General features: G+C 57.6%; 41 protein-coding genes (1 of these 41 running past the window's edge). 25 read left to right on the top strand and 16 right to left on the bottom strand.

Features of this window, described 5'->3' with window-relative positions:
• Positions 1–668: 668 nt before the first annotated feature.
• A complete protein-coding gene (locus HKD40_RS13115; RefSeq protein WP_169196222.1) occupies positions 669–1,979 on the bottom strand; it encodes a sugar transferase in 1,311 nt (436 codons plus the stop codon).
• 594 nt (positions 1,980–2,573) lie between these two features.
• Between HKD40_RS13115 and HKD40_RS13110 the strand changes: the two genes are divergently transcribed.
• From HKD40_RS13110 to HKD40_RS13100, 3 genes are read left to right on the top strand one after another with little or no spacing between them, the layout of a single operon-like run.
• The gene (locus HKD40_RS13110; protein ID WP_169196221.1) at positions 2,574–3,608 is read left to right on the top strand and encodes an extracellular solute-binding protein; all 1,035 of its coding nucleotides are present in this window, start codon (positions 2,574–2,576) and stop codon (positions 3,606–3,608) included.
• A gap of 30 nt (positions 3,609–3,638) precedes the next feature.
• Positions 3,639–4,724, top strand: a complete 1,086-nt coding sequence (locus HKD40_RS13105; protein ID WP_169196220.1) for an ABC transporter ATP-binding protein — start codon at positions 3,639–3,641, stop codon at positions 4,722–4,724.
• Positions 4,721–6,367: an iron ABC transporter permease gene (locus tag HKD40_RS13100; RefSeq protein WP_169196219.1), complete on the top strand. Its 1,647-nt coding sequence runs from the start codon at positions 4,721–4,723 to the stop codon at positions 6,365–6,367. Before HKD40_RS13105 ends, HKD40_RS13100 begins: the two co-directional genes overlap by 4 nt.
• Before the next feature lie 82 nt (positions 6,368–6,449).
• On the opposite strand, the gene HKD40_RS13095 is transcribed toward HKD40_RS13100, so the two are convergent.
• Complete coding sequence (locus tag HKD40_RS13095; RefSeq protein WP_169196218.1) at positions 6,450–7,142, bottom strand: FadR/GntR family transcriptional regulator; 693 nt, start codon at positions 7,140–7,142, stop codon at positions 6,450–6,452.
• A gap of 187 nt (positions 7,143–7,329) precedes the next feature.
• Between HKD40_RS13095 and HKD40_RS13090 the strand changes: the two genes are divergently transcribed.
• The 12 genes from HKD40_RS13090 to HKD40_RS13035 all read left to right on the top strand — a co-directional run bounded on the left by HKD40_RS13090 (position 7,330) and on the right by HKD40_RS13035 (position 23,305).
• On the top strand, positions 7,330–8,823 hold the full coding sequence (locus HKD40_RS13090) for a sugar ABC transporter ATP-binding protein (protein ID WP_169196231.1): 1,494 nt from the start codon (positions 7,330–7,332) through the stop codon (positions 8,821–8,823).
• A 33-nt stretch (positions 8,824–8,856) separates the two neighbouring features.
• Positions 8,857–9,852 (top strand): ABC transporter permease, encoded by a 996-nt coding sequence (locus HKD40_RS13085; protein ID WP_169196217.1) that lies wholly within the window; start codon positions 8,857–8,859, stop codon positions 9,850–9,852.
• Positions 9,853–9,938: 86 nt separating this feature from the next.
• The gene (locus HKD40_RS13080) at positions 9,939–10,880 is read left to right on the top strand and encodes an ABC transporter substrate-binding protein (RefSeq protein WP_169196216.1); all 942 of its coding nucleotides are present in this window, start codon (positions 9,939–9,941) and stop codon (positions 10,878–10,880) included.
• Positions 10,881–10,940: 60 nt separating this feature from the next.
• A complete protein-coding gene (locus HKD40_RS13075) occupies positions 10,941–11,672 on the top strand; it encodes an SDR family oxidoreductase (RefSeq protein ID WP_169196215.1) in 732 nt (243 codons plus the stop codon).
• Between the two features lie 104 nt (positions 11,673–11,776).
• On the top strand, positions 11,777–13,051 hold the full coding sequence (locus HKD40_RS13070; protein ID WP_169196214.1) for an L-fuconate dehydratase: 1,275 nt from the start codon (positions 11,777–11,779) through the stop codon (positions 13,049–13,051).
• Complete coding sequence (locus tag HKD40_RS13065) at positions 13,051–13,836, top strand: SDR family oxidoreductase (protein ID WP_169196213.1); 786 nt, start codon at positions 13,051–13,053, stop codon at positions 13,834–13,836. The genes HKD40_RS13070 and HKD40_RS13065 overlap by 1 nt, the downstream gene beginning before the upstream one ends.
• A gap of 121 nt (positions 13,837–13,957) precedes the next feature.
• Complete coding sequence (locus tag HKD40_RS13060) at positions 13,958–14,317, top strand: RidA family protein (protein ID WP_169196212.1); 360 nt, start codon at positions 13,958–13,960, stop codon at positions 14,315–14,317.
• A 499-nt stretch (positions 14,318–14,816) separates the two neighbouring features.
• Positions 14,817–15,758, top strand: coding sequence for a cellulose biosynthesis protein BcsN (gene bcsN / locus HKD40_RS13055; RefSeq protein ID WP_169196211.1), 942 nt, complete (start codon positions 14,817–14,819; stop codon positions 15,756–15,758).
• Between the two features lie 26 nt (positions 15,759–15,784).
• A complete protein-coding gene (gene bcsA / locus HKD40_RS13050; protein ID WP_169196230.1) occupies positions 15,785–17,947 on the top strand; it encodes a UDP-forming cellulose synthase catalytic subunit in 2,163 nt (720 codons plus the stop codon).
• Positions 17,944–20,190, top strand: a complete 2,247-nt coding sequence (locus HKD40_RS13045) for a cellulose biosynthesis cyclic di-GMP-binding regulatory protein BcsB (protein ID WP_169196210.1) — start codon at positions 17,944–17,946, stop codon at positions 20,188–20,190. The genes bcsA and HKD40_RS13045 overlap by 4 nt, the downstream gene beginning before the upstream one ends.
• Positions 20,187–21,230: a glycosyl hydrolase family 8 gene (locus HKD40_RS13040; RefSeq protein ID WP_169196209.1), complete on the top strand. Its 1,044-nt coding sequence runs from the start codon at positions 20,187–20,189 to the stop codon at positions 21,228–21,230. The genes HKD40_RS13045 and HKD40_RS13040 overlap by 4 nt, the downstream gene beginning before the upstream one ends.
• Positions 21,230–23,305 carry a cellulose synthase gene (locus HKD40_RS13035; protein WP_169196208.1) on the top strand — a complete coding sequence of 692 codons (2,076 nt, stop codon included), beginning with the start codon at positions 21,230–21,232 and terminating at the stop codon, positions 23,303–23,305. Before HKD40_RS13040 ends, HKD40_RS13035 begins: the two co-directional genes overlap by 1 nt.
• On the opposite strand, the gene HKD40_RS13030 is transcribed toward HKD40_RS13035, so the two are convergent.
• Positions 23,302–24,072 carry a DeoR/GlpR family DNA-binding transcription regulator gene (locus tag HKD40_RS13030; RefSeq protein WP_169196207.1) on the bottom strand — a complete coding sequence of 257 codons (771 nt, stop codon included), beginning with the start codon at positions 24,070–24,072 and terminating at the stop codon, positions 23,302–23,304. The genes HKD40_RS13035 and HKD40_RS13030 overlap by 4 nt on opposite strands.
• Positions 24,073–24,188: 116 nt before the next feature.
• On the opposite strand from HKD40_RS13030, the gene HKD40_RS13025 reads away from it, so the two are divergent.
• Positions 24,189–25,016, top strand: coding sequence for a TIM barrel protein (locus HKD40_RS13025; protein ID WP_169196206.1), 828 nt, complete (start codon positions 24,189–24,191; stop codon positions 25,014–25,016).
• A gap of 81 nt (positions 25,017–25,097) precedes the next feature.
• On the top strand, positions 25,098–26,762 hold the full coding sequence (locus tag HKD40_RS13020) for a diguanylate cyclase (protein ID WP_169196205.1): 1,665 nt from the start codon (positions 25,098–25,100) through the stop codon (positions 26,760–26,762).
• Here HKD40_RS13020 and HKD40_RS13015 read toward each other — a convergent pair.
• The 6 genes from HKD40_RS13015 to HKD40_RS12990 all read right to left on the bottom strand — a co-directional run bounded on the left by HKD40_RS13015 (position 26,753) and on the right by HKD40_RS12990 (position 32,313).
• On the bottom strand, positions 26,753–27,511 hold the full coding sequence (locus HKD40_RS13015; RefSeq protein ID WP_169196204.1) for an ABC transporter ATP-binding protein: 759 nt from the start codon (positions 27,509–27,511) through the stop codon (positions 26,753–26,755). The two genes, HKD40_RS13020 and HKD40_RS13015, sit on opposite strands and share 10 nt — an antisense overlap.
• On the bottom strand, positions 27,508–28,497 hold the full coding sequence (locus HKD40_RS13010; protein ID WP_169196203.1) for an iron chelate uptake ABC transporter family permease subunit: 990 nt from the start codon (positions 28,495–28,497) through the stop codon (positions 27,508–27,510). Before HKD40_RS13010 ends, HKD40_RS13015 begins: the two co-directional genes overlap by 4 nt.
• Positions 28,494–29,456, bottom strand: a complete 963-nt coding sequence (locus tag HKD40_RS13005; RefSeq protein ID WP_169196202.1) for an iron chelate uptake ABC transporter family permease subunit — start codon at positions 29,454–29,456, stop codon at positions 28,494–28,496. Before HKD40_RS13005 ends, HKD40_RS13010 begins: the two co-directional genes overlap by 4 nt.
• A 79-nt stretch (positions 29,457–29,535) precedes the next feature.
• Positions 29,536–30,456: an ABC transporter substrate-binding protein gene (locus tag HKD40_RS13000; protein ID WP_248306548.1), complete on the bottom strand. Its 921-nt coding sequence runs from the start codon at positions 30,454–30,456 to the stop codon at positions 29,536–29,538.
• Between the two features lie 117 nt (positions 30,457–30,573).
• Positions 30,574–31,485: a LysR family transcriptional regulator gene (locus tag HKD40_RS12995; protein WP_169196201.1), complete on the bottom strand. Its 912-nt coding sequence runs from the start codon at positions 31,483–31,485 to the stop codon at positions 30,574–30,576.
• A gap of 81 nt (positions 31,486–31,566) precedes the next feature.
• The gene (locus HKD40_RS12990; RefSeq protein ID WP_169196200.1) at positions 31,567–32,313 is read right to left on the bottom strand and encodes a sulfite exporter TauE/SafE family protein; all 747 of its coding nucleotides are present in this window, start codon (positions 32,311–32,313) and stop codon (positions 31,567–31,569) included.
• A gap of 253 nt (positions 32,314–32,566) precedes the next feature.
• On the opposite strand from HKD40_RS12990, the gene HKD40_RS12985 reads away from it, so the two are divergent.
• A complete protein-coding gene (locus tag HKD40_RS12985; protein ID WP_169196199.1) occupies positions 32,567–34,417 on the top strand; it encodes an ABC transporter ATP-binding protein in 1,851 nt (616 codons plus the stop codon).
• Complete coding sequence (locus tag HKD40_RS12980; protein ID WP_169196198.1) at positions 34,414–36,315, top strand: ABC transporter ATP-binding protein; 1,902 nt, start codon at positions 34,414–34,416, stop codon at positions 36,313–36,315. Before HKD40_RS12985 ends, HKD40_RS12980 begins: the two co-directional genes overlap by 4 nt.
• Before the next feature lie 136 nt (positions 36,316–36,451).
• Here HKD40_RS12980 and HKD40_RS12975 read toward each other — a convergent pair whose 3' ends face one another.
• From HKD40_RS12975 to HKD40_RS12965, 3 genes are all read right to left on the bottom strand, one after another.
• Positions 36,452–37,444, bottom strand: a complete 993-nt coding sequence (locus HKD40_RS12975; protein ID WP_169196197.1) for a heparan-alpha-glucosaminide N-acetyltransferase — start codon at positions 37,442–37,444, stop codon at positions 36,452–36,454.
• 56 nt (positions 37,445–37,500) lie between these two features.
• Positions 37,501–39,345: a DNA helicase RecQ gene (gene recQ / locus HKD40_RS12970; RefSeq protein ID WP_169196196.1), complete on the bottom strand. Its 1,845-nt coding sequence runs from the start codon at positions 39,343–39,345 to the stop codon at positions 37,501–37,503.
• 90 nt (positions 39,346–39,435) lie between these two features.
• Entirely contained in the window at positions 39,436–40,029 is a 594-nt protein-coding gene (locus tag HKD40_RS12965; protein WP_169196195.1) for a DNA-3-methyladenine glycosylase, read from the bottom strand.
• Positions 40,030–40,059: 30 nt separating this feature from the next.
• Between HKD40_RS12965 and HKD40_RS12960 the strand changes: the two genes are divergently transcribed.
• The 3 genes from HKD40_RS12960 to HKD40_RS12950 all read left to right on the top strand — a co-directional run bounded on the left by HKD40_RS12960 (position 40,060) and on the right by HKD40_RS12950 (position 42,519).
• Positions 40,060–40,860 carry a class D beta-lactamase gene (locus HKD40_RS12960; protein ID WP_169196194.1) on the top strand — a complete coding sequence of 267 codons (801 nt, stop codon included), beginning with the start codon at positions 40,060–40,062 and terminating at the stop codon, positions 40,858–40,860.
• Between the two features lie 128 nt (positions 40,861–40,988).
• On the top strand, positions 40,989–41,912 hold the full coding sequence (locus tag HKD40_RS12955) for a VOC family protein (protein ID WP_169196193.1): 924 nt from the start codon (positions 40,989–40,991) through the stop codon (positions 41,910–41,912).
• 61 nt (positions 41,913–41,973) lie between these two features.
• Entirely contained in the window at positions 41,974–42,519 is a 546-nt protein-coding gene (locus tag HKD40_RS12950; RefSeq protein ID WP_169196192.1) for a DUF924 family protein, read from the top strand.
• A 34-nt stretch (positions 42,520–42,553) separates the two neighbouring features.
• Here the strand turns inward: HKD40_RS12950 and HKD40_RS12945 are convergent, their stop codons facing one another.
• Both HKD40_RS12945 and HKD40_RS18075 read right to left on the bottom strand, forming a co-directional pair.
• Positions 42,554–44,350: an ABC transporter ATP-binding protein gene (locus HKD40_RS12945; protein ID WP_169196191.1), complete on the bottom strand. Its 1,797-nt coding sequence runs from the start codon at positions 44,348–44,350 to the stop codon at positions 42,554–42,556.
• 415 nt (positions 44,351–44,765) lie between these two features.
• The gene (locus HKD40_RS18075; RefSeq protein ID WP_282567611.1) at positions 44,766–44,888 is read right to left on the bottom strand and encodes a hypothetical protein; all 123 of its coding nucleotides are present in this window, start codon (positions 44,886–44,888) and stop codon (positions 44,766–44,768) included.
• Positions 44,889–45,043: 155 nt separating this feature from the next.
• Between HKD40_RS18075 and HKD40_RS12940 the strand changes: the two genes are divergently transcribed.
• Complete coding sequence (locus tag HKD40_RS12940; RefSeq protein ID WP_169196190.1) at positions 45,044–46,285, top strand: aminopeptidase; 1,242 nt, start codon at positions 45,044–45,046, stop codon at positions 46,283–46,285.
• 54 nt (positions 46,286–46,339) lie between these two features.
• Here the strand turns inward: HKD40_RS12940 and ppk2 are convergent, their stop codons facing one another.
• Positions 46,340–47,194: a polyphosphate kinase 2 gene (gene ppk2, locus HKD40_RS12935; protein ID WP_169196189.1), complete on the bottom strand. Its 855-nt coding sequence runs from the start codon at positions 47,192–47,194 to the stop codon at positions 46,340–46,342.
• 90 nt (positions 47,195–47,284) lie between these two features.
• On the opposite strand from ppk2, the gene HKD40_RS12930 reads away from it, so the two are divergent.
• Complete coding sequence (locus HKD40_RS12930; protein ID WP_169196188.1) at positions 47,285–48,571, top strand: ATP-binding protein; 1,287 nt, start codon at positions 47,285–47,287, stop codon at positions 48,569–48,571.
• Positions 48,572–48,740: 169 nt separating this feature from the next.
• Here the strand turns inward: HKD40_RS12930 and HKD40_RS12925 are convergent, their stop codons facing one another.
• Positions 48,741–49,319, bottom strand: coding sequence for a GcrA family cell cycle regulator (locus tag HKD40_RS12925; RefSeq protein ID WP_282567612.1), 579 nt, complete (start codon positions 49,317–49,319; stop codon positions 48,741–48,743).
• 347 nt (positions 49,320–49,666) lie between these two features.
• Between HKD40_RS12925 and HKD40_RS12920 the strand changes: the two genes are divergently transcribed.
• A protein-coding gene (locus HKD40_RS12920; protein ID WP_169196228.1) for an aspartate aminotransferase family protein crosses the window boundary here: on the top strand, positions 49,667–50,065 show its 5' portion. It continues 813 nt past the right edge of the window; 399 of the gene's 1,212 nt are visible here — the first part of the coding sequence; the start codon lies at positions 49,667–49,669; its stop codon lies off the right edge, out of view.

Genomic DNA, 50,065 nt, shown 5'->3' with positions numbered 1-50,065 from the left:
CCCTCGTTGTCGAGAACCAGTCGCACGGCGCGTTCGCGGACCTCAGGGGAAAACTTGTTCGTCGTCTTGCTCATGATGCTCCATCCTACTCAAGAGTCGGAGCCTCCGGCAAACCCGGCGCGGTTCACAATGGCCGAAATGCGCGGCTCTAAGTGCGTTGTCAGCGTCGGTCAGTCTCGAGTCTTCGTTGTCCGCTTTAGGGAAGTTGATAGGGCAGCATCAAAGACCGGAGTTGGGGCCGTTTCTGACACTCTTATTCTTAGATTTGGCAGCGTGTCGGGTGTCCGCTTATGGGAAGTACCCTCGTGTGTCTTAACGACCGTAATGAGGGCGCAAAGCAGTCTTTTAGATATTCTTTGGCTCTCTAAGGCCTGATAAGCCAGTTCTCATGTTCGTCCGCTTTGGTGCGCCAAGCTTTTCCATTGATTTCATTGAAGTATTTGCTACTTCAGGGGGGCGAGCTTGGTGTCGCTAAAGCCCGCAAGGAGCCTTTATCGATCGATAGGCGCGGAAAGAATTTTGGCAGATCAATAAGTTGCTTCCTATGCGTTTGAGCCCCAATTCGACATCTGCTCGGGCTTAAGTGCCTAGTGACTAATTACAAATTTTAGCGCTAGAACGGCGTGTCAGCTCGTCTGTTATTTCTGACGACAGGCCCGGAGCGGGTGTTACCGCCCTGCGCCGAAGAGCACCGTGCGAACGGTCTTGAAAAGAATATAAATGTCTAGATCGAGCGACATATGCTTGATGTAATAGAGGTCGTAAGAAAGCTTTTCGATCTCTTCCGCATCGGTTGCCGCGTAGCCAGAGCGGACTTGTGCCCAGCCGGTTATGCCAGGCAGCACGAGGCAACGTAGCGCATATTTGGGCTCCAAAGATGCGCTGCTTTCGGCGACATATTCGGCGACGGGGCGCGGTCCGATCAGGCTCATATCGCCGCGTAAAATATTGTAAAGTTGCGGAAGTTCGTCAAAGCGCAGCTTCCGTAGCAGTTTGCACCCGGGAATAATTCGGCTGTCGGCGTGTGTTGTCGATCCACCCTCCGTACCATTGTACATGGTCCGGAACTTGTACATGCGGAAGCTTTGGCCTCGATAGCCGCGGCGATTTTGTACGAAGATCACGGGGAAGCCGTCCCGCAGGCCGATGTATAAAGCTACCAGCAGAGCGAGCGGGACTGTGACGGGCAAGCTCGCGAGCACCGCGACAATATCAAAGAGACGTTTGCAGCGGGCATAGAGCACTTGGCTCGAACTATAGGCGAGGTGCGAAACCTCAAAACTCGCAACCTCGAGCCGCCCCAATAGCGTCTCGCGATAGGCAGCCCAGGGCATGATGTCTATGCCGCGCAGATAACACGTCGCTAAGATTTTAGACCACGCTTCACTGTGGTGCGCTTGCGGATCAATGAGTAGGATCTCGGTCTCGTCGAGCGCATTGGGATCCGCATCAATAATGCGGATATTGCCCAGCTCGGACGCCACGGCGTCAGCTTGGTCAAAACGAGCAAGCGCAACATGCGCTCGTATTGTGCGCTGGAACCGCAAATTGGCGAAAGCCATGCCCAGGATAAGAATTGGCGTGGCGAGCAAAATCGCCTGGTAGCTGATCGGCAGGCGCAGGGCCGACAACAGTGTCACCGCAGTGGATAGCAACCCGACCGACACCAATGTCGCGGATAATATGGCCGCCGTATGTCGCCTTAGCCCGGTTAGAATGAGCGTGCACAAAACGGGCACGAGCATTAGGACAATGCTGGCTGTGCCGATATTGCTCCAGTCGCTCCGCCCGGCTCTGGTTACCGTTAGGATATAAGCGCAGGCCATAAGCAGCGCAGTGATAAGAGTTGGTGCCGCAAAACTTATCAACTCGCGGAGGTAGCGATTGCGGCGCATCCTGCCGCCCTGAGCAACAACATAGGAAAGATTGTGGCCGAGGGGGGCGGATGCGGAACTATTGCGGGAGTGCTGATCTGACATGCCAATTATTCCCACACCACATATCGTTGCTTGTCTTGCTCTGTCGGCTACACGATGGGGCATTGTCAACCCTGCTTCCCTCGGTTGGGCGCGCCTCTCCCTCACCGAGCGGAACGACAGGGGCGGTGGGTTCAAAATCATGTCTCAGCCTCCACCCTTGGCGCTGTGCGTGGAGTAATAATTTTCTGTGACAAACCGCGCGCCAATCCCAAAAGTCGCGTTTTCTGCAGGAAATGACGGTCAAAATTGTCGCGGGGCGCACGTGCTCCGGCCTCATAGGGCTCCCAAACATCGCACGAGATTGGCGCAGTTCCTATGCGTGCGCGACTAAATAGTGCTGGCGGATTTGCTCATTAAGAATACGAAATGTCATCGTACTGTCATGGAGTTACGTATGCGTCACTAGCCCCGGACGGCGGGGCGCCTCGCTAATCATATGAAGTTAAACGGGTTTGTTGGCGCCGGGATTCGGACTTTGTCGAAGGCTGTCAATCCCTGCGCCGCGCCGCGCGTTTAGGTTTTGTTAAAGCCTTCGTCGGCTGAGAATGCGATAATTCCCTAGGCTTTGTCATAGCCGATGAGAGGAATATCGACATGCGTCGCACGTCATCCATTGGTGCAGCTACCGTTGCTGCTATCGCACTTTCCCTGACCGGTGTTCTCGGCACTGTAGCTCAGGACGCTGCCATTTCGGGTACCACGCTCACCGTGTACACCCCTAACGAAGAAGGCATGCTGGAAAGCCTGATCCCAGTCTTTGAAGAAAAGACCGGCGTTCAGGTTCAGATCATCACCGCCGGCACCGGCGAGCTCTACCAGCGTATCCGCTCGGAAGCGTCGAACCCACAGGGCGACGTTCTGTTTGGCGGCGGCGCAGCACAGGCTGCAGCCCACACTGAATTCTGGGCTGAATATGTTTCGCCAAACAATGAATTCATGGTCGAAGCCGGCAAGAACGCCACTGGCTTCTTCACCCCATACCAGGCTGACGGCTCGAACCTTCTGGTCAACACCGAAGCGACCGCTGCAGCTGGCATTGAAATCAAGTCCTATGCAGACCTGTTGCAGCCAGAACTGAAGGGCAAGATTGCCTTCGGTGACCCAACAGCATCCTCGTCTGCATTCGCTCAGCTCACCAACATGCTCAAAGCTGTTGGCGGCGATTACGAGTCCGAAGCATCTTGGGAATTCGTTTCCAATCTCGTCACCCAGCTCAATGGCATCACCATCGGCTCGTCCAGCCAGGTTGCTAAGGACGTTGCAGCTGGCGAATACCTCGTTGGTCTGACCTACGAACCGCTTTCGCTCAACTTCGTCCTCTCGGGCGCGCCAGTCGAAATCGTCTACCCAGCAGAAGGCGCTGCCTTCCTGCCAGCAACGCTGCAGGTCATCAAGGGTGCACCAAACGAAGCTGCTGCTAAGGCATTCGTTGACTTCATCATCTCCGAAGAAGGCCAGACCATCCTTGCAGAAGAAACTGCAGGTCGTCCGCTTCGTGAAGGCGTCGTCAAGCCAGGTCTGCCAGCTCTGTCGGACATCCCGACCGTGCAGGAAGACGGCGCTTACGTAGCAGCGAACCGCGATGCGATCGTTGCCAAGTACCGCACGATCCTCGAAGCCAATTTCTAAGAACGTTTAACAACAAATAGGAGCAGCCCGGTGACCAGCATCGCGCTGCGCTCTCTGCGCAAAGAGTACAACGGCCAGGTCGCGATCCCAAATCTCGACCTGGACATTCATGAAGGTGAATTCTTCACGCTTCTTGGCCCCTCAGGCTGCGGCAAGACAACCTTGCTGCGCATGATCGCCGGTTTCAATTCCATTGAATCCGGGACGATCTCTTTTGACGATGTCGTCATCAATGATCGTTCGCCAGCGGCGCGAAACATCGGCATGGTGTTCCAGAGTTATGCCCTTTTCCCGCAGATGACTGCGGCGAAGAATGTTGCCTTCGGGCTGCAGACTCGCAAAGTCGAGAAGGCGGAGGCCGCTGAGCGTGTCTCCGTCGCCCTCAAGCAGGTCCACATGGACCATCTTGCGGATCGTCTGCCGGGCCAAATGTCGGGTGGTCAGCAACAGCGTGTGGCGCTTGCCCGTGCTCTGGTGATCAAGCCGGCTGTTCTGCTGATGGACGAACCGCTGTCCAACCTTGACGCCAAGCTGCGCGTTGAGATGCGTGACACCATTCGCGAAGCGCAGCGCGCTTCCAAAATTACCACCGTTTACGTCACCCACGACCAGGAAGAAGCCATGGCCGTGTCTGATCGTATCGCGGTGATGAACCAGGGTGTGGTGCAGCAGTGCGATACGCCCGCTGAAATCTACCGCAACCCGGCAAATCGCTTCGTGGCTGAGTTCATTGGCAAGACCAACCTTATCGAGCGCGAAATTGAAAAGCGCGGCGATCAGACCGTTGTCGATCTCGGCGACGGCGTTGTGCTGGACGTGACCAATCGCATCGATCCGGCGGCCACGGGCAAGGTCCAGATTTCGGTCCGCCCAGAGGCCGTGCACGTGGGCGACAATGGCTTGCCAGCCGAAGTGGTCGAAGAAACCTTCCTCGGCTCGCATTCGCAAATCCGTGCACGTCTGAGCACTGGCGAAACCGTAGAATTCCTTGAATTCTCGATCCGTGACGCGCTCTGGCAGCGTGGCGACAAGGTGTCCTTGGTCTTCAAGGACGACGTTTTGACCTATTTTGATGCCGTCACTGGCGTTTCGATCACGCGGAGCAAGTCCAAGTGAGCGCAACTCGGCAGAAGTTCGACGGTTGGACCACGGTCGCCGTCGTTCTCACCGCTGGCTATTTGTTGATGGTGATCTGGCCGTTGATGACGGTCATGTTCAACAGCTTCAGCGCCGACGGTGAGTTTTCACTGGCGGGCTTTGAGAAGTTCTTCTCCTCGCGCCTTTACTATTCCACCCTGTGGAACAGCGTTCTCGTTACGGTTTGCGTGACGGTTCTGGCGCTCGCCGTGGCTTTCCCGCTCGCCTATTTCATGACCATGTTCCGCGTCCGCGGTTCGGGCATCATCCAGATCCTTATTCTGGCCTCCATGATGTCGCCGCCGTTCATCGGCGCTTATTCTTGGATCCTCATGCTGGGCAACAACGGCATGGTGACCCAGCTCATCCAGGATGTATTCGGCGTCAAACCACCGAGCATCTATGGCTTCCCGGGCATCATTCTCGTGCTGACCCTGCAGCTTGTGCCGCTGATCTTCACCTATCTCATGGGTGCTTGGCGCACGGTCGACGTGTCGCTGCTCGAGGCGGCTGAAAGCATGGGTGTTACGGGGCTCCGTCGCGCCGTCCAAGTTATTGCGCCGCTGCTCTGGCCAACGGTTCTCGCGGGCTCGCTCTTGGTTTTCGTGCGTGCCTTTGCCGATTTCGGCACGCCAATGCTGATCGGGCAGGGCTTCCGGACGGTTCCAGTGTTGATCTATTCGTCCTTCGTCGGTGAAGTTTCGACCGACCAGAGCTTTGCCGCTTCGGTCGCCGTCATCGTCATCCTCGTGACCATGTCGATCTTTCTGTTCCAGAAATATCTGGCCAGCCGTCAGAAATTCTCGATGACGGCGATGCGCACCATCGAGCCAAAGCAGATCAAGGGTTGGGCAAACTTTGGCGTTCACGCCTATGTCTATTCCTTCCTCTTCCTCGCGCTCGCACCTTTGGTGGTGGTGGTCATTTCCTCCTTCCGCAACACCCTATACGGCCAGTTCGTCGATGGGTGGGGCTTTAAGAACTATGTCGGCTCGCAGCGGGATATCTGGCGCTACATCGGCAACACTTTTGGCATTGGCCTCACCGCCCTCGCCATTCTGGTGGTGATCGCTGTTCTGGTTGCCTATCTCGTTGTGCGTCGTAAAGGCTGGCTCAGCAATGTGCTCGATACCATGACCATGGTGCCTTATGTGGTGCCGGGCTTGGTTATCGGTATCGCGCTGATCACTGCGTTCTCGACCGGCCCGCTGATCCTCACCGGTTCGGCGCTGATCATGGTGCTGTCACTGACCATCCGTCGATTGCCCTATTCGGTGCGCTCGACGACCGCGCTCATGGGCCAGCTCAACCCAGCCATTGAAGAAGCGGCGATGAGCCTAGGCGCGTCCAAGTGGACAACCCTCACGCGCATCATCGTTCCGGCGCTCGGCCCGGGCATTCTCTCGGGCGCGGTTCTGAGCTGGGTGACCATCATTACTGAGCTTTCGACAACGCTCTTCCTTTACAACACCAGCACCCAGACCTTGGCGCTCGGCATCTATGCTGAGGTGATCCGTGGTCAGTTGGGCACGGCCGCAGCGCTCTCGACCATTCTACTGGTCCTGACCATGGCCTCACTCTTCCTGCTGATGAAGCTGGGGAATAAGGACATCAAGATCTAAGCCAAACGCTTATCGAGACTACAAAAACAAACCGGACCATCGCGAGGTGGCCCGGTTTTTTCTTGCGTCGATGCAGAGGGAATTAATCCCAAACGTCGGTCATAGCTTGCGCGACATAGTCGAGATGCGCCGTCATCGCGGCGCGTGCAGCGTCCGCATTCCCGGCCAAAACGGCATCTGCAATAGACACGTGGTCGGAAAGAATATGCGCTCGAACGGCGTCGATATCGCCAAGGTGCCGGTGAAACTGCTCGTCGACCGCTCCCGTCCGCGAGGCCCAAAGACCTTCCAGCGTTTCGCGCAAAACGCTATTGCCGGAAGCTTCAGCCAGCGTCATGTGCAAAGTACGGTCGCTGTCGGACGACCATTGCCCGGATGCTGTCTCTTCGCCCATGCGGATGAGCGTTTGCTTGAGACGTTCCCGACCGGCAGGAGAGATGCCTTGGCTGGCCAAGGCCGCCGCTTCCGGCTCTAAAAGACGTCGCACGGCCATAATTTCAACGGGCGATGCGCTCTGCTCGGGAAGATCGGTTTCGCGGGCCAAAGGCCCTTTAACGAAAGCGCCGACGCCAACACGCACCTCGACCAAACCGGCGACTTCCAGCGCGATCAGCGCTTCCCGCACTGTCGGGCGCGATACGCCCAGGCTTTGGGCCAAGTCGCGCTCTGAAGGCAGCTGTACGCCGGGCGCGACCGCGCCAGCCGCGATCTGATCGCGGATCTGATCGGCAATCTGGATATATAGTTTTCGGTTTGAAACGGCCTGTAGTTTCATGACCACCTCCACAACACACCATAGGCATTACCGGTCAACCTGTCTACTGGTCAGACCACTTGACAGGCGTACTAACATGTTACTATGGTCGGGGCAGGGATAGCTGAGGAGCCTCCCTGAGGAGGACATCACTGTGGCGCAAAATCCGGCTGGGAACGTGAACGCGACGCTTGTGCCGCTGGTCGAGATGACCGGTGTCGACAAGTCGTTTCCCGGCGTCCGCGCTCTCTCCAATGCGCAGTTTCAACTCTTGCCCGGTGAGGTTCATGCTCTCATGGGAGAGAATGGCGCGGGCAAGTCCACGCTGATGAAAATCCTTTCTGGCGTCTATTCTCGCGACGCTGGCAGCGTGCTTGTTAACGGCGCTCACACTAACATCAGCTCGCCGCGCGAGGCCCAGGCGAACGGCATTTCCATCATTCACCAAGAGCTGGCACTGATGCGCGATCTCACTGCTGCGCAGAACATTTTCATCGGTCGCGAGCCGCGCAAGTTCGGCATTCTCAATGAAGCCAAGCTCAACCGCGATGCCGCGGAAATTTTCGCGCAGATGAATTTGAAGCTTGAGCCAACGGTGAAGGTCGAAACTCTCACCATCGCCAAGCAGCAGATGATCGAGATTGCCAAAGCGCTGTCTTATCGCAGCAGTGTCCTCATCATGGACGAGCCGACCGCTGCGCTTAACGACGCCGAAATCGCCGAGCTGTTCGCCATCATCAATCGCCTTAAGGCGGACGGTGTTGGCATTGTTTACATCTCCCACAAGATGGATGAGATCAAGCGTATCTCCGACCGCGTCACCATTATGCGCGACGGCGAATATGTTGGCACTGTTCCGGCAGCTGACACACCGATCGAAACCATTATCTCCATGATGGTAGGGCGCGCGTTGACCAATGAGGCGTTGGTCATTCCGGACACGTCAAACGCGCCAGTGGCGCTCGATGTCCGAAACTTCTCTCGTGGTCGCGAAATCCGCGATGTCAGCTTTACCGTTCGCAAGGGCGAAATTCTCGGCTTTGCCGGGCTGATGGGCGCTGGCCGCACCGAGGTTGCACGCGCGATTTTCGGCGCGGATCGTCGTGACGGCGGCGAGGTCTATATCAACGGCAAGCGCATCACCATTAATTCTCCCAAGGACGCTGTCGAAGCGGGCATTGGGTATCTCTCCGAAGACAGAAAGTTCTTCGGTCTCGCCACCGGGATGGACGTGCGCAACAATATCGCTCTGGCCAGTCTTGGGCGCTTTACCCACGCGGGCGGCGTGCTCGATGAGGGCGGCATGGCGGAAGCGGCCAAGGGCTACATTCGCCAACTTGCCATCAAAACACCGAGCGACGGGCAAGAAGCGCGCCTGCTCTCGGGGGGCAATCAGCAAAAAGTGGTCATCGCCAAATGGCTGCTGCGTGATTGCGATGTGCTGATTTTTGACGAGCCCACGCGCGGCATCGACGTCGGTGCGAAATCTGAAATCTATAAATTACTCAATGCTTTGGCAGCGGAAGGCAAGGCGATCATCGTGATTTCCTCCGAGCTGCCGGAGATACTGCGCTTGGCCCATCGGATCGCTGTCATGTGTGAAGGTCGCCTCACGGGCATTCTTCCCGGTGGCGCGAGCCAAGAAGACATCATGCGCCTGGCAACCATGCGCGACGGCATGGAGCTCAAGCGCGCGGGCTAAGCACCGCGCCAATTGAGGGGGGAGAGACAAACTATGACAGACGCCGCCGTACCCGCACAGAAGTCAGGCATTCGCATTTCGGGCGCCTTCCATCGACTGCTCGCCTTCTCAGGGCTTCTTGCGCTGATTATTGTCTTCTCTTTGGCCTCGCCCAATTTCATGCAGACCCAGAATATTCTGGCCATTCTGCAAGCGACTTCGGTCAATGGTGTCCTCGCCATCGCCGCGACGTTGGTCATCATCACGGGCGGCATCGACCTATCGGTCGGAACGCTCATGACTTTCTGTGCCGTCATTGCGGGCGTCCTGCTCACCTATCTCGGCTTGCCCCTGCCCGTTGGCGTGGTTGGCGCCATTCTCGCTGGCACTTGCGCTGGTCTCGTCTCCGGCACAGTGATTGCCAAGCTCAAAGTACCACCCTTCATCGCTACCCTTGGCATGATGCTGATCCTAAAAGGCCTGTCGCTGGTCATCTCCGGCACGCGTCCAATCTATTTCAACGATACGCCCGGCTTCACCCAGATCGCGCAGGGCTCTTTGGTGGGCGCTGTCATCCCCGCACTGCCCATTCCCAATGGCGTGCTGGTGCTGTTTGCCGTTGCAATCGTCGCCGCCTTCGTGCTGAGCAAAACGGCCCTTGGCCGCTACACCTTTGCTTTGGGCTCAAACGAAGAAGCGGTGCGCCTCTCCGGCGTTAACGTCGATCGCTGGAAGATTGCCGTTTACGCTACGGCAGGTTCGATCTGTGGCGTGGCTGGCATTCTCATCGCTTCGCGCCTCAACTCAGCGCAGCCCGCTTTGGGGCAGGGGTATGAGCTGGACGCGATTGCGGCGGTGGTTATCGGGGGCACTTCGCTCTCTGGCGGCCGCGGCACGGTGCTCGGCACGCTCATCGGCGCGCTTATCATTTCAGTTTTGGCCAATGGCCTGCGCATCCTTTCGGTGGCGCAGGAATGGCAGACGGTTGTCACCGGCTGCATCATCATCTTGGCCGTCTATGCCGACATACTGCGCCGCCGCACCCTTTAGCGGCGACGCTTGTATCGCGCCCCAATCTGGGCGCTGACGACCGGCTCTTTTGAGCCAAGACGTGAACACTTGGGAGGAGAAACCCTATGCTTAGACGTACTCTGCTCGGCGCCATCAGCGCACTCGCACTTGTCAGCGCTTCCGGCGTGACCCTTGCGCAGGATCAATATGACATCGCGCTGGTCTCGAAAGGTTTCCAGCATCAGTTCTGGCAGGCCGTAAAGGCTGGCGCAGAAAAGGCTGGTGCAGAGCTTGGCGCGACCATCACCTTTGAAGGCCCAGAAAGCGAAAGCCAGGTTGACCGTCAGCTCGATCAGCTGGCTGCAGCCCTCTCGCGTAGCCCAGACGCTATCGGCTTTGCCGCTCTCGACAGCCAGGCCGCCGTGCCACTGCTCGAACAGGCTAAGGCTGCCAACATTCCGATCATCGCTTTTGACTCTGGCGTCGATAGCGACATCCCGCTGACCACTGCCACCACTGACAACCTTGCCGCTGCCGCTCTGGCTGCCGACAAAATGTCCGAACTCATCGGTGGCGAAGGCAAGATCGCTGTTGTCGGTCACGACCAGACCAGCGGCACCGGCATTCAGCGCGTTGAAGGCTTCGTCAACCGCATCAAGGAAGCCCATCCAAAGATCGAAATCGTCACCGTTCAATACGGCGGTGGTGACCATCTGCAGTCGACCGAAGTCACCAAGTCGATCCTGCTGGCAAACCCAGACCTCAAGGGCATTTTCGGCACCAATGAAGGCTCGGCCATTGGCGTTGCCAACGGCAAGCAGGAGTTGAACTCCCAGATCGTCGTCATTGGCTTTGACTCCGGTGCCGCGCAAAAGGGCTTCGTTCAGTCCGGTCTCGTCAACGGCGCGATCACCCAGAACCCTGTGGGCATTGGCTACGAAACCGTCGCCGCCGCGATCAAGGCACTGAAGGGCGAAACCCTGCCGAAGGTCATCGATACCGGCTTCTACTACTACGACAAGGACAACATGGCCGATCCAGAGATCGCAGCCGTTCTTTACGACTAAGATTGTTACGGGGGGCCGGACGAGGGACCGGCCCCTTTCCACTTCATCAGGACCAAAGACATGGCCGATATTTCAGGCAAAATCGTACTCATTACGGCGGCGGCTCAAGGCATTGGCGAAGCCTCCGCGCGGGCCTTCGCAGCGGCCGGGGCCAAGGTTATCGCCACCGATATCAATGCGGCCAAACTGGCTGAGCTCAACGGCACTCCAAATATCACGACGCGCGTCCTCAACGTCCTTTCGGATGCTGATATTGCCGCTGCAGTCGCCGAGATTGGCCATATCGACGTGCTCTTCAACTGCGCCGGTATCGTCCATTCCGGCTCGGTCCTGGAGATGAGCGACGCCGATCTCGATTTTGCGCTCGATCTCAATGTCCGCGCCCAAATCCGCACCATTCGCGCCATTCTGCCCCAGATGCTCGAGCGCAAAGACGGAGCGATCATCAATATGGCAACCGTCGCCTCATCCATCAAAGGCGTGCCCAACCGCGCCGCCTATTCCATTTCCAAGGCCGCCGTTATTGGCCTGACGAAATCCATTGCAGGCGACTACACCACGTCCAACATCCGCGTGAATGCGATCTGCCCCGGCACTGTCGAAAGCCCGAGCCTGCACGACCGTTGGCACGCTACAGGCGACTTCGAAGGGGCCAAAAAAGCCTTCATCGCGCGCCAGCCGATTGGCCGTATCGCCCAGCCGCAGGAGGTTGCTGATCTCGCCGTCTATCTCGCCGGTGCCACCTATACGACCGGACAAGTCCACATCATCGACGGCGGTTGGACGGGCTGACCCCACCTGCCCATCGCCACTCAAACTCAGAGCCCCACCTCTCCCTTTGGAGGAGAGGTCGCCGCTAAGCGGCGGGTGAGGGGGCCTTACTGGATCGGTGCACAATGAAGATCACATCGCTCTCTACTCATGATTTGCGGTTCCCCACTTCGGCCTCGCTCGACGGCTCGGATGCGATGAACCCCGATCCAGATTACTCCGCCGCCTATGTGGTGCTGGGCACCGATGGTGCGTTGGAAGGTCATGGCCTCACCTTCACCATCGGCCGCGGCAATGAAGTTGTGGTTGCCGCCATTAAGGCCCTCACCGATCGCGTCGTCGGGCTAGACCTTGCTTGGATTGCAGAAGACCCCGGTCGCTTCTGGCGCCATGTCACCGGCGATAGCCAGCTGCGCTGGATTGGCCCAGACAAGGGCGCGATGCATCTGGCAACCGGTGCGGTGGTCAACGCGGTCTGGGATCTTTTGGCCAAACAAGCCAATAAGCCGGTCTGGCTCTATGTCGCCGAGATGAGCCCGGAACAGCTCGTTTCCATCATTGATTTCCGCTACCTCACCGACGCCATCACCCCTGATGAAGCCCTTGCCATCTTCCGCAAGGCCGAGGCGGGGAAAGCCGAGCGCATCGCCACACTGCGTCAGGAAGGCTATGCGTGCTACACCACATCGGCAGGCTGGCTCGGCTATTCCAACGAAAAGCTCACACGCCTCGCCACCGAAGCGGTCGAAGCAGGCTTTAACCATATCAAAATGAAGGTTGGGCGCGACCTTGCCGACGATATTCGCCGCCTCGAAATCGTCCGCTCCATCATGGGGCCAGATCGCTATCTGATGATCGACGCCAATCAGGTTTGGGAAGTCGATCAGGCGATTTCATGGGTCAATGCGCTCCAGCGCTTCAATCCTTATTTCATCGAAGAGCCGACCAGCCCCGACGACGTCGAAGGCCATCGCAAAATCCGCGAAGCCATTGGCCCGGTCAAAGTCGCCACCGGCGAAATGTGCCAAAACCGCATTCTCTTCAAGCAGTTCATCACGCGCGAGGCCATTGATATCGTCCAGATTGACGCCTGCCGCATTGGTGGGCTCAATGAAGTGCTCTCGGTTCTGCTGATGGCTGCGAAATACGGCAAAGCCGTCTGGCCACACGCCGGTGGCGTTGGTCTTTGCGAATATGTGCAGCACCTCTCGATGATCGATTATCTCGTGGTCTCGGGCACCAAGGACGGGCGCGTGATCGAGTTCGTCGATCACCTGCACGAGCATTTCCTTGATCCCTGCGTCATCCAAAATGCGGCCTATATGCCGCCTGAACGCGCTGGGTTCTCCATCGAGATGAAGCCGTCCTCCATCGCAGAAAATACATTTCGGGGCGCATAATGGATCTCGGTCTTAAAGACAAAGTCGTCATCGTCACTGGCGGCGGCTCCGGCATTGGCGCTGCCATCAGCTTGGGTCTTGCCGAAGAAGGCGCCATCCCAGTCATTGTCGCGCGGTCGGATCTGTCGGCAGATTTCTCCGCCAAACTGTCAGCCCACGCCCCGAACTACGGCTTTGTCAAAACTGAACTCTCAGACGACGCCGCCTGCCAGCGCGCGATCGAAATCGTGGCGGAAAAATTTGGCCGCATCGACGGCCTCGTCAACAACGCCGGTTTTAATGACAATATCGGCCTTGAAGCGGGTCCTGCGGCCTTCCGCAAATCGCTCGATGCCAATCTCATCCACTATTACAACATGGCCCATTTCGCCCTGCCGTGGCTCCGGCTGTCCAAAGGCGCCATCGTCAATATCTCCTCCAAAACCGCAATCACGGGGCAGGGCAATACGTCCGCCTATGCCGCCGCCAAAGGTGCGCAACTGGCCATGACGCGCGAATGGGCGGCAGCCCTCTTGCCGGATGGCATTCGCGTTAATGCGGTTATTCCTGCCGAGGTGATGACGCCACTTTATCGCCGCTGGGTCGATAGTTTCGATAATCCCGAGCAAAAACTGGCGGATATCACCAAAGCCATTCCGCTTGAGCAGCGCATGACCACGTCTGAAGAAATTGCGGCCGACGTGGTTTTCCTCCTCTCCAATGCCAAGTCCGGGCACACCACCGGGCAATGGCATTTCGTTGATGGAGGCTACACCCATCTTGATCGGGCGCTCAGCGCGTCCTGATGGGAAATGCTCTTTCAGATCAATCAGTAGGCGGTTTCATCAGCTGCGGGAGGGCCTTCGCAAAAATGCTTGCATTCGCCCCCTCCGGCGTGTGACCAATCGCCCATTGATCAAGGAGAGAGTGATGATCGAACGTTTTGAAGCTGGCCCACGCATGAGCCAGGCTGTGTCCTACCCTGCATCGGGCAAGGTCGTTGTTTTGGCCGGCCAGGTTGGCAATCCAGCAACCGCCGATGTCGTTGAACAGACCAAGGAAGTTATCGCCAAGATCGATAGCCTTCTGGCCCAGGCTGGTGCAGACAAGACCCAGATCGTTTCGGCCACCATCTGGCTGCGCGACATTTCGGACTTCGCCAAGATGAACACCGTTTGGGACGCATGGGTCCCACAGGGCCACACCCCAGCCCGTGCTTGCGTGGAAGCAAAGCTGGCTCTGCCCGAGCTGCTGGTCGAAATTCAGGTTACTGCCGTCGTTCTCTAATAGACTAGAATTGGGCCGGCTTGTTCCGGCCCAATTTCTCTTTCTATTGGCGTCAGAGATATCTTCATTGCGCCAATAGTTTCTGATCCTCTTGGGGGAATTCCCTAGCCCGGCCGGCAGATGCTGCCTCAATTTGAGGGCGCTTCCCCCTCTCCATTTTTCATGTAAAGTACTAGTGTCGCTGATGTCAGCGCGCAGTTAAGTTGTGACCTAACGTCTCGGATGTTGGGCGCGCTGGCGGAGTAACTCTCCATCGCGCTGCCTATACATCTGTCAGGTAAAGAAAAAACGTTCTCAAATCTTCATTTAACGCATTGTTAAACATCGTTAAGTGTAAGTTTCGAAACGAAAAATTTATTGGTAAATGGCGCTTAGACAGGATTTGTTAGCATCTGCTTAACTGCGCTGATTAATATTTAGCGACAGAGGGTTCCGGGGTTTGGGTCGCTCGGCACTTTGGTGCGTTTAGACTATGTTCACGTATGGAAGGCCGGCAAAAATGCTGAGTGCGGCACGGCGCAGGCTCACAGTTAAGATATTAGCGTCCATTGGTATGGCGGCGTTTCTGGCTGCTTGTGCGACTACCTCTGAGCTGAAGCCCCATGAGCCGATGGTTATCGCTCCAGCACAGTCCATCGTTGTTCCCCCTCCGGGCGGCCCGGCGGTGGTCAGCGTGGTTCAGACGACCTACCCTAATGCCGTCAAACATGACATTTTCCTCGAAACCACAGCCCGCACGGCGGGCGAGAATAAGATCTCGGTTATTCGTTTCGTGGGTAAGGGGAGCGACGGGTCCGACGCTGGTTTGAGCGACATCCCGTTCACCCGTGTTAACCTCACCGAAGAGGCGCTGGCCGCTTGGCCCAATTCGGGCATGGCCGTATCGCCCTTCTTCGTCCAGAACAATTATGGCCCCTTCGGCTACGCGATTGCCAAGCCGAGTAATGGCGACGTCTGCATCTATGCTTGGCAGCGTATCGAAGCCACCTTGCGCCCCTCCGGCGCGGTGGATCGTGGCTCCATCAATGTCCGCCTTCAACTGTGCCGTCGTGGCGTCACGGAAGCGCAATTGCTCGAAGTTATGTATCAGCTGCGCCTGAACACCGGGGTGTTCCCTCCTGGCAAGGCCCCTATGCAGATTGGTGCCACCCTGTCGCCTATTCGGCCTCTGGGTGTTCAAGGCTTTGCCGAGGTCATTCCGACCACGCGTCCTGCCGCGCGGGCACCGACCGCTGCGCCAGCACTCCAGCCGGCGGCAACGACACGACCTATTGTGCCGTCAATTTCTGGGCCAATTGTGCCAAGCCCAACCGATAGACCAAGTGGCGTCGGGCCAATGGTGCCGCGTCCACCTTCTGGGACATCGGCCACTGGTTCGACTAACACAGCGCCATCCGCGCCGAGCGTGTTCGTCCCATCCCCTCCAGCAAGCACTCGATAGAGTCTGTGAGAGCGCAGGAGACTAAAATTTCGAAGGCCCTCACAATTTTTGCATGGCTGGCAATCGCGATTGCCACGCTAGCGCTCATTGCCATCCCGGTGAGTCTACAAGTTCACCTGATCATGGCAGTGCTGCTCCTGTCGGCTATGCTGGTCATCAAGCTTCTGGACCTTGGGGGCAATTGGCGGCTGCTGCTGCTGACCTTCGGTACGATCATTGTGCTGCGCTATGCCTATTGGCGCACAACCAGCACCATCCCGCCCTATTATGAGATCGCCGACTTTATTCCCGGCCTGATCCTGTATCTGGCTGAGATGTACTGCATCGTCATGCTGTTCTTGAGCTTGTTTGTCGTGCTCAAGCCCATTCCGCCACGCGGCTCAGTCCGTCTTGGACCCAATGATCGTGTACCAACGGTCGATATCTTCATCCCCACATACAATGAAGATTATGAGTTGTTGGCGGGCACTTTGGCCGCTGCCAAGGCCATCGACTATCCAGCAGACAAAATGACCGTCTGGCTGCTCGATGATGGTGCCACCGATGCCAAGCGCTCGCATCCCGATCCAGAACTCGCCGCTGTTGCCCAAGAACGCTACACCCAGCTGCGCGCCTTGTGCGAGGAGCTCGGCGTGTCCTATCTGGCGCGTCCAGCCAACGAGCACGCTAAAGCTGGCAATCTGAACTACGGTCTGTCGCAGTCTAAAGGCGAATTCGTCGCTGTCTTTGACGCTGACCACGCGCCAGCGCGAGACTTCCTTCAGGAAACCGTCCCGTATTTCGATCGTGATCAGCGTCTCTTCCTGGTGCAGACCCCACACTTCTTCCTCAATCCAGATCCGCTTGAGCGTAACCTGCGCACCTTTGAGGTGATGCCGTCGGAGAACGAAATGTTCTACGGCATCATTCAGCGCGGTCTTGATCGCTGGAATGCGTCGTTCTTCTGTGGTTCAGCAGCGCTGCTGCGCCGTGAAGCGCTTGAACATACCAACGGCTTTTCGGGTCGCTCGATCACGGAAGACTGTGAGACTGCCATTGAGCTGCACAGCCGTGGCTGGAACTCGATCTACATCGATCGTCCGCTGGTTGCGGGCCTGCAGCCGGCAACTTTCGCCAGCTTCATTGGGCAGCGCACCCGTTGGGCGCAAGGCATGATGCAGATCATGTTGTTCAGCTTCCCGCTGTTCAAGCGCGGTCTAAAGATCGAGCAGCGCATCAGCTACATGTCTTCGACCATGTTCTGGCTCTTCCCGCTGTCGCGCATGATCTTCTTGTTCGCGCCATTCTGCTATCTCTTCCTTGATCTGCAGATATTCACCGCTTCTGCCGGTGAGTTCACCGCCTATACGCTGACCTATTTCATCGTGAACTTGGTCATGCAGAACTCGCTCTTTGGGCGCTGGCGCTGGCCGTGGATTTCCGAGCTCTACGAGTATATTCAGTCGGTGCACCTGTTCGGCGCGCTGCTGTCGGTGGTGCGCAATCCATCCAAGCCTTCGTTCAAGGTCACGTCCAAGGATGAAAGCGTCGATGTCTCGCGCTTGTCCGAGCTGTCGCGTCCCTTCTACATCATCTTTGTTGTGCTCGTCGCCGCACTGGCAATGACCATCTACAAGATCACCACACAGCCCTATCAGGCCGAAGTGACCATGGTGGTGGGCAGCTGGAACATCTTCAATCTCATTATCGCCGGTTGCGCTTTGGGCGTAGTTGCCGAGCGCCGCGAACAGCGCGCCAGCCGCCGCATCAATGTTGATCGGCGCTGCGAAGTCCAAGGTACCGATGGCACATGGCTGCGTGGCAATATCATCAACGTCTCGACCGGTGGCCTTGCCATACGTTTACCCAATTCCTCGGGCTTGGGCAGAGGCGCTGGTGCGGTGGTGCGGTTCACCCCTCTCTCGCAAAGTGAAGCGCGAGAGCTCCACATCTTCGTGGCGTCGACAAAATCTGAAGGCAAAGCGGTGGTGTTGGGTGCGCGCTATATGCCCAAGTCCGGCAAGGACTATGAGCTTATTGCAGATTTGCTCTACGCAAACTCTGGCACTTGGCTGCAGCGTCAGAAGCAGCGCCAAATCAATATTGGCCTCATTCGCGGCACTCTGCGCTTTGTCGGCATGGCGCTTTATCAAACTGGACGCGGTCTAGGCTATCTGTTGCGGTTTGGGTCGAGCAGGACAAATCCATGAAAAAGCTCATCCTCCTCACCACGGCGCTCCTGACCTCCACCTTGCTCTCAGTTGGGGCGCAGGCGCAGTTCGACATGTCGCCGGAAAGCGATCGTGTCGTTGCAGCACCAAGCCCTGCCGTGCCGCTCCCAGCGACCAGCACGGATGCTGTTCCCGCACCGGTCAATGTCAGCTTTTCGCGTCCCATTCTGCCAGAACGCACGTTCAATTTGGCAGGCGAAGAAGTGCGCCGTTCTGTTGTCGTCTATCTGACGGCTGAACAGGCCGCGGCCCCAGCCACGCTCGATCTGGCCTATCTCAATGCGGTTGTTGTCGCCCCTGAGAACAGTTCGGTGAAGCTGCGCATCAACTCGGTTGAAATCGCCCAGTCCCCCATTGCCTCGCCCTCCCAGCCGAGCGCACTGAGCTTTGCTGTGCCGCAAGGCATTCTGCGTCCGGGTCCAAACGTCATTGAATTTGCCGCCAGCCAGCGTCACCGCACTGACTGCACCATCGCCTCGACCTATGAGTTGTGGACCGATATCGAAAGCACCAGTGCACGTCTGCGCTTTGAGGGTGCCAACGTCGGCGTCATCCGCCAATTGTCCGATCTCGGCGCTGTGGGTGTCGATGAGAACGGCACGACGACCCTCCGCGTTATCACAGCGGATCATACTGATAGTCGTGCCCGCACGGCGCTCTTGCGTCTGACCCAGCAATTGTCGCTGGCCATGCGCGTGCCAAGCTTGAAGGTCGAACGCGCCACCGAGCTTTCAGCCCAAGCACGCCCCGGCGTTCTCGATGTTGTGGTTATGCCTGCCGAACGACTGCCTAGCGCGGTTGCCGGCGCAGCACCTCAGGCGACGACCGGTCCCGTTGCCGCAATGATTGCGGTGCAAAGCCAGGCCAATACGCTGGTTGTCTCCGGGCCGGATTGGCAGGCGATCGAACGAGCTGGCGAAGCCATCGCGATCGCGGCGCCCGGCGGCGCCAGCCGTCCGCGCATCGACTTGGCGACACCGCATCCGCGCCTTGAAGGTGGCATGGAAATCTCGCTGAGCGAATTGGGCGTCGAAACCATTGAGTTCAATGGGCGCAATTTCTCGACCAGCTTGCAGTTTGATCTACCGGCAGACTTCTACGCCTACCGCTACGGTACGCTCGATCTGGTCCTTGATGCGGCGTTCTCGGCCGATGTGGAGCCGGAGAGCGAGATCAATATCTACACCAATGGCCAGATCGCCTCGGCCACGCCTTTGCTGCGCACCGATAGCGGCATCCTGCGTAATACGGTCATGCGGATACCCATGACCAATATGCGCCCAGGCCGAAACGTCGTCGACATCAGGGTCAATCTGTTGACGGCCTCCGATGCGGTCTGCCAGCCAGGCTGGACCGGCCAGGCCCCCACGCGTTTCGTTCTGTCCAATTCCACGCTCCTGCGCATGCCAGAGTTTGCGCGCGCTGCCAGCTTGCCAAATCTTGAAGTCTTCACCGGACTTGGCTGGCCCTATTCCGAGCAGCCCACAGTCCCGGTTGTGGTCAGCGATGGCGAAACCGATCTCACCGCAGCCATGCAGCTTCTCGGCCGCGTGGCCGCTGCCGCCGACACGATCTTGCCGGTTGAGGTTATGTCCCAGTCGGCGCTGACCCCCGACAAAAACGCTATTCTTGTCATGCCGCTTAGCGCCATGCCCGTATCCATTTCCGGTCGCACCGGCATTTCGGGCGTATCGGCTCCGGCCCAATCGCCCAATGAGCGGGCGCTCGATCAGTTCGCGACCCCGCAAGCCGAAACCTCGGCTTGGCGCCGCCCTGCCGATTGGCTATCGCAACGCTTGGGTCTGAACTTGGATGACCTGCGCATCCGCGCCCTTGATAACGGCCCGCGCACCATTTCCGCCAATTCTGCTGCGCTCTCCCAAGTGCGTCAGCCAGAGGGTGGCATTTGGACGGTGCTGACGGCCGCCGATAGCGCGGTCCTGCTCGAAGGCTCTGAGCGGATGTTGGTCGTTGACAACTGGCGAAAAATTTCTGGCCGCATCAGTGAAGTGGCCCGCAATGCCGATGGTGTCCAAGTCGTTCCGTCGAGCAATCACACCCTTGTGAACACGCAGCCATTTTCTTTCGCTAACATGCGCCTTGTCGCTGCGAACTGGTTCTCTGGCAATATTCTGTTCTTTGCCGTGGCAATCATGGCCATGGGCGTCTTGCTCATGTTCGCAACGTCGTTTGTTCTGAATGCCGTAGGACGCCGAGAATGAAGTGTCTGCCGCTCGTTGTTCTGGCTTTTCTAGGACTTGCTGTCATGCCAGCCGTCGCTAAAAGCCCACAAATCCACGCCGACGAATGGCGCCTGTATCTCGATAGTTATGTCGAGCAGAACGGCCGCGTCATTGATCGCGCCAATGGCAGTATCAGCCATAGCGAAGGGCAGGGCTATGGCATGATCTTGGCGGTCCTCGCCGATGATCGCGCCAGCTTTGAACGGATTTGGTCCTTCACCGATACCGAGTTGCTGATCCGCAATGATGGCCTGGCTGCATGGCGCTGGGAGCCGACCGCCGATCCGCATGTCTCGGACACCAATAATGCCACCGATGGCGATATTCTGATCGCTTATGGTCTGCTGCTCGCCGCTGAGCAGTGGTCGGACGACGCCTATCGCCAACGTGCGCTCGCCATCATACAAACGGTCGGCCGCACGATGATTGTGCCGAGTGAGGCCGGTCCTGCCATCTTGCCGGGTCAATATGGCTTTATCCCTGAGGACGGTTCGTCTCCGATCCTAAACCCGTCCTATTGGGTGTTTGAGGCGCTTGATCTCTTTGCCAAGGTCGATAGCTCCACCGATTGGGCCGCAATCTCCAAGGCTGGTCTTGATATCCTGCGCCGTGCCGCGGTGAGCAAAGCCGGTGTTCCCGGCGATTGGATCCAGCTAAAAAATGGTGGGGTGGTGCACGCACCCAACCATCCGGCTGAGTTTGGTTACAACAATATCCGTATCCCGCTCTATCTGATCCGCGCTGGTGCCAATCCCGGTTTTCTCGGCCCCATTCGACGCAGTGCGACAGGGGACACGCTGAATAAAATCAACGTCATTAATGGAGCGGCTGTGGAGCCAATTGGCGAGCCAGGCTATCGACTGATCGTTGCCGCCATTGATTGCGTGACAGCGCGCAAACCCATTCCGGTCGAATTACGCAGTTTGCAGGCAACCAGCTACTACGCTTCGACATTACAGTTGTTGCTGCTCGATCATTTGCGCCGCAATGAACCCTTATGCCTGGGCGGAGGCTATTGATGCGTTTTACTATTCCGCTTGTCATTATCGGGCTCATCGGCGGCGTTAGCTATGCTGTCGTGGCCGAGCAGGGCAAGCAGCGCCTCCCGCATGCCGATACACCCGTCCAAACTGTCGTTGCCCAAGCCGAGCCTGTGCCAATGCCACAGCCGAGCGCCGCCCCGGTCCCGCAAGGTCCGAAGGTCGATGAAACGGCATTGCGCTATTTCGCTCAGCAGGGCGACACCGAGCGCATGAACCGCGAAATCGAGCGTCTGCGCGCGCTTTATCCCAATTGGGAGCCGCCCGCAGACCCCTTGGCTCAAGACTTCTCACCAGATCGCGATATTCTTCGCATGTGGGAGCTGTTTAACGCTGGCGATTACGCGGGCACACGCGCCGCCATTGTCGCGCGTCAGGCGACCGATCCAAGTTTCGAGCCAACCCCGGACTTGCTCAAAGAGCTCAATCTGGCCGAGGCGCAGGTCAAGCTGCGCAACGCGTCCGATGTCGGTGAGCACCAGATTGTCATCACCGTGGCGGCCAATACCCCAGAGCTTTTGACCTGCGAGCGCATCGACAATCTTTGGCGCCTAGCTGATGCCTTTGTCGCCACCGATGCCGATGACCGCGCCATCGACGCCTATAAATACATTCTCACCAATTGCACATCTGCCGAAGAGCGCCTGTCGACCATTCAAAAAGCCAAGGCGCATTTTGACATTGCTCAGTTGAGCCCCCTTTTCGAGCTCGAAAAGAAGGACGCCAACGGCGTTGGCGAGTTTGAACCGCTGCGCCTTGATCTGGCCCGTGCGGCCATCGCCTCTTCGCTGGAAGTCGGCGGCGTACCGGTCTCGCCCGCCGACGTGGCTTTCTTTGAACGCTCTATAAATGAGCAATCCTCGGCAGAAGACCTGCGTCTCTTTGGCTTCTACAAGCTCGAACGCGCCCGCCCGAACGAAGCGCGCCGTCTGTTTGAACAGGCGCTCGAAAAAGACCCCTCAGAAGCGTCGGCCCAAGCGCTCGCCGCGGCTCTCTTGCAATTGCGCGATTATCGCGTCGCCGAGGAAATCCTCGCGCCCTATTCCGATCTCAGCGATGAGATGTCGGCCATGTATCTCGACGCCGTAGCTGCAGTGCTGTCGCTCGAACCCCGCGTGTCGCTCGATAGTGATGCTCTTGGACGCATGGTTGATGCCATTTCCTCGACCCGCAATGCCAATGCGGCGCAGGAAATGGGCTGGTATGCCTATGGTTTTGATCAGGTCACGACAGCCATCGAGTGGTTCACCCTCTCGCTGCGCTGGCAGCCAGATCTCGAAAAAGCCGCTTATGGTCTGCTCGTTGCCTCCAATGCTGCCGGCGACCTCAATACGGTTCAGGCGATCAAGGCCCAATGGGGCAACCGTTCTGAGCGCATTGCCGCATTCCCGCGCGTCGTCGACGGTTCGCGCCCCGATACGCAAACGGCGCCGGTACAGGACGTCGTCGCCAAACCGGTCGCTGCGCGTCCTGCCGCAACCCCAAGTTCTGCGCCGCGCACCGCTGCGTCTGGCACGTCCGGCTCCGGTGGTGGAGGCTCTCGCTCCTGTCAGAACCCAGTGCCTGCGGCGTCCCTTTCCCCCGGTGCAGCGCTTAGTCAGGCGTGGTGCCTGATGGGCCTCAACCGTCCGGCGCAAGCCGCTGAAGCCTTTGCACGCGCGCTCCAGTCTTCCGCTGCTGCCACACGCAGCGATGCCGCTTATGGTCAGTCGCTGGCCTATATGCGTATGGGACTGCCCGATAATGCCGCCGTTGCCGCCGCCTCAGCGCCGCTTCCAAGTGCCCGCGCTGTCGAGCTCGAAATCGGCATCATGACGCAAAAGGCCCAAACCGCTTATGCGGCGGGCGACTATGTCAAAGCGATTGAATATCTCAACCTGCGTGGCCAATACGCTCCAGAGCGCAATGACCTTCTGACCCTGCGTGCCTGGAGCTACTACCACATGAAGCTCTACCGCGAAGCGCGCCGCATTTTCAAAGCGGTGGCAGCCACAGGCTTTGGCGACGCTTCCGAGGGCCTACGTCTGTCTGAACAAGCCCTTATGATCTACTAGTTCGAGCGCAATTGCGTCTCGATCACTGTCACCCCCGCCTCCGCGCACAGCTGCCGGATTGCAGGGGGGCAGGCGTCCGTGATGAAGCTATGCGCTTGGCTCAAATGCCCAATTCTCACCGGCGCAGTGCGGGTGAACTTGGTCGAGTCGGACACCACGATGACATGGCGCGCATTGGCGATAATGGCTTGCGCGACCTTCACCTCACGATAGTCGAAGTCCAAGAGCGAACCGTCGCTATCGATGGCCGAAACGCCGATGACGGCAAAGTCGACTTTAAACTGACGGATAAAGTCGACCGCCGCTTCCCCCACGATGCCGCCGTCGGACGGGCGAACCACGCCACTGGCGATCACCACTTCAATGCTGGGCACAACCCGCAAGCGGTTGGCTACGTTGATATTATTGGTAATCACCATCAGCCCGCGATGCTCGCTCAGCGCTTGGCTCACGGCTTCGGTGGTCGTACCAATATTGATCAGCAGCGACGCATTGTCGGGAATGAGCTTAGCAGCAGCCTCCCCGATAGCGCGCTTTTCATTGGTCGCGATTTGTCGCCGCGCCTCATATTCAACATTCTCAACGCCTGAAGGGTGCATCGCCCCGCCATGAGTGCGCTTGAGCGAGCCTCTGTCACACAGAATATTGAGGTCTTTGCGGATCGTTTGAGGAGTCACGCCAAACGCTGCGACGAGGCTTTCAACGGTCACTTCACCCAGCTCGCGCGCGAGTTCTACAATTTTCGCTTGTCGCAGTGAGGGTGTCATCGGCGTGGTGTCCTTCTTTCGTTTTCTCCTTAAACGAAACCAACCGCTCCGTTAAGTCGATCTGTGCTTGCTCTCCTCTTCAGGTCATGAAATCCTAGTACTAGGAGGATGTTGAAATGACCGAAGTTGCGCACCGAATAGCTGTGTCTACATGGTCGCTCCATCGGCTGTTGGGCACCACCTATCCCCACGACCTCGATAGTAATGAGGTTACGGGGATGGCCGAAACATATGGTTCGGGCACCGAAACATTGCTCGGCCTGCCTTCGGTACTTGCCAATCATGGTTATAACCGGCTCGAGATTGTTTCATTTCATTTGCGCAGCCGAGACCCCATCTACCTTGCTGAATTGCGCGATCAGCTCAACATCGCCAAGGTCACGTTACAAACCCTGCTCATTGATGCAGGCGACATGACCGACCCAATCCATCACCAGCGCGATACCAATTGGATTGCCGGATGGGTGGAAGTGGCCAATGCTTTGGGCGCGCAAAACGCACGCGTCATTGCAGGTAAGCAAAAGCCTCGCCCCGAAACATTGGCGGCCTCATTGGCAGGCTTCAAAAATCTTCTCAAAGCCAACAGCGGCGAGACGCGCATCGTCACCGAGAACTGGTACGATCTGCTTTCAACGCCAGAAAGCGTCCACACGCTTCTCGATCGGCTGGATGGCCGTGTTGGCCTCTTGGCAGACTTCGGCAATTTTACTGGCCCCAATAAATACGCCGAACTCAAATCCATCTTCCCACGCGCAGAGTTGTGTCACGCCAAGGCCGATTTCATCGATGGCGTGCTCAATCAAGACGACTACGCTCAGTGCATCTCAATTGCTGAGGCAGCGCGATATCAGGGGCGCTATACACTCATCTTCGATGCGCGTGAGCCTTCGGAATGGCACGGCCTTGCTAAAGAGCGCGATTTCATCCTTTCCAGGTTGGAATGAGCGACAGTCATGGTACCGCCACATAGGGTTTTACCTGCCGCAGCCCAGAACCAGTGGATGGATGGGGCCCTGAGGGACGCAGTGCGTATCTTTGATCACCAGCCCTTCGGGATGATGCTGATCGAGGCAAGCGGTGCCATCGTGCATGCCAATCCCGCCTGTGCCGGCCTCCTGGGCCGTCAGTCATCAGATATGGAGGGTCGGAACCTGTCCGATCTCGTCCATCCCACTGACGATACCGCGCTAGGCCTACAGTTCGAGAGCTTGGTGCGCGGGGAAATATCGTCCCTGCATGGAGAACATCGCCTCAGCCACGCCGACGCCAACCCGATATGGGTGCTGGTCGCCGCACAGCGCTTTGAGGCGACATCTAAGGTGGCGTTGTTCATCCTGCAGCTCGCCAGTATCGACGTACAGAAAAAGGCCGAAGAAGCCCTCATCTATACCGAAAAGCGTTGGCGCTTTGCCCTCCAGAGCGCCCGTCAGGGCGTCTGGGACTATGACTACCGTACTGCCAGCATTTTCTATTCCGCCGCTTGGCGTCTGATGCGCGGCCTTGGTCCGGACGAATGGGTCGACGGCGCCACGGCTGCTTGGCATTCCCGCATTCACCCGGACGATCTGCCTGCGGTGAAAGCCAATATCGACCGTCAGGCTCAGAGCGATGAAACTTTCCAGGGCCTCGAATATCGTGAGCGCCGAAAGGACGGCTCCTATGTCTGGATTCTCAGCCGCGGTCGGGCCGTCGAATGGGATGAGGCCGGCGAGCCGCTGCGGACCATCGGTACTGATACCGACATCACCCATATCAAGATGGTCGAGCAGGAACTGGCTGAGGAAAAGGAGCGCCTGCGCATCATATTGGCCTCGGTGGCCGATGGCATGATCTCGGCCGATGCCGAAGGGCGGGTGGACTTCATGAACGCCGCTGCAGAGCATCTCACCGGCATTAGCGCTGCGGAAGCGCGCGGCCTGCCCGTAGGCGACGTGCTCAACCTCCAGGATCACGCCAGTGGTATGAAGATGGAATGCCCGGTGCAGGCCTGCCTTAAACCAGGCGCGGCCATCCGGGTGGAAGACGATGCCGAGCTCATCGGAACTGACGGCACGCCCCGCGAAATCCGCTGCACCGCCGCCCCCGTCATCGGTAGTGCCGATCAAGTCATTGGTGCCGTGCTGATTTTCCAGGATGTAACGCATAGTCGCACGCTGCAGCGCCAGCTGGCCCATACTGCCAGCCACGCCCCACTGACCGATCTCACCAATCGCGCCGCCTTCGAGAAGGCGCTGGCCCGGTCGATTATTGCAGCGCGTGAGACCGAAAAACCGTCCTGCCTGATCTTCATTGACCTCGACCATTTCAAGCCGGTCAATGACACGGCCGGACACGCCGCCGGTGATGCGCTGCTGAAGATGGTCGCCAAGACCATTCGCGATTGCTGCCGGACCCATGACACAGTGGCACGCATTGGCGGCGACGAGTTCGCCATCATCCTCAATGGCTGCTCAAGGGAAAACGGCCTGCGGGTCGGCGAGAAGATCATCCGCGCCATCACAGCGCTTGCCTTTGAATGGTCAGGGCAGGTCCATCGTGTTTCAGCCAGCGCCGGTCTGACACTCATCACTTCGGGTCCCGCATCGGTGCTTGGCTTCATGGGCGAAGCCGATGCCGTCTGCTACGCGGCGAAGGCCGAGGGACGGGGCCGTATCGTCTGCTATGAGGACGGTTTGCCCGCTCAGCCGTAATAGACCGAGATCAACTGCCCGCCAATTTCGTGCACATTGATATCCATTTCATAAATGGGGTTGAGCACTTCCGGCTTGATGATCTCTTTGACCGTCCCCTGAGCGGCGACCTTGCCCAGCTTCATGGCGACGATATGGTCTGAGTACCAAGAGGCGAAGTTGATGTCGTGCAACACTAAAACTACTGTTTTGCCAAGGTCATCAGCGGCCTGACGCATTAGCTTCATCATGCCCATGGCATGCTTCATATCGAGATTATTCAGCGGTTCGTCGAGCAGCACATAGTCCGTGTCCTGCGCCAAAACCATCGCCACAAAAGCACGCTGCCGTTGGCCACCAGAAAGTTCATCAAGGAAACGCCCTGAGAGTGCCTCTAGGTCCAAGTACTTGATTGCGCGGTCAATATGCTCTTTGTCCTGCACATTAAGCCGCCCCTTGGAATGCGGATAACGTCCGAATGACACTAGGTCATGAACGGTCAGGCGCGCCGTCATGTGGTTGTCCTGGCGGAGGATCGAGAGCCGCTTTGCCAGATCATCGCTCTTGGCCGTGGTCACGTCCAATCCGCCGATCGTCACGCTGCCTTTGTCCATCGCCATCAGGCGCGAAACCATGGACAGAAGTGTCGACTTACCCGCCCCATTGGGGCCGATGATGGAGGTCACGCCACCCTGTGGCAGCTCCAGTGTAACGCCGTCGACGACGCAGCTAGAGCCGTAATTCTTGGTGACTTCCGACGTAATAATCATCGGGCGGATCTCCTCAGCACGAGGGCAATAAAGACAACACCACCAAGGAATTCGATGATGATCGAAAGTGCAGTGTCAAATGCGAATACGCGTTCGAGCAGGGTCTGCCCGCCCACCAGAGCAATTATCCCAAGCAGCACCGAAGCGGGAAGCACAAAGCGGTGAAGTGAATTGCCAATGAGCGAGTGCGCAAGCGTCACAACCAGCAGCCCGAAGAAGGTGACGGGGCCGACAAGTGCGGTCGAAACCGAGACGAGGATCGACACTAATACGAGGATGATGGCGATGGTGCGCTTATAGTCCACGCCCAGATTGATAGCGTGCGCGCGGCCCAGATTGAGCACGTCATAGACATGCATCATGCGGAAGCCGACCACACTGACGACGCCGACGATGACGCAGGAAATGCCCAGAAGCGCAGGATCAGTCGTCGAGAAGCTGGCGAACAGCGTGTCCTGCAAGACGTTGAATGCGCCCGGATCCATCATGCGCTGCATGAGATTTGCAAAGGATCTGAACAGCGTACCGAAAATTATCCCAACCAGAACCAAGAGGTGCAGGCTTCTCTCTTCGCCGAGGAACAACCAACGGAAGAGCAGGCCGGAGAAAGTGACCATTGCGACGAGCGAGAAGATGAACTGCAACTCGCTTGAGATCGATGTCAGAGCGCCGACGCCGAGGAAGAAGACAATCGAGGTTTTGATCAGCACGTAAAGCGCGTCAAAGCCCATGATTGAGGGGGTCAAAATTCGGTTATTGGTCACTGTCTGGAACAGCACGGTCGAGACGGCAACCGCATAGGCCACCAACACGAGACCGAGCAGCTTCTTGCCGCGGAACGGCAAGATGAAGCTCCAGCTGCCTTTAGCCCCAAGGGTCATGAACAGCACAACGGACGCAACGGCAAGAACCGAAAGAATAATAAGGACCCAGGCAGGCCGCGAGAGCCGCGCTAGGGGATTGGTCGACATGGCAGCGGTGCTCATTTTGCACCTCGCGGCGTCCGGAGCAGCAGGTAGAGGAACAACACTGCGCCAACCACACCCATAACCACTGAGATTGGGATTTCGTAGGGATAGCGGATGATGCGCCCGACGATATCGCAGGCCAGCACCATGCCCGCGCCGCCAATAGCGACCCACGGCACCGTGCGGCGCATATTATCGCCGATCAGCATGCTCACAAGGTTCGGAACAATCAGCCCAAGGAAGGGAATTGACCCGACCGAGACGAGGACCACGGCGCTCACCACCGAAACAATCAGCAGGCCGAGGAACATCACATGCCTATAGTTGAGCCCAAGATTGGTGGTAAAATCCTTGCCCATGCCTGCTACGGTGAACCGATCTGCGGCGATGTAAGCGAGAACGCATCCGGCCAACCCGAACCACAACAGTTCATAGCGGCCACGGATCACGCCGGAGAAATCGCCCATGTTCCACGCCAGTAGCGAGCCCATGAGATTGGCGCGATAGGCGATAAAGGCGCCAAGCGCGCCAATAATGCCACCGAGCATTATGCCCACCAGCGGTACTAGCAGCACATCGCGCAGTGGTATGGCGCGCAAGACACGCAAGAAGAGAGCCGTGCCCCCCAGTGCAAACAGCGCTGCGACGGCCATTTTGGCCATCAGCGGCCAACCGGGCGCTAAGAGGGTAACGGTAAGGAATCCGAGCGTCGCGCTCTCGCTCGTACCCGTCGTGCCTGGTTCGACAAAACGATTGCGCACGATCATCTGCATCACAAGGCCCGAGATCGCCATAGAGGCGCCTGCAAGGACCAAAGCAATGGTGCGCGGAATACGGCTGATCAGCAGCACTTCGCCCGGACGACCGTCCATCCCACCAGACAACAATGACGTCAGTGAAACATCACTGACGCCAACAAATAAACTGACGATCGCCAAGGCGATCGTGACAAAAAAGGCGGCGATAAGAGCGGGCAATCGGCTTTCCGTTCTTCCGTCTACTGGAAATAGAAAAGGGCCCGACCGGTCTAACCAGTCGGCCCCCTGAATGCAAAGCTTAACCGTTGAGGCCAGACAAAACCTGATCCAGCAGCAGCATTACTGCCGAATAGCCATTCATGGTGATGTAAGCGGCCTGTGGGTCAACGTAAACGATGTTGCCTTCCTTGGCAGCAGTGGTCTGGTTGAAAAGTTCGTTGTCCAGCAGAGCCTTCGCGCCACCTTCGTTACCAACACCGGCGTCGCGGTCGACAACGAAGACCCAATCAGGATTGGTTTCGAGCAGGAATTCAAAGGTTACAGCGTCGCCACCGTGGTCGCCGTCATTGACCGCAGCGAGAGCAGATGGCATGCCGACTTCATTGTAGAGCCAGGAAACGCGGCTGTCTGGGCCATATACGCCGAGCTTGCCAGCATTGGTGACGACAACCAGAGCGGTGCCCTTGCCTTCAGCAGCGGCCTTCACTTCGGCGACCTTAGCGTCGACGTTGGCGATCAGCTCAGCTGCCTTGTCCTGCTTGCCGAAGATGTCGCCAAGCTTGGTCAAATTGGTCTTGAGGCCATCGATGATCGCGCCATTGTCGACCGACAAGTCAACGGTTGGAGCGATTTCCTTGGCTGTTTCGTAAGCGTTACGCGAACGAGCGCCTACGATGTAAAGGTCGGCTTCGAGAGCTGCGATGCCTTCAAAGTCTGGCTCCTGCAGCGAGCCAATCTTGGCCGCGTCAGCAGGAATGCTCGGAGCAAGGTAACCAGGAGCGTTCGAGCCCGGAATGCCAGCAACGGTAACGCCGAGAGCGGAAAGATTGTCAAACGCGGCCCAGTCCTGAACCAGTACCTTTTCCGGAACGCCCGAAATAGTGGTTTCACCCTGTGCGTGGGCGATAACCTTATCCTGAGCGATAGCCGAGGTGGCCATCGAAAGAGCGCCAGCAAACAGCGCTGCAGCTACGGCAGTGGAACGGAACAATGTGCTCACGAGATCGATCCAATCGAGGTTGAGTGAACTGAACACCCTTTGTTGAGAGTGCTTGTCCGGTTTCCTAGACTCGCTTTTTCGGCGAGTCAAAGGAAAACATGAGATCGATGTTCTTATTTATGTGTTGGGAAGGTAAGTCTCTCCAGCCAATGCAATAAAGCTTTTCATGGCCGCTGAAAGAGGGGAGGATTTGCGGCGCGCGACCAGCAATTGCCGCATTGCCCAAGGCTCAGCCAAAGGTGCACAGACCAGATCTGTACCAGCCAATAAATGGAGGCTCGTTGAGCGCAAAAAGCCGATGCCAAATCCCGCTTCAACCATGCGTACGAGCGCCGGGAAGCTCTCAACCCGCAGAGCCTCGTTTAGGGTCTTTCCCTGTTCTTCTGCCGCTTCACTCAACAGACGATCAAGCGAGCCGGTCCGGTGGATGCCGACGATTGGATAAGGAAGAGCGTGCTCAAATGCGAGGGCTTTGCGCGGCTCGATCTTTTCCGCGAGGGGATGTTCTGGTGGTGCCAATACCCAGACGCGCTCGTCTTCAAAAGGCCGAATATCAAAACGCGTAAAGTCATAATTGTCCGAGACAATAGCGACATCTGCCTGACCTTCGTCGAGCGCCATCAGCGCCTTGGCCGCGCCCATCTCGCGAATTGCAATTTCAATGCCCGGATACTTGCCGGCAAACTTGGCCAGCAACTCAGGCAACCGCCCAGTTAGTGCAGAGCCAGTACATGCCAGCCGCAGGCTACCGCGCGACCCCGAGCTGAAATCGGCCATGATGGCGTCAAGATCCGCGATCGATCGTAGAACGGTCCGACACCCATCGGCATAGGCCTCACCTGCTTTTGTCAGCTTCACGCCATGAGCGGAGCGATCAAAAAGCACAACGCCAAGGCGCGCCTCAAGGTCCGAAACTCGGCGGCTAACCGCTGAAGATGCAATACCTTCTCGCTCTGCAGCGCGGCCGATAGAGCCGGTCTCTGCCAAGAGCAAAATCAGTCGTGCGGTTACGCTGTCGAATGGTGCCATGGTGTCTCCCTAAGCCACCATAATCCAATGCCATCAAATGTGTGAACCGCTTTTAGCAATATCCTGTAATCCCACAGGAAATCAGACCCCGCCAACCATCATCAGGCCGCGCACCAAATAATAGAGGCCAATGGCGGTAACGATGAGCCGTGTCCACTTGCGGAATCCCGCGTCCGTCATGCGCTGCAGGATGTGATAGCCCAGACTGGTCCCCGCAAATGCGAAGGGCGCAGCGATCAGCACAATGAGCCAGTCGCCCATTCCCATGGCCGCAGCGAGACCCGAATAGAACACCACTTTGGCCGCATGGGAGATAACCTGCGACGCGGCTTTGGTCGCAATAATCCGGCGGCGGTCCATCTGCGTGCGAATAAAGAAAATGTCGATGGTTGGCCCGGCAACACCAACTGTGAGGTTAAGCCCGCCACCAAGGAAACCAGCGAGAAAGGCGTGAAACGGTTTGCTGGCGTCAAGCTGCAGCCATTGATTGGGGATCCAGACCAAAATCGGCAAAAGCCCAATGACGATGTAAACCGTTGCCAGATCGGGCATGTAGCGAATGGTGAAGAGGATGACGCCAACGCAAAATAGCCCCGCGCAGATGATCGAGAGGATGCGCCAGTCGATATGCTCACGCGATAGCCATGCCCGCGAGCCATTCGCTAGAATTTGGATTGCGCCTTGAACAGCAATTGCTGTCGCTACGGGCAGCAGCGTGAGCAAAAGGGCCAGTAGGATCAGCCCTCCCGCCATGCCGAACACGCCTGAAATAGTCGATGTCGTTAAAACAGCGACGGCGATCAGGGCGATAGTGGCAAACGCGGGCATTGAAGTTTCTCCTCACGCCAAGCCATGGCGCAGCGCAATCTTTCTGGCCATCGCTGCTTAGGCATGGGGCCATGCGTGACCAATATGCCGTCATTCTCCAACAATGCGGAAAAACAGTCATACTTTTGCGCTAAATGCATCTTGAATGGTAAGTCTATTCGGCCTCTTATAGAGAGGCGAGTTGATTTGCCCGATCGTTGGTCGCCGGTTTCCGCCTCCCCTTCGGGCCCCACACTATTTCTGGATTAGTCCCTTGATTACCCTCAAGGCTGGCCGCGAACGTTCACGCGGTGATGCACGAACTCATGTCGCTGCGGCCCATAGTGGCAAGGGGCAAAGCCCCCTGTTGCGTATCGCGATCTATTCTCTCCGTCACTATTGGCAGGCCAGTTTTGCGATCGGCGCGACGTTGATCGCCGCCACCCTGCAATTGCTGATCCCTAGGCTTTTGGGGCAGGCCATAGATCAGGCACAACATGTGCTGACGGTGGCGGGCGAGGGGGCGCAGGAGGCGCTGCTTTGGACAGCGGTAACTTTGTTCGTTGTCTCTGTGCTGCGCGGCCTGTTCACGCTGGTTCAGAACTATTACGCCGAAAGCGTCACCCACTATGTCGGCTATGAGCTGCGCTTGGCCTTTTACGAAAAGGTCCAGCGGCTTTCCTATTCTTATCACGACCGGGTCCACTCCGGCGACTTGATCACCATCGGCCTGCTCGATCTTGAAGGCATCCGCGTCTTTTTCTCGACCGGTATTATCCGCGTCTTTCTGTTCTGCGTGCTGCTCGGGATTGGCGCTTACATGCTGTTCTCGACAGATCCTCTGCTGGCGGTATTGGCGCTGAGCTTCGTCCCGTTCGTCGCCTGGAACTCCTCCATCGCACAGCTCACCTTGCGCTCCACCTGGCTGGTTCTGCAAAAAAAGCTCGCGGTGATGACCCGCGTCATGGAAGAAAACCTCGGCGGTATCCGCGTCGTCCGCGCCTTCTCCGGCCAAAAATACGAAATGGATAAATTCGACACGGCCTCAGCCGAAGCGCTGGCCTTGGCGCATGACCGCGTGAAAATCCGCGTCAAATCCACCTCGGCGATGAACCTGTCTTTCTTCATTTCCATGGCGCTTGTGCTGTGGTTTGGCGGCAATAAGGTCATCGCAGGCGAGATCAGCATTGGCACGCTGGCCAGTTTCCTGACTTTCATGACCATTTTGCAAATGCCGGTGCGCCAGCTTGGCATGATGGTCAATTCCTTCGCCCGTGCCTCCACATGCGGCGAGCGCTTCTTCGGCTTCCTCGATGAAGCCATAGAAATCAAAGACTTGCCCCACGCGACCCCGCTCAAGGTTTCCAAGGGGACGCTGCGCTTTGAAGATGTGCATTTCACCTATCCGGGCATGACCGTCCCAACCCTCAACGGTGTTTCCTTTGAAGCGCACGCAGGTCAAACTGTCGGTATCGTGGGAGCGCCGGGTTCAGGAAAATCCACGCTCGCCCATCTTATTCCGCGCTTTTACGATGTCACCTCTGGCCGCGTCACCATTGATGGGCAGGACGTGCGCAAGGTGACTCTCGAAAGTCTGCGGCGTTCGGTAGCCGTGGTTCAGCAGGATAGCTTCCTCTTCACGACCACGATTGAAAACAACATCGCCTATGGCGACCCGTGGGCCAAGGAGCGCAAGATCGAACGCGCTGCTGAGAGCGCTCAATTGCACAATTATATCGCGGGCCTGCCTGCCGATTACGACACAGTCGTCGGCGAGCGTGGCGTGTCCTTGTCTGGCGGCCAGCGCCAGCGCCTCTCCATCGCCCGCGCCCTCGTATTGAAACCGGCGGTTATGGTGTTCGACGATTCAACCGCCGCTATTGATGCGGGGACCGAACACCGTATTCGCAGCGCTATCCGCCGCTACGCTTCTGATCGTGTCACCATGATAATCGCTCATCGCCTTTCCTCGCTCATGCATGCCAACCTCATCCTCTTCCTTGAAGATGGCCGGATTGTTGAACGGGGCACACATGATCAGCTGCTGGCGCTCAACGGGCGCTATGCCGCCCTTTACGATCTGCAGACCCGTCCCACCGAAGAGTTGGAAGGGGCCGTAGAATGAGCGTCATTGAGACCGACGACGAGCGCGATACCGCCACTTTCCCCGGACAGCGCCCCCCACGCGCTTCGGTTGGCAGCCATCGCGTCGAAGAAGAAGTGTTTGGTAAAGCCTATGATCCGCAAACCGTGCGACGCATCTGGGCCTATGTCCGGCCTTACAGGAAAAAGATCTATATCTCGGTGGCCTCTGTGCTGGTGTTCACTGGCTCCCAGCTCGCTATCCCACTGATTATTGGCAATGCCATCGACAGCGGCATGAGCGCAGGTGGCAATACCAACAATCTCATCTCCGCCTTAGTGGCTTTCTCCATTGCCATTTTGGTGAACTATGTCGCCTCCTATACGCAAGAAAAGCAGGTCGGTGACGTAGCCGAGAATGTCCTTTTCGACATGCGCCGCGCCATGATGGCCCAGCTACAGCGCGTCTCGCTGAGCTATATGGATAAGACCGAGGTCGGTCGTCTCATGTCGCGCCTACAGGGCGATGTGAACTCGATGCAGGAGTTTCTGGAAACCTCCATCATTTCCGTCGGGGACATTGTTCTGCTCTTCGGCATTGTCATCGTGCTGCTGACGCTTGATCCATGGCTGGGGCTTCTGACGCTTGTCACTATGCCGATCCTGTTTGTCGTCCGCCTCTTCTGGTTGCCTCCGGCCAAACGCGCTTTCTGGGCCGCGCATGAGACTAATTCGACCACAGCAGGCGCTATGGCCGAAGGCATCAATGGCGTTCGAACTGTGCAGAACCTTGATCGTCAGCGGGTCAATTTCGACCTCTATGACGATAAGGCCTATGCCAATTTGCGCACTCAACTGACCGGCTCGAAATATGCGCAGGTCATGGTACCAATCGTGGATAGCCTCACCGGCATTTCCATGGCGACTGTTATCGTCGTCGGCGGCGCCATGGTCCTCAATGGCAATTTGCAGGTCGGCGTCATCGTCGCCTTCCTGTTCTATATCCAGCGCTTTTTTGATCCGATCCGCTCGCTGACAATGCAATATTCCATCATGCAGCGCGCCATGACGTCAGGGCGTCGCATTATGGAAGTCATCGACTTGCCAGTGGTCATCGACGACAAGCCAGATGCCAAAACCCTCGGCGCTGACATGGATGGCTCAGTCGAATTCCGCAACGTCGTTTTCGGCTATGATCCAAAGCGCCCGGTGTTGAAGAACGTCTCGTTCAAGGTCAACCCAGGCGAAACCGTTGCTCTCGTTGGCCCAACGGGTTCTGGCAAAACCTCGGCCATGTCGCTCGTTCATCGCTTTTACGAAGTGCAGGACGGGGCGGTGATTGTCGGTGGTCACGATGTACGCGACGTGACCCAAGAGAGCCTTGGGGCGCAGGTGGCCATGGTTTTGCAGGAGCCCTTCCTCTTCACCGGCACCATTTTCGAAAACATTCGCTACAACAAGTTGACGGCTACCCGTGACGACGTCATTGCCGCTGCCAAAGCCGTCGGCGCGCATGATTTTATCGCTCGTCTTCCTGAAGCCTATGACACCCCGTTGGAACAACGAGGCTCAAACTTTTCACTCGGCCAACGCCAATTGCTCAGCTTTGCCCGCGCGCTAGTGGCCGATGCGAAAATTCTCGTCCTCGACGAGGCGACCGCCAATATCGACAGCTACACCGAACGCCAAATCCAAAAGGCGCTCGAAATCTTGCTCAAGGGTCGCACAGGCATGGTTATCGCCCATCGCCTTGCCACCATCCGTGGCGCTGACCGCATCATCGTGTTGCAAAACGGCGAAAAGATCGAAGAGGGTAATCACAACCAGCTCATGGAGTTGGGTGGGCTGTACTCAAAGCTCTACAATATGAACTACGCCAGCTTCGACGACATTCCCGACGAACTGGTCGCTTCCGCCAATGCCAAAGCGGCAAGCACTTAGCCGCCGCGAACGTCCCGTACCGCCCCGCCCCCTCAACCCCGTCATCACCCGACTTGATCTGGTGGTAAGGACGGTGTTGAGGTTTGGTCGGCCAGGGGTCGGGTGAGGGGGCTGACACGCCGCCCACAAAAGAACCTCACAATTCGGGTAGCGTTCCTTCCAACTCCGGATAGATCAGCACCGAGCACTGGCGATTGTTTGCATCAAGATTGTCTTGCTGTTCGTCATTGAAAACGCCGGAATAAATCGGGTCCCAAAGCTGGTCGCGCTCGATACCTGCGAGCCCACATTGGCAGTAGATGGCGCATTGTTCAGCCGTCGTGCCATTGGTTTCGCAGGTGGTCTGACAGGCCGACAAAAACTCAATCTCCCGGGCCGCCTCCTGTGTCCCTAATGCCCCAGCGAGAGGCGTCAATACGCCCAGTAAAATAGGTTGATGCAGCAGATAGATAAGAAGGCTCCAGCGGCCCAAGAAGGCCAGCCCTCGAGCGACAGCAGCGGTTGAGTTGAGTTGCGCCAAGCGAGCGTCCCATTCGTTGGCGCGGATAGACCGCATCGCTGCTACGCCGAGCAGCGCAACGCCGAGCCATGGAAACAGGGGGACGAGATCATTCGCCGGAGGCGGTACCGCAGAAAATCCGATCCAGCTGGTGATCTTCTGATCAAAGAAGGGGTTGGTGAAAACGAAGGGCAGGATTGCGATGATGAGCCCTGCCAGTCCAGTCAGCCAGAGTGGCGTGAAGAGGAACGGCAGCGCCAAAACACTGACGGCAGCTATAGCGTGGAGAACGCCGAAATAGACGAAGGTGTCGGGAAAAGTTAAGTAGGTGGAAACGGTTATGATGGCCGCACCTGCGGCCACAAAGGCCCAGCGCTTCCAAAATGAACGCCAACGCACACCCGTTCCATGGCCCAAGACCAGCCCTACGCCGACCAGAAACATGAATGTAAACAGTATGGACCGCGCGAAAAACACCCACCCCGGGTCATAGCCTACGTCAACTGGGAAGATGCGAAAGTAAGAGAGGTCCCAGAAGAGGTGGTAGATGACCATAGCGATGATCGCTACGCCGCGCGCGACGTCCACGATCTGGAGCCGACTACCCTTGCCGCTCTTGCCCAATTCCATAGAACACCTTCTCGAATTGCGCCGAGACGCTTTGGATTTGCGAACTGGCCGTGGTTTTAGATGTTAGCGCGAACGACCGCCAAAAAGTCTTCGCCATACCGATCAAGCTTGCCTTGGCCAACGCCGGGAAGGTTCAGCATATCATGAGGGTGTGTAGGCCGTGCGAGAGCCATGGCGCGAAGCGTCGCATCATGGAAAATCACATATGGTGGAACGCCTTGCAGCTTGGCGAGGCGCAGGCGCTCTTCGCGCAGCGCGTCAAATAGGGGCTGGCATTCGGCTGGTAGCTCAACCGCCTTTTGCAGCGAACGGCGAACCTCAAGGGCCTTCTTCGGGCGGTCCTTGCGCAAGATCACCGTGCGTTCGCGCTTAAATACCAGCCCTGCATTTTCGGAGAGTGTCAGCGCCCCATGGTTGGCGTGGTCGACGATGATCAGACCTTGTGCCGTCAACTGGCGGATGACGGACTGCCAGCTTTTGGCGTCGAGCTCTTTACCTTGACCAAAAACCTTCTGGTGTTGATGGCCAAAGCGTTGGATTTTCTCGGTTTCTTTGCCCGTCAGTACATCGATCACATGGGCTGCGCCGAACCGCATTCCGGTCCGATAGATCGCGGCCAAAGCCTTGATCGCGGCCTCGGTGCCGTCCCAACTTTCGACCGGTGAGCGGCAGGTGTCGCAATTACCGCATTTTCCCGGATGAGCTTCGCCAAAGTGGTTGAGAATGGCTTGTCGACGGCAGCCTGCGGTTTCGCAGACACCGAGCAAGGCATTGAGCTTGCTATGCTCTAGGCGCTTGATCTCGTCGGGCGCATTGCCCTCGTCGATCATTCGGCGACGCTGCACCACATCGGCCATGCCATAGCTCATCCAGGCATCGGCGGGCTGGCCGTCGCGTCCGCCGCGGCCGGTTTCCTGGTAGTAAGCCTCGATAGATGAAGGCAAATCCATATGCGCCACATAGCGCACGTCGGGCTTATCGATGCCCATGCCAAAGGCCACGGTGGCCACAAGACAAAGGCCTTCTTCCTTGAGGAAGGCGTCCTGATGGGCGCTGCGGCGGTCGGAACTCATCCCGGCATGATAGGGTAAAGCCTTGATCCCCTTACGCTCTAGCCAATCGGCAAGGTCTTCAACCTTGGCGCGGCTGAGGCAATAAACGATGCCACTTTCGCCGCGATGGCTGGAGAGGAAATCATAAAGCTGCTCGCGCGCCTTATCGCGCTCGACAATCGAATAGGAAATATTGGGGCGGTCAAAGCTGGTGGTGAAGACCTCGGCCTGCTCAAGCCCCAAGCGTTCGATAATGTCTTCGCGGGTCGACGGGTCGGCTGTCGCGGTCAGCGCAATACGCGGCACGCCCGGAAAAAGCTCAACCAAATGAATGAGTTCGCGATATTCAGGGCGGAAGTCATGGCCCCATTGGCTCACGCAGTGGGCTTCGTCGATGGCAAATAGGCTGATTTCACAATCACCTAGCATCTGCGCAAAGCCCGGTGTGGCCACGCGTTCGGGTGCCACATAGAGCAGGTCCAATTCGCCGCGTCGCAGCTTTCTGCGCACTTCAGCGGATTCTTCGGCCGTGAGGGAGGAGTTCAACGCAGCGGCAGCGACACCGGCTTGTTTGAGCGCTTCCACTTGATCGCGCATCAGGGCGATGAGGGGAGAAACGACGATGCCAACGCCGGGGCGGCAGATGGCTGGGATCTGGTAACACATTGATTTACCAGCGCCAGTTGGGAAGAGAACGACAGCATCGCCCCCGCCAACGACGTGTTCGATCACATCGCCTTGCTGGCCACGGAAGTTCTTGTGCCCAAATATATCGCGCAGAACTGCCAGCGGCGTCGGGCGCTGCTGGCGTTGGGGCGAGAACAGATCATGAGACTCAATGGCTTCCACGTCACCCTTGAATCACGGGTGAGTCTGGGTGGCAACACTTGCAGCGGCCTTGTGATGGATCATGCCCAGATTGCAGCCCGAAGCGAGGCATTACGACTTGGGAAAAGGGCGGCTCAAGAAGGGGGAGCCCATGAGCCCAAAACGCCATGGCACCTCAATGGCCTTTGATAGGCCAATTCTAGGCCCAGTGCTGGCACTTATGGGCTCGTCGGTGGGCACCAAATGGGCATTTGGGGCACAAAGCGGCGCGCCATCGAGAGCTTTGGTCACCCCCAAGGCCTGCGCCAGCTTTCCCGGCCCCGAGCACAATTGCTTGGTGACAATGGTGCCGCGCCTTTCGGCCATTATCTCAATCCCGGTGGTGGGTTGAAGGGCGCGGATAAGGACGGCGTGGCCGCTGTCGCAGACAAAGTTAAGGCACCAATGCATGCCGTAGATGCGGTAGACATAGGCGTGCCCCGGTGGGCCGAACATGGCTTGGTTGCGCGGTGTGGGACCACGAAAACTGTGCGACGCGGGATCGTTGGGCGCGTAGGCCTCAGTCTCGACAATAATTCCGCCAACACCGTTGATGAGCAGGGTGACGCCAAGCAGGGCAGGCGCAACGACCACAGCGGGGCGCATGAAAAAGCTCGGCTCAAGTGTCGGCACAGGTTCTGGTCCTACTTCTGTCGCTTTTGTCATTCGTTTTTGAGGCCGGCTGTGGAGGGGCGTATGCGCATTATACTATCATTGATCGTGGCGTTGGCACTTTGGGCTCCTGCCCAGGCCAAAGAGGTGTGCACACTGGTGAGCGATGTGCAGACCGGCGCGATTGTCTTTGAGCGCGGCGATTGCACGACGCCAGTCACGCCTGCTTCTACGTTTAAAGTCCCTCTCGCGGTGATGGGGTTCGACGCAGGTTGCATCAAAACCCCAAACGAACCCGTTCTGGAGTTTTTCAAAGGCGATCCCGATTGGGGCGCCAATTGGCAAGAAAACACCAATCCGACCCAATGGATGATCAAATCAACGCTTTGGTATTCCCAGCGCATAGCGCGCTTTCTTGGCCCAGAGGTTCTCACCCGCTATGCCCGCAGCTTTGGCTATGGCAATGCCGATTTTTCCGGCGATGAGGGAAAGAACAATGGTCTCGACCGCGCTTGGGTGTCCTCCTCGCTGCTCATCTCGCCGCGCGATCAGGCTCGCTTTCTGCTCGATCTGTTAAAGAACCAGCTTCCCGTGAGCGCGCAGGCACAGGCGAATGCGCGTGCGCTAGTGCAGCCCGGTGGCGCCGTCAATGGCTGGGCTGTTTATGGCAAAACCGGTTCCGCCTATCCTCGTCGCGCCGACCAAAGCTTTGATTACGCGAGGGGCTGGGGCTGGTATGTTGGGTGGGCGCAAAAGGGACAGGAGACCTATGTTGTCGTGCGCCTCAACCAAGAGACACAGAGACGCTCCGGCAGCATCGGTGTGATCGCGCGGGACGCGCTTCTGGCGGACTTGCGCTTGATCTCCCCTTTTGATGCGCCGTGACGGTAGAACGTCTGTCGTGGATTTGATTGGGTATAGTCTATCGAACGAAGCCTTCGGCGTCGGCCGCTTTGTGTGAACGCCGGAACGGACTACATCAGGGTCAATGATTTTGCCGAAGGAGGCACGAAATGATCGACGCATCTGTACAGACTAATGTTCGCTCCAAGCCGGTGCTTCCACTGACCACGACGCTTGGTCCTGTCCATATCGCCGTTACCGAACGCAACAAGGCCCTCGCCATCTGGCAGGATGTTGTTGGGCTCGATTTGATCTCGGAAGAGGGTAATCTGCTCACCCTTGGCGCGGGCGGGGTTCCGTTGATTGTCCTTGAAACCGGGGCCAATCGCCCGGTCGTGCCACGCACAATCGGCCTCTATCACGTTGCGCTGCATGTCGTGTCGCGCGCAGAACTGGCGCAGATGGCGGTTCGTGCGCTGCAGCGCAATGTCCGCATTTCGCCGACCGACCACCTTGTCTCGGAAGCCATCTATCTCTGGGATCTGGATGGGAATGGCATCGAGATTACGCTTGAAACACCATGGCGCGGCACGTTGAATGACCCCGATAAGGGCGAGTCCTATGCAGTCACCACCGATGGCAAGCTCCATTCTGGCCGCGACCCGATTGATCTCGATGGTCTTCTTGGCGAGCTTGGCAGCAACCCTGTGCTTTTGCCACGCATGGCTGCGGGCACGCGCATTGGTCACGTCCATGTTCATGTCAATGATCTCAACAAGGCGATGGACTTTTATCGTGACGTCGTCGGCTTTGCCGGGTTCCTGCTGATCCACTCCTATGGGATGGGGGATGTTGGTCTCGACTACATGCCCCACAGTCTGGCGTTTAACGTCTGGGCCGGGCCAAATGCACCCCTGCCCCCAGCGGGCGCTGCGGGTCTGAAATGGTTCACCATCCGTCTGCCGGATGCCGATAGCCTTGCCGCACTCAAGGCGCGCCTTGAAAAGGCAGGGGCTCCGGTTGCAGTGGTCGGAAATGATCTTGAGACCCAAGACCCCTTCGGCAACCGCATCCGTCTCGAACTCGTTGCTTAATGACCCGTTGGACCATCTTCGATATGAAGGTGGTCCAATTTCATTGCCTAGGAGCGTTTTCATGCAGGATGCAAAAGCCGTACTCGATTTCTGGTTCGTCGAGCATGGGCCGAAAGATTGGTTTGGCGGCGATCCTGCCTTTGACGAAAAGCTAGCGGCGCGCTTCACAGAACTCCACGCCGAAGTGGCGCGCGGGGAAGCGTGGCACTGGCGCGAAACGCCTGAAGGGCGCTTGGCTGAGATTATTGTGCTCGACCAGTTCTCCCGCCAATTGCATCGCGGCAAGCCTGAGGCTTTTGCGCAGGACAAGATGGCACTGGCGCTCGCCCAAGAGGCCGTGTCCGCTGGCGCAGATGACGCGGTGGACCATGCTTGGGCGACGTTTTTCTATATGCCCCATATGCACGCAGAAAGCCTTGTCGTTCAGGATGAAGGCGTTCGCCTTTACGGACTTTATGGCGACGAAGGCACGCTCAACTTCATGAAAGAGCACCGCGATACGATCGCCAAATTCGGTCGCTTCCCCAAGCGCAACGCCGCACTGGGGCGCAAGAATACGCCTGAGGAAACGGCCTATATCGAGGCCGCTGGCGACCGCATGTTCTAAGAATGAGAAAGGGCACCTGAGGGTGCCCTTTTTATTAGTCGATTAGGCCTTTGGTGAGTTCTAGCGCCTGCCGCTCAAAGAGACGGCGATAGATGCCGCCGTCGAGGCGGATGAGGGAATTGTGGCTCCCTTCTTCAACGATCTCGCCCTTGTCGAAAACCAACAGACGATCGAGCGCGCGAACGGTGGAGAGACGGTGCGCGATCACCAAAGTGGTGCGCCCTTCCATGAGGCGCTCCATCGCCTCCTGGATCATCACTTCACTTTCACTGTCGAGGCTGGAGGTGGCCTCGTCGAGGATCAGTACGGGTGCATCAGCCAAGAATGCGCGTGCGATGGCAACGCGCTGACGCTCGCCGCCCGACAGTTTCACCCCGCGTTCGCCCACCATGGTCTCATAGCCCTTGGGCAGACGCATGATGAAGTCGTGCGCATTGGCCTGCTTGGCCGCTTCCATCACTTCGCTCAAGCTTGCGCCGGGGCGCGCATAAGAGATGTTTTCTGCCAGAGTGCGGTGGAAGAGGATCGGCTCTTGCTGAACGATAGCGAGTTGCGCACGGAGCGAAGCCTGCTGATGCTCGGCAATGTTCTGACCATCGATGGTCACAGAACCACCGTTGACGTCATAAAGGCGCTGGATCAGCTTGACGAAAGTGGTCTTGCCCGAGCCCGAGTGCCCCACGAGGCCAACCCGTTCGCCCGGCTTAATCGACACCGAGAAATTGTCGTACAGCGGGGTTTGATGCGAGCCATACTGGAAGCGCACGTCGTTGAATGCGATCGCGCCTTCGGTGATCTTGATGGGCGTAGCACCGGGCTTGTCATCAATGCCGAGCGGCTGGCTATAGAGATTGACCAGCTCTTCCATATCGTTGACCGACTTCTGCAGATTGCGGATGTGGTGGCCCACGTCGCGCAAATGGCCCGAGAGCAGGAAGAACATCGAGAGCACAAAAGCGATGTCGCCCGGGGTTGCTTCCCCTTGCGTCCACAGCCAGATGACAAGGCCCAGAATGGCGGTCTGCATCATCGCCATCATCAGGCCCTGCACACCACCATTGATGGTGCCGCGCTGCCATGTGCGACGGGTGCGGCTGTCCCACTTGCGAATAACGCCCAAGAGGCGATTTTCCTCGCGGTGTTCAGCGCCAAAGGCCTTGACCACCGAATTGCAGCTGACCGCATCGGCAAGAGCGCCACCCATGCGGGTGTCCCAGGCATTGGCCAGCGTTGCCGCAGGGGCAACGTAGCCGGTGGAGAGGGTAAGCGTGACGGTGATGTAGATAATGGAGCCAACGCCAACGAGCAGGCCCATCACTGGCCACTGCAGACCCAGAATAATGGTCGCGCCAACCAGCATGGTGAGCGAAGGGACGAGTGCCACGAGCAGAGTGTCGTTCATCAGATCGAGCGCCCACATGCCACGCGTGATCTTGCGGACGGTTGAGCCGGCAAAGCTGTTGGCGTGCCAATCGGTCGAGAAGCGCTGGACGCGATGGAAAGCGCTCGAGGCGATTTCGCCCATCATTTTGAGCGTCAGCTTGATGATGTTGAAAAACGTCAGCTGCCGCATGATGACGGAGAACAGATAAAGGCTGCTCATCGTCACGAAGGCCGTGATCGCGGCTGTGACCGCGTCATTGCCTTGACCGGCGACCGCATCCACGAGGCGGCCAGCAAAGATTGGGCTCATCGCTTCGGCCAAAGTGGCCAGCATGACGAGACCCATGATTGTAGCAATACGAACCGGTTGGCCTTTCCAATGCCGGAAGGTGAACCCCAGCACGTTTCTGAAAGCGTCCGCTCGGAAATCGAGTTTCTTGCGAGTCATTTGCGTCCACCGACCCCGCTCTCCGGCGTCGGTTCCTCAAAACGGAATTTTGAATGAGCAGTCGGGGACCGAAGAAACGGGAGGCCAAAGGGCCAATCGGACTGCTGGGAAAATTGGGAAGAAGTGGGCATTAAACATGCCCGGCCGGGGCGTCTTAGCGGAAGCTAATTCCCGGAAGGGAGCGATACACAGATGAGTTCATCAGACGTCTCCCTTAAAAAGAATGAAGCGACACCGGGTTCTAGAACAACCCAGTGTCGCTGCCAAGTGGCTGAAATTTTCTGATCGGCTGGTGATGCAACCGTGTCACAATAAAGGTGAGTGGGGCGGGGCGCAGGTTAGCGTCAGGCCCTGCAGGCACAGAGCCGGCCCACCCCACTCTCATCGCCGTCCCCCCGAACAGCGAAGTTGATCTTTATTGAACTGGCAGCGAACCCGGTGCTGCCATGCCACGCGTCTGGTACTGCACATAGCCGATTACGCCGGCAAAAGTACCAAAAAATGCAAGAACACCAACGATTAAGACTGTCATGCTCATGGCTTTACTCCGTGGTTTAGATGTCCTTGGTTTGAACCTCCCGAGCCCTCGAAACTTTGATTTAAGTCAACAAATTTTCCGATTTCGAAGTGTGGCGTTGTTGGCGCGAGAGCAGTAGGCTCCCCCCAACGATTCAAAAGACGAAGGCACTCCCCGTGAGCAATTCTCCCATCGATCCGGTCAAGCTCGACAAGCTCGGCGAAGTCGCAATCAAAGTGGGTCTGCAGCTTGCTGAAGGGCAGGATCTGGTTATCACTGCACCGATGACGGCAGCGCCACTGGTGCGCCGCATCACCGAGCACGCCTATAAGGCCGGTGCCGGTTTGGTCACGACCATCTACTCCGATGAAGAAGCGACCTTGGCACGCTATCGCTATGGCAATGATGCCAGCTTTGATCACAGCGCTGGCTGGCTCTATTCGGGCATGGCCGAGGCTTACAAGAAGAATGCTGCGCGCCTCGCGATCTCGGGCGACAATCCGATGATGCTTGCCGGCCAAGACCCGGACAAGGTTTCGCGCGCTATGAGGGCCAATTCGGCGGCCTATAAGCCAGCGATGGAGCTGATCACTGGCTTTGACATCAACTGGAACATTGTTTCCTACCCAACGCCGGCCTGGGCCAAGCTCGTCTTCCCCAATGATAGCGAAGAAGAAGCAATCGCAAAGCTGGCGGACGCCATCTTTAAGGCGAGCCGTGTGGATCAGGCCGATCCGATTGGCGCTTGGAAAGAGCACAATGCCAACCTTAAGCGTCGCTACACCTGGCTGAACGAAAAGAACTTCGCTTCGCTCAAATACACCGGTCCCGGCACCGACCTGACCATCGGTCTGGCCGACGGTCATAAGTGGAAGGGCGGCGCGTCGGAAGCCAAGAATGGCGTGACGTGCAACCCCAATATTCCAACCGAAGAAGTGTTCACCACCCCGCACAAGCTGCGTGCTGAAGGCTATGTCGCGGGCACTAAGCCGCTGAGCCACAATGGTGCGCTGATCGAAGAAATGCAGGCGCGCTTTGAAAACGGGCGTCTCGTGGAGTTCAAGTCGGCCAAGAACGCCGACCTCTTCAACAAGGTTCTCGACACCGACGAAGGCGCGCGCCACCTCGGCGAAGTTGCGCTGGTGCCGCATTCCTCGCCGATCTCGGCTTCGGGCATTCTGTTCTTCAACACGCTCTACGACGAGAACGCCTCGTGCCACATCGCGCAGGGCCAGTGCTATGCCGATTGCTTCGTGGACGGAAAGAACCTGTCCAAGGACGAGATCGCGGCGCGCGGTGGCAATGCGTCCAACATCCACATCGACTGGATGATCGGTTCGGACCAGATCGACATTGACGGGGTCAATGCTGACGGGTCGAGCGAGCCAGTGATGCGCAAGGGTGAATGGGCGTTCTAACCAACGCCAAACCACAAAGGCCCTCTCGGGATCACCGGGAGGGCCTTTTTTTTATTACTCGCCGTCGAGCTTCAAGAACTCGTCGGCATTGAGAACGAGCTTGTTGTCGATCTTGCCGATCTCTTTGGTGTCTTTGCCGTCATAGTCCAAGCCGTGCAGCACGGTGCGGATAGCATTGAGGCGCAGACGGTTTTTGTCATTGGCGCGAATGATCGTCCAAGGCGCGTGTTTGCTATCGGTGCGCCGGAGCATTTCGTCGCGGGCAGCAGAATATTCATCCCACTTGTCCAGCGCCTTTAAATCGACCGGCGACAGCTTCCACTGTTTAAGCGGATCATGGCGGCGGTCATGGAAGCGTTTGAGCTGCATTTCGCGGCCAATACTCAACCAGAGCTTGAATATTTTAATGCCGTCTTTGGTCAGGCGCTTCTCGAATTCGGGCGCCTCGTCGAGGAAATGTTCGGTCTGTTCTGGGGTGCAAAACCCCATTACCGGCTCGACGACAGCGCGGTTGTACCAAGAGCGGTCAAAAAGAACCATCTCTCCGGCCGCCGGAAACCAGTCGATGTAACGTTGAAAGTACCATTGGGTGGCTTCACGGTCGCTCGGCTTAGGAAGAGCAGCAACCATGTTGTAGCGACGATTGAGGTTCTCAACGAACCGCTCGATCGTTCCTCCCTTGCCGGCTGCGTCTCGACCCTCGAAAATAATAATTGTTCTCGTCTTGGCCTTGCTCATAAACGCCTGATGCAGGACAAGTTGTTTCTGCAGAGCATACATCTGCTCTGTGTATTCCTCGTCGCCTAGCTTATCTTGATAAGGAAAGCTACCAGACGAGAATGCTGCTTTCTTTATGCTGCGCGGGAGTTCTGGATTGTTGATATCAAAGCCGTCGAGATCATCGCTCATCGTGCTGTCGCTCCATTGTCAAATAGAGCGTGATAGAAAGCTCGGTCCCACGCAAGAGGTGGGTATGCAAACGTGAGTCCCCGGCCCAACATGTACGACCAACAAGCAGAAGACGCGCCTGCCATCCAAGCAATCGCAGCGAGGTTGGTAACCTATGGCCCGCTGCTGATCGCCGCAACTTTCGTCACCGCAATTTTTGCCATGCTGGGCGGTCTGCGCCTTGATCTGGCTATGGTCGGTATTGGGCTTCTCTTGCTCTTTGTAGTCTTCCTGCCTGTGCGCACGCTGACCGTGACCAAGACCATTGAGGTCCCCGTCGTGGCCCCACACAAGCCCGTCGGCAGCATGGCCTCGGTGGTCAATGCCCTAGCCGACCCGGCGCTGACGATTGATCGCCGTGGGACTGTTATTCTGCGCAATGACGCGGTGGGACGGCAGTACCCAGGAATGCAGCCCGGCAAGGTTTTGACCTTGGGCTTGCGCAACCCAGAATTGATTGCGGCCATCGATGGCGCGCTCAAGACCGGCGAAACGCGCAGCTTTGAACTGCACGAAACCGTGCCGTCGGAAACATGGGATCGTGTTGTCGTTGCGCCCTTGCAGATCGCCAATGTGAACTGGTTCGCCGACGAAGACCGTCAGTTGCTCATTACCTTCCAGAGCCTGACTGAGCTTAAGCGTGTGGACGCGATGCGCTCGGACTTCATCGCCAATGCCAGCCATGAGTTGCGGACGCCCTTAGCGTCGCTCATGGGGTTCATCGATACCCTGCTCGGCCCTGCGGCCAATGATAGTGTAGCGAGAGAAAAATTCCTCGGCATCATGCGTGCGCAAGCGGATCGGATGAGCCGCCTGATCGATGATATGCTGTCGCTATCGCGTATCGAAATGCATCAGCATGTTTTGCCCACTGGGTCTGTCGATCTCTCTGGGCTTTTGCGTGAAGTGCGCGAAGGGCTGCAAGGGATTGCCGACGCGGCTGAGGTGGAGGTACGACTGAGCCTGCCACAAGACGCTGCGGTCACAACTGGCGACCGTGGGCAGCTCTATGAGGTGTTTGAGAACCTTATCGATAATGCCATCAAATACGGCGCGTCCGGCAAATATGTCGATGTCACGCTGACGACGGTCAATCGTTTGGGTGCGCGCTATTTGGTGTCGGTGGTCGACCGTGGTGTTGGCGTTGAACCAGAACAGGTGCCACGGATGACGGAGCGCTTCTATCGTATCGATGCTGAAGCGAGCCGTAAGAAGAAGGGCACGGGCTTGGGTCTTGCCATCGTCAAGCATATCGTCCAGCGCCATCGCGGCCAGATTGCGATCCGTTCGCGCGCGGCAGAAGGCGAAGGCCTGCGGGTGGAAATCTACTTGCCCTAAGCCAATGCCAAGACGAACAAGAAAGGCGCCTCGTGCGCCTTTTTTATTGTCTGTATGGGCCATTGGAGGGGGCGAACGCGACCGGGACCTCTGCCGCGACACGCCGCTCGAGAATTTAAGGCAAAGAAAAAGGGCGATCGGAGCGCCCTGTATCTTTAATCTTGTGGGATTAGCGCTTGCGCTTTTCCAGCTGGTGATAGGCACGACGCGAGTGGAACTCGCAGTATGGGCCGGTTTCCAGGCTGTGCTGACCACAGAAGTAGAAATCCTTAGTCAGCGGATCGCCGATCGGCCACTTGCAGGTCTGTTCATTGAGCTGCAGGAGGCTGAGGCGCTTATCTTCTGGGATGAAGAGTTCGGCGGCTGCCGGAGCGGTATAAAGTTCCGCTTCCATCTGAGGCTCAATGGCCAGTGCAGTCGCACCCATAACTTGTGGGCGCGGCATTGGTGCCGCTGGGCGTGGCTTGGGAGCCATAGTGCTGATCGGGGTTGCTGCTGGAGCGGCCACGCGGCGAGGTGCCGCTGGACGAGCCGCTGCCGGACGGGCGCGGGGAGCAGTGTTGGTTGGCTTAGCGCGAGCCGAAAGCTTGAGGCGATGGACCTTGCCGATCACGGCATTGCGCGTAACGCCTTCACCGAGTTCTCCGGCAATCTGGCTGGCACTCAGGCCGTCCATCCAAAGCTTTTTCAGCAGTTCGACGCGATCGTCAGTCCAGCCAACGGCCTGTGCTCCTGATGCTACTGTCAAAACAGAATCCTTCATTGAGCTGCCAATACGGCATTAGCAGCCAGTTCGACTCTAGGGCTCGTATGCTTGCCGGGTCCGCCACACGAGATATCGTGCTCCCGATGTCTCAGATACTACGACATGGGCTGAATCAGGATCAAGAGTTGGGCGGGATTTTCCCCGTTTATTCAGTGGTTAAAAAATCGCTAACATTCGTTGAGTCAAATCAGACACTTGCACTGCAAACATTGACTTTACGGACAAATCTCGCCTAATTCGCATCCCTATTTAGTTTCCGGGGTCCGTGCGTTTTTGCCGTTTGTGGCAGGTTTGCCACGGTGCTCCAGCAACACCTCCAAAATCTGAGGATAATCGCCATGTCTGCGCTATACGGTACCTATGCCCGGTCTGAACTCGCCTTCGAGCGGGGCGAAGGCATGCGACTGTACGATCAGAACGGCCGCGAATATCTCGACTTCCATTCCGGCATTGCCGTAAACGTGCTCGGCCATAACGACCCGCATCTGGTTGGTGCGCTTAAGTCTGCGGCCGAAAAGATCTGGCACACCTCCAACGTCTTCTCCATTCCGGAGCAGGAACGCCTTGGTCAGCGTCTCGTCGACATGACTTTTGCCGACCGCGTCTTCTTTACCAACTCGGGTGCGGAAGCGCTGGAATGCGCCATTAAGACCGCGCGGCACTATCAGTTCTCGAACGGGCACCCAGAGCGCTATGAAGTCATCGCCTTCACCGGCGCGTTCCATGGT

The sequence above is a fragment of the Devosia sp. MC1541 genome (assembly GCF_012847305.1).
Taxonomy (GTDB): Bacteria; Pseudomonadota; Alphaproteobacteria; order Rhizobiales; family Devosiaceae; genus Devosia.
This window is presented reverse-complemented; position numbering and strand designations above follow the sequence as displayed.

Bases quoted from the DNA above. Each gene is read 5' to 3' on its own strand.
- HKD40_RS13115 (WP_169196222.1), bottom strand. From the start codon at position 1,979: ATGTCAGATCAGCACTCCCGCAATAGTTCCGCATCCGCCCCCCTCGGC.
- HKD40_RS13110 (WP_169196221.1), top strand. From the start codon at position 2,574: ATGCGTCGCACGTCATCCATTGGTGCAGCTACCGTTGCTGCTATCGCA.
- HKD40_RS13095 (WP_169196218.1), bottom strand. From the start codon at position 7,142: ATGAAACTACAGGCCGTTTCAAACCGAAAACTATATATCCAGATTGCC.
- HKD40_RS13090 (WP_169196231.1), top strand. From the start codon at position 7,330: ATGACCGGTGTCGACAAGTCGTTTCCCGGCGTCCGCGCTCTCTCCAAT.
- HKD40_RS13085 (WP_169196217.1), top strand. From the start codon at position 8,857: ATGACAGACGCCGCCGTACCCGCACAGAAGTCAGGCATTCGCATTTCG.
- HKD40_RS13080 (WP_169196216.1), top strand. From the start codon at position 9,939: ATGCTTAGACGTACTCTGCTCGGCGCCATCAGCGCACTCGCACTTGTC.
- HKD40_RS13075 (WP_169196215.1), top strand. From the start codon at position 10,941: ATGGCCGATATTTCAGGCAAAATCGTACTCATTACGGCGGCGGCTCAA.
- HKD40_RS13070 (WP_169196214.1), top strand. From the start codon at position 11,777: ATGAAGATCACATCGCTCTCTACTCATGATTTGCGGTTCCCCACTTCG.
- HKD40_RS13065 (WP_169196213.1), top strand. From the start codon at position 13,051: ATGGATCTCGGTCTTAAAGACAAAGTCGTCATCGTCACTGGCGGCGGC.
- bcsN (WP_169196211.1), top strand. From the start codon at position 14,817: ATGCTGAGTGCGGCACGGCGCAGGCTCACAGTTAAGATATTAGCGTCC.
- HKD40_RS13045 (WP_169196210.1), top strand. From the start codon at position 17,944: ATGAAAAAGCTCATCCTCCTCACCACGGCGCTCCTGACCTCCACCTTG.
- HKD40_RS13040 (WP_169196209.1), top strand. From the start codon at position 20,187: ATGAAGTGTCTGCCGCTCGTTGTTCTGGCTTTTCTAGGACTTGCTGTC.
- HKD40_RS13035 (WP_169196208.1), top strand. From the start codon at position 21,230: ATGCGTTTTACTATTCCGCTTGTCATTATCGGGCTCATCGGCGGCGTT.
- HKD40_RS13030 (WP_169196207.1), bottom strand. From the start codon at position 24,072: ATGACACCCTCACTGCGACAAGCGAAAATTGTAGAACTCGCGCGCGAG.
- HKD40_RS13025 (WP_169196206.1), top strand. From the start codon at position 24,189: ATGACCGAAGTTGCGCACCGAATAGCTGTGTCTACATGGTCGCTCCAT.
- HKD40_RS13015 (WP_169196204.1), bottom strand. From the start codon at position 27,511: ATGATTATTACGTCGGAAGTCACCAAGAATTACGGCTCTAGCTGCGTC.
- HKD40_RS13010 (WP_169196203.1), bottom strand. From the start codon at position 28,497: ATGAGCACCGCTGCCATGTCGACCAATCCCCTAGCGCGGCTCTCGCGG.
- HKD40_RS12995 (WP_169196201.1), bottom strand. From the start codon at position 31,485: ATGGCACCATTCGACAGCGTAACCGCACGACTGATTTTGCTCTTGGCA.
- HKD40_RS12990 (WP_169196200.1), bottom strand. From the start codon at position 32,313: ATGCCCGCGTTTGCCACTATCGCCCTGATCGCCGTCGCTGTTTTAACG.
- HKD40_RS12980 (WP_169196198.1), top strand. From the start codon at position 34,414: ATGAGCGTCATTGAGACCGACGACGAGCGCGATACCGCCACTTTCCCC.
- HKD40_RS12975 (WP_169196197.1), bottom strand. From the start codon at position 37,444: ATGGAATTGGGCAAGAGCGGCAAGGGTAGTCGGCTCCAGATCGTGGAC.
- HKD40_RS12965 (WP_169196195.1), bottom strand. From the start codon at position 40,029: ATGACAAAAGCGACAGAAGTAGGACCAGAACCTGTGCCGACACTTGAG.
- HKD40_RS12960 (WP_169196194.1), top strand. From the start codon at position 40,060: ATGCGCATTATACTATCATTGATCGTGGCGTTGGCACTTTGGGCTCCT.
- HKD40_RS12955 (WP_169196193.1), top strand. From the start codon at position 40,989: ATGATCGACGCATCTGTACAGACTAATGTTCGCTCCAAGCCGGTGCTT.
- HKD40_RS12950 (WP_169196192.1), top strand. From the start codon at position 41,974: ATGCAGGATGCAAAAGCCGTACTCGATTTCTGGTTCGTCGAGCATGGG.
- HKD40_RS12945 (WP_169196191.1), bottom strand. From the start codon at position 44,350: ATGACTCGCAAGAAACTCGATTTCCGAGCGGACGCTTTCAGAAACGTG.
- HKD40_RS18075 (WP_282567611.1), bottom strand. From the start codon at position 44,888: ATGAGCATGACAGTCTTAATCGTTGGTGTTCTTGCATTTTTTGGTACT.
- ppk2 (WP_169196189.1), bottom strand. From the start codon at position 47,194: ATGAGCGATGATCTCGACGGCTTTGATATCAACAATCCAGAACTCCCG.
- HKD40_RS12930 (WP_169196188.1), top strand. From the start codon at position 47,285: ATGTACGACCAACAAGCAGAAGACGCGCCTGCCATCCAAGCAATCGCA.